This is a genomic window from Pseudomonas sp. B6001 (assembly GCF_013386015.1).
In the GTDB taxonomy this organism is placed as follows: Bacteria; Pseudomonadota; Gammaproteobacteria; order Pseudomonadales; family Pseudomonadaceae; genus Aquipseudomonas.
The window spans coordinates 1-50,621 of record NZ_JACAOX010000038.1 but is presented as its reverse complement, the minus strand read 5'-3'; the positions used below and the strand labels follow the sequence as shown (position 1 = coordinate 50,621).

Annotated in this window: 51 protein-coding genes; 16 read left to right on the top strand and 35 right to left on the bottom strand. The window is 61.2% G+C overall.

The window, feature by feature from the left end; all coding sequences use genetic code 11:
* Window positions 1-76: 76 nt before the first annotated feature.
* From HX821_RS28240 to HX821_RS28200, 9 genes are all read right to left on the bottom strand, one after another.
* Complete coding sequence (locus tag HX821_RS28240) at window positions 77-841, bottom strand: ABC transporter ATP-binding protein (RefSeq protein WP_003209529.1); 765 nt, start codon at window positions 839-841, stop codon at window positions 77-79.
* A gap of 13 nt (window positions 842-854) precedes the next feature.
* A complete protein-coding gene (locus HX821_RS28235) occupies window positions 855-1,973 on the bottom strand; it encodes a succinylglutamate desuccinylase/aspartoacylase family protein (RefSeq protein WP_003209530.1) in 1,119 nt (372 codons plus the stop codon).
* A 9-nt stretch (window positions 1,974-1,982) separates the two neighbouring features.
* A complete protein-coding gene (locus HX821_RS28230) occupies window positions 1,983-2,693 on the bottom strand; it encodes an ABC transporter permease (RefSeq protein ID WP_003209532.1) in 711 nt (236 codons plus the stop codon).
* Window positions 2,690-3,418 carry an ABC transporter permease gene (locus HX821_RS28225; protein ID WP_134325837.1) on the bottom strand — a complete coding sequence of 243 codons (729 nt, stop codon included), beginning with the start codon at window positions 3,416-3,418 and terminating at the stop codon, window positions 2,690-2,692. Before HX821_RS28225 ends, HX821_RS28230 begins: the two co-directional genes overlap by 4 nt.
* Before the next feature lie 57 nt (window positions 3,419-3,475).
* Window positions 3,476-4,255: a transporter substrate-binding domain-containing protein gene (locus HX821_RS28220; protein ID WP_177023308.1), complete on the bottom strand. Its 780-nt coding sequence runs from the start codon at window positions 4,253-4,255 to the stop codon at window positions 3,476-3,478.
* A gap of 329 nt (window positions 4,256-4,584) precedes the next feature.
* Complete coding sequence (locus tag HX821_RS28215; RefSeq protein WP_177037041.1) at window positions 4,585-6,219, bottom strand: ATP-dependent DNA ligase; 1,635 nt, start codon at window positions 6,217-6,219, stop codon at window positions 4,585-4,587.
* A complete protein-coding gene (locus tag HX821_RS28210) occupies window positions 6,216-7,220 on the bottom strand; it encodes a ligase-associated DNA damage response exonuclease (protein WP_003213671.1) in 1,005 nt (334 codons plus the stop codon). The genes HX821_RS28215 and HX821_RS28210 overlap by 4 nt, the downstream gene beginning before the upstream one ends.
* A gap of 232 nt (window positions 7,221-7,452) precedes the next feature.
* Window positions 7,453-9,894, bottom strand: a complete 2,442-nt coding sequence (locus HX821_RS28205; RefSeq protein ID WP_177037038.1) for a penicillin acylase family protein — start codon at window positions 9,892-9,894, stop codon at window positions 7,453-7,455.
* Between the two features lie 233 nt (window positions 9,895-10,127).
* Window positions 10,128-10,772 carry a glutathione binding-like protein gene (locus HX821_RS28200; RefSeq protein ID WP_003213676.1) on the bottom strand — a complete coding sequence of 215 codons (645 nt, stop codon included), beginning with the start codon at window positions 10,770-10,772 and terminating at the stop codon, window positions 10,128-10,130.
* A gap of 96 nt (window positions 10,773-10,868) precedes the next feature.
* Here HX821_RS28200 and HX821_RS28195 point away from each other — a divergent pair, with 96 nt between their 5' ends.
* On the top strand, window positions 10,869-11,420 hold the full coding sequence (locus tag HX821_RS28195; RefSeq protein ID WP_177037037.1) for a cysteine hydrolase family protein: 552 nt from the start codon (window positions 10,869-10,871) through the stop codon (window positions 11,418-11,420).
* Window positions 11,421-11,424: 4 nt separating this feature from the next.
* Here the strand turns inward: HX821_RS28195 and HX821_RS28190 are convergent, their stop codons facing one another.
* The 5 genes from HX821_RS28190 to HX821_RS28170 form a co-directional block, all read right to left on the bottom strand.
* Window positions 11,425-12,213, bottom strand: a complete 789-nt coding sequence (locus tag HX821_RS28190; protein ID WP_003213680.1) for an ABC transporter ATP-binding protein — start codon at window positions 12,211-12,213, stop codon at window positions 11,425-11,427.
* Window positions 12,210-13,268, bottom strand: coding sequence for an iron ABC transporter permease (locus HX821_RS28185; protein WP_134325843.1), 1,059 nt, complete (start codon window positions 13,266-13,268; stop codon window positions 12,210-12,212). The genes HX821_RS28190 and HX821_RS28185 overlap by 4 nt, the downstream gene beginning before the upstream one ends.
* Before the next feature lie 161 nt (window positions 13,269-13,429).
* A complete protein-coding gene (locus HX821_RS28180) occupies window positions 13,430-14,545 on the bottom strand; it encodes an ABC transporter substrate-binding protein (protein ID WP_177037034.1) in 1,116 nt (371 codons plus the stop codon).
* 28 nt (window positions 14,546-14,573) lie between these two features.
* Entirely contained in the window at window positions 14,574-15,254 is a 681-nt protein-coding gene (locus HX821_RS28175; protein ID WP_177037032.1) for a Fe2+-dependent dioxygenase, read from the bottom strand.
* A gap of 3 nt (window positions 15,255-15,257) precedes the next feature.
* The gene (locus tag HX821_RS28170; protein WP_177037030.1) at window positions 15,258-17,639 is read right to left on the bottom strand and encodes a TonB-dependent siderophore receptor; all 2,382 of its coding nucleotides are present in this window, start codon (window positions 17,637-17,639) and stop codon (window positions 15,258-15,260) included.
* A 196-nt stretch (window positions 17,640-17,835) separates the two neighbouring features.
* On the opposite strand from HX821_RS28170, the gene HX821_RS28165 reads away from it, so the two are divergent.
* The gene (locus HX821_RS28165) at window positions 17,836-18,546 is read left to right on the top strand and encodes a response regulator (protein ID WP_003213692.1); all 711 of its coding nucleotides are present in this window, start codon (window positions 17,836-17,838) and stop codon (window positions 18,544-18,546) included.
* A complete protein-coding gene (locus HX821_RS28160; protein ID WP_003213693.1) occupies window positions 18,543-19,934 on the top strand; it encodes an ATP-binding protein in 1,392 nt (463 codons plus the stop codon). Before HX821_RS28165 ends, HX821_RS28160 begins: the two co-directional genes overlap by 4 nt.
* Window positions 19,935-20,074: 140 nt before the next feature.
* On the opposite strand, the gene HX821_RS28155 is transcribed toward HX821_RS28160, so the two are convergent.
* The 4 genes from HX821_RS28155 to HX821_RS28140 form a co-directional block, all read right to left on the bottom strand.
* Window positions 20,075-20,275, bottom strand: a complete 201-nt coding sequence (locus HX821_RS28155) for an SEC-C metal-binding domain-containing protein (RefSeq protein WP_003213695.1) — start codon at window positions 20,273-20,275, stop codon at window positions 20,075-20,077.
* Window positions 20,272-20,772 carry an LEA type 2 family protein gene (locus HX821_RS28150; protein WP_003213697.1) on the bottom strand — a complete coding sequence of 167 codons (501 nt, stop codon included), beginning with the start codon at window positions 20,770-20,772 and terminating at the stop codon, window positions 20,272-20,274. The genes HX821_RS28155 and HX821_RS28150 overlap by 4 nt, the downstream gene beginning before the upstream one ends.
* Before the next feature lie 61 nt (window positions 20,773-20,833).
* Complete coding sequence (locus tag HX821_RS28145; RefSeq protein ID WP_003213699.1) at window positions 20,834-21,304, bottom strand: YchJ family protein; 471 nt, start codon at window positions 21,302-21,304, stop codon at window positions 20,834-20,836.
* A 4-nt stretch (window positions 21,305-21,308) separates the two neighbouring features.
* A complete protein-coding gene (locus HX821_RS28140) occupies window positions 21,309-21,806 on the bottom strand; it encodes a DUF6231 family protein (protein ID WP_008432105.1) in 498 nt (165 codons plus the stop codon).
* Window positions 21,807-21,986: 180 nt separating this feature from the next.
* On the opposite strand from HX821_RS28140, the gene HX821_RS28135 reads away from it, so the two are divergent.
* The 3 genes from HX821_RS28135 (at window position 21,987) to HX821_RS28125 (ending at window position 23,855) form a co-directional block, all read left to right on the top strand.
* On the top strand, window positions 21,987-22,682 hold the full coding sequence (locus HX821_RS28135) for an OmpA family protein (RefSeq protein ID WP_008432103.1): 696 nt from the start codon (window positions 21,987-21,989) through the stop codon (window positions 22,680-22,682).
* Between the two features lie 128 nt (window positions 22,683-22,810).
* The gene (locus HX821_RS28130; protein WP_087694264.1) at window positions 22,811-23,104 is read left to right on the top strand and encodes a DUF1145 domain-containing protein; all 294 of its coding nucleotides are present in this window, start codon (window positions 22,811-22,813) and stop codon (window positions 23,102-23,104) included.
* Complete coding sequence (locus HX821_RS28125; protein WP_003213707.1) at window positions 23,097-23,855, top strand: hypothetical protein; 759 nt, start codon at window positions 23,097-23,099, stop codon at window positions 23,853-23,855. The genes HX821_RS28130 and HX821_RS28125 overlap by 8 nt, the downstream gene beginning before the upstream one ends.
* 102 nt (window positions 23,856-23,957) lie before the next feature.
* Here HX821_RS28125 and HX821_RS28120 read toward each other — a convergent pair whose 3' ends face one another.
* A complete protein-coding gene (locus HX821_RS28120; protein WP_003213709.1) occupies window positions 23,958-24,422 on the bottom strand; it encodes a CopD family protein in 465 nt (154 codons plus the stop codon).
* Window positions 24,423-24,521: 99 nt separating this feature from the next.
* Here HX821_RS28120 and dinG point away from each other — a divergent pair, with 99 nt between their 5' ends.
* The 6 genes from dinG to HX821_RS28090 all read left to right on the top strand — a co-directional run bounded on the left by dinG (window position 24,522) and on the right by HX821_RS28090 (window position 33,054).
* Window positions 24,522-26,666 carry an ATP-dependent DNA helicase DinG gene (dinG, locus tag HX821_RS28115; protein ID WP_008432096.1) on the top strand — a complete coding sequence of 715 codons (2,145 nt, stop codon included), beginning with the start codon at window positions 24,522-24,524 and terminating at the stop codon, window positions 26,664-26,666.
* 95 nt (window positions 26,667-26,761) lie between these two features.
* Window positions 26,762-29,089: a beta-galactosidase gene (locus tag HX821_RS28110; protein ID WP_008432094.1), complete on the top strand. Its 2,328-nt coding sequence runs from the start codon at window positions 26,762-26,764 to the stop codon at window positions 29,087-29,089.
* Between the two features lie 92 nt (window positions 29,090-29,181).
* Window positions 29,182-30,327, top strand: coding sequence for a serine hydrolase domain-containing protein (locus tag HX821_RS28105; protein ID WP_177037028.1), 1,146 nt, complete (start codon window positions 29,182-29,184; stop codon window positions 30,325-30,327).
* A gap of 142 nt (window positions 30,328-30,469) precedes the next feature.
* Complete coding sequence (locus HX821_RS28100; protein WP_134325848.1) at window positions 30,470-31,633, top strand: OmpA family protein; 1,164 nt, start codon at window positions 30,470-30,472, stop codon at window positions 31,631-31,633.
* Between the two features lie 27 nt (window positions 31,634-31,660).
* On the top strand, window positions 31,661-32,308 hold the full coding sequence (gene pdxH / locus HX821_RS28095; protein ID WP_003211693.1) for a pyridoxamine 5'-phosphate oxidase: 648 nt from the start codon (window positions 31,661-31,663) through the stop codon (window positions 32,306-32,308).
* A 281-nt stretch (window positions 32,309-32,589) separates the two neighbouring features.
* Window positions 32,590-33,054 (top strand): glycine zipper 2TM domain-containing protein, encoded by a 465-nt coding sequence (locus HX821_RS28090; protein WP_003189251.1) that lies wholly within the window; start codon window positions 32,590-32,592, stop codon window positions 33,052-33,054.
* Between the two features lie 75 nt (window positions 33,055-33,129).
* On the opposite strand, the gene HX821_RS28085 is transcribed toward HX821_RS28090, so the two are convergent.
* The 3 genes from HX821_RS28085 to nhaA form a co-directional block, all read right to left on the bottom strand.
* Window positions 33,130-33,465 (bottom strand): hypothetical protein, encoded by a 336-nt coding sequence (locus HX821_RS28085; protein WP_008432085.1) that lies wholly within the window; start codon window positions 33,463-33,465, stop codon window positions 33,130-33,132.
* Window positions 33,462-34,691, bottom strand: coding sequence for an S-type pyocin domain-containing protein (locus tag HX821_RS28080; protein WP_177037026.1), 1,230 nt, complete (start codon window positions 34,689-34,691; stop codon window positions 33,462-33,464). Before HX821_RS28080 ends, HX821_RS28085 begins: the two co-directional genes overlap by 4 nt.
* 156 nt (window positions 34,692-34,847) lie before the next feature.
* On the bottom strand, window positions 34,848-36,035 hold the full coding sequence (gene nhaA / locus HX821_RS28075; protein ID WP_177037024.1) for a Na+/H+ antiporter NhaA: 1,188 nt from the start codon (window positions 36,033-36,035) through the stop codon (window positions 34,848-34,850).
* A gap of 213 nt (window positions 36,036-36,248) precedes the next feature.
* Here nhaA and HX821_RS28070 point away from each other — a divergent pair, with 213 nt between their 5' ends.
* The gene (locus HX821_RS28070) at window positions 36,249-37,346 is read left to right on the top strand and encodes a PLP-dependent cysteine synthase family protein (protein ID WP_173406096.1); all 1,098 of its coding nucleotides are present in this window, start codon (window positions 36,249-36,251) and stop codon (window positions 37,344-37,346) included.
* 135 nt (window positions 37,347-37,481) lie between these two features.
* On the opposite strand, the gene HX821_RS28065 is transcribed toward HX821_RS28070, so the two are convergent.
* Window positions 37,482-39,095, bottom strand: a complete 1,614-nt coding sequence (locus tag HX821_RS28065; protein ID WP_102368251.1) for an NAD(P)/FAD-dependent oxidoreductase — start codon at window positions 39,093-39,095, stop codon at window positions 37,482-37,484.
* A 107-nt stretch (window positions 39,096-39,202) separates the two neighbouring features.
* Window positions 39,203-39,874 (bottom strand): COG3650 family protein, encoded by a 672-nt coding sequence (locus tag HX821_RS28060; RefSeq protein WP_003211681.1) that lies wholly within the window; start codon window positions 39,872-39,874, stop codon window positions 39,203-39,205.
* Window positions 39,875-40,010: 136 nt separating this feature from the next.
* On the opposite strand from HX821_RS28060, the gene HX821_RS28055 reads away from it, so the two are divergent.
* Window positions 40,011-40,406, top strand: coding sequence for a hypothetical protein (locus HX821_RS28055; protein WP_008432073.1), 396 nt, complete (start codon window positions 40,011-40,013; stop codon window positions 40,404-40,406).
* Window positions 40,407-40,422: 16 nt separating this feature from the next.
* On the opposite strand, the gene HX821_RS28050 is transcribed toward HX821_RS28055, so the two are convergent.
* Window positions 40,423-41,022, bottom strand: coding sequence for a short chain dehydrogenase (locus HX821_RS28050; protein ID WP_003211677.1), 600 nt, complete (start codon window positions 41,020-41,022; stop codon window positions 40,423-40,425).
* A 104-nt stretch (window positions 41,023-41,126) separates the two neighbouring features.
* Here HX821_RS28050 and HX821_RS28045 point away from each other — a divergent pair, with 104 nt between their 5' ends.
* Complete coding sequence (locus HX821_RS28045; protein WP_003211675.1) at window positions 41,127-42,035, top strand: LysR family transcriptional regulator; 909 nt, start codon at window positions 41,127-41,129, stop codon at window positions 42,033-42,035.
* On the opposite strand, the gene HX821_RS28040 is transcribed toward HX821_RS28045, so the two are convergent.
* From HX821_RS28040 to HX821_RS27995, 10 genes are all read right to left on the bottom strand, one after another.
* A complete protein-coding gene (locus HX821_RS28040; RefSeq protein WP_003211673.1) occupies window positions 42,032-42,517 on the bottom strand; it encodes a DoxX family protein in 486 nt (161 codons plus the stop codon). The genes HX821_RS28045 and HX821_RS28040 overlap by 4 nt on opposite strands.
* Window positions 42,514-43,290, bottom strand: coding sequence for a DUF2063 domain-containing protein (locus tag HX821_RS28035; RefSeq protein ID WP_177037022.1), 777 nt, complete (start codon window positions 43,288-43,290; stop codon window positions 42,514-42,516). The genes HX821_RS28040 and HX821_RS28035 overlap by 4 nt, the downstream gene beginning before the upstream one ends.
* Window positions 43,287-44,162: a DUF692 domain-containing protein gene (locus tag HX821_RS28030; protein ID WP_177037020.1), complete on the bottom strand. Its 876-nt coding sequence runs from the start codon at window positions 44,160-44,162 to the stop codon at window positions 43,287-43,289. The genes HX821_RS28035 and HX821_RS28030 overlap by 4 nt, the downstream gene beginning before the upstream one ends.
* A 26-nt stretch (window positions 44,163-44,188) precedes the next feature.
* Entirely contained in the window at window positions 44,189-44,494 is a 306-nt protein-coding gene (locus tag HX821_RS28025) for a DUF2282 domain-containing protein (protein WP_003211666.1), read from the bottom strand.
* A 260-nt stretch (window positions 44,495-44,754) separates the two neighbouring features.
* A complete protein-coding gene (locus HX821_RS28020; RefSeq protein WP_003211664.1) occupies window positions 44,755-45,456 on the bottom strand; it encodes an ABC transporter ATP-binding protein in 702 nt (233 codons plus the stop codon).
* A gap of 1 nt (window position 45,457) precedes the next feature.
* Complete coding sequence (gene livG, locus HX821_RS28015) at window positions 45,458-46,225, bottom strand: high-affinity branched-chain amino acid ABC transporter ATP-binding protein LivG (RefSeq protein ID WP_003211663.1); 768 nt, start codon at window positions 46,223-46,225, stop codon at window positions 45,458-45,460.
* A complete protein-coding gene (locus HX821_RS28010; protein WP_003211661.1) occupies window positions 46,222-47,475 on the bottom strand; it encodes a high-affinity branched-chain amino acid ABC transporter permease LivM in 1,254 nt (417 codons plus the stop codon). The genes livG and HX821_RS28010 overlap by 4 nt, the downstream gene beginning before the upstream one ends.
* On the bottom strand, window positions 47,472-48,395 hold the full coding sequence (gene livH / locus HX821_RS28005; RefSeq protein ID WP_017137212.1) for a high-affinity branched-chain amino acid ABC transporter permease LivH: 924 nt from the start codon (window positions 48,393-48,395) through the stop codon (window positions 47,472-47,474). Before livH ends, HX821_RS28010 begins: the two co-directional genes overlap by 4 nt.
* A complete protein-coding gene (locus tag HX821_RS28000) occupies window positions 48,395-48,577 on the bottom strand; it encodes a hypothetical protein (RefSeq protein WP_003211657.1) in 183 nt (60 codons plus the stop codon). Before HX821_RS28000 ends, livH begins: the two co-directional genes overlap by 1 nt.
* Before the next feature lie 45 nt (window positions 48,578-48,622).
* Window positions 48,623-49,750, bottom strand: a complete 1,128-nt coding sequence (locus tag HX821_RS27995; protein ID WP_087693197.1) for a branched-chain amino acid ABC transporter substrate-binding protein — start codon at window positions 49,748-49,750, stop codon at window positions 48,623-48,625.
* A gap of 340 nt (window positions 49,751-50,090) precedes the next feature.
* Here HX821_RS27995 and HX821_RS27990 point away from each other — a divergent pair, with 340 nt between their 5' ends.
* A complete protein-coding gene (locus tag HX821_RS27990) occupies window positions 50,091-50,393 on the top strand; it encodes a DUF2288 domain-containing protein (protein WP_003211652.1) in 303 nt (100 codons plus the stop codon).
* The last annotated feature ends 228 nt before the right edge of the window (window positions 50,394-50,621 follow it).

The window sequence follows — 50,621 nt, the reverse complement described above, 5'->3', positions numbered from 1 at the left end:
AAAAGTGAGCCGCTGTAAGAGCGGAACCATAAGTGGCCGTTACCTAAATAACGGATATACACCCAACCCCTGCGGGCTACTTCAAATTCCCACTCAAAAACTGCTGCAACCGCTCGCTCTTCGGATTACCCAGCACATCCTCCGGCGCACCCTGTTCCTCCACCAACCCCTTGTGCAAAAACAGCACCTGGCTCGACACCTTGCGCGCAAAGCTCATCTCATGGGTCACCATGATCATCGTCCGGCCTTCCTCAGCCAGACCCTGGATCACCTTCAACACCTCACCCACCAACTCCGGGTCCAGCGCCGAAGTCGGCTCGTCAAACAGCATCACCTCTGGCTCCATCGCCAGCGCCCGGGCAATCGCCACCCGCTGTTGCTGGCCACCCGACAAAAACGCCGGATATTGACCGGCCACCCGCGCCGGCAACCCAACCTTGTCCAGATACCGGCGAGCGCGATCCTCGGCGTCCTTCTTGCTGCAACCCAGCACCCGGCGCGGCGCCATGGTGATGTTCTCCAGCACACTCATGTGGCTCCACAGATTGAAATGCTGAAACACCATCGCCAACCGCGTACGCAGGCGCTGCAACTCAGCATCATCCGCCACGCGCATCCCATGGCGGTCACTGACCATGCGAATCTGCTGCCCATCCAGCGTCATCGCGCCATCATTCGGCTGTTCAAGAAAATTGATACAACGCAAAAAGGTACTCTTGCCCGAGCCACTGGCGCCGATCAAGCTGATCACATCACCGGTCTTGGCCTTGAGCGAGACACCTTTGAGCACCTCATTGTCGCCATAGCTTTTATGCAGGCCTTCAACGGTCAATTTGTACATGGGGCGTGCATCCTCAAGGCGAAAGTAGGTAGCCGCTGCGATAGGCTTCAGTGCCTGCGACATGGGCAATGACCATCCCGGCAGTGGCCATGCGCCGCAGCGAACGAGCGTAAAGCAGCCCGGCATTGCGGCAATGCACTGGCGTTACGCGGTCGGAAATGGGGTCGATGATTTCGGCGATCAGTTGCCCGGCGTCCACGTATTCCCCAGGCAGCGCGCTGAATACCAGCAAGCCGCCCACGGGTGTGGCCACCGGCTCGACGCCCGCCAGCGGTGTGGCGGGGTAGGGCAATTCCGGTAGCGGTGCCGGCTCGCCGCTGATTGCGCCGAAGTGAATCAGGTAATCGATGATCGCCTGGCAGTCGAGGCTGGCCAGGCCGTGGTTGACGTCGCCCTGGCCGCGCAACTCGACGGTCACCGAAAAGCTGCCCATCGGAATCGGGAAGCGCTCGCCAAACCGTTGTTGCAATTGCCACCACACCAGCGTGAAACACTCATCGAACGACTGCCCACCGGAATCGGTAGCCAACAGGCTGGCTTCCGAACCGATATAGCGCGCCAGCGGCTCCACCTGCGGCCACGCCTCGGGGGTGGTGTACAGGTGTGCAACGGCTTCGAAGTCGCAGTGCAGGTCCAGCACCATGTCGGCATCACACGCCAGGCGTTGCAGCACCAGGCGTTGGGATTCCAGTTGTGTGACGGGCGTTTGCGCCGCCAGGGCCATGGTCAGCGCATCGCGGATCAGTTCGACGTTGTGCGCAGGATCATCTCCCAGCAGGCCTTCGACTTGATTGCCAACCTCGTCGGACAGGTCGACAAACAGGCGGTTGAAGTTCTGCCCGCTTTCCAGCTCGTAGCGGCCCAGGGGGATGTCCATCAACACCTGTTCCAGGCCGGTCGGGTTGGCGATCGGCACCAGCACGATCTCGCTGCGCAGGCGGCCGGCCGCAGCCAGCTCCGCCAGGCGCGCCTTCAAGTGCCAGGCCACCAGCATGCCCGGCAATTCGTCGGCGTGCAGTGACGACTGGATGTAGACCTTGCCTTCGGCCTGCTCCGGCCCGAAGTGGAAACTGTGGATTTGTCGCTCCGTGCCCGGCACCGGCGCCACAAGTGGATGAATCTGATGACGCATGAAGGCTCCTTAGTGGCTGGGGCCGAGAAAGGCCAACCAGCGACGCTCCGCCAGACGAAACAGACCGACCAGGGCAAAGGTCACGGTCAGGTAGATCAGCGCAGCGATACCGAATGATTGAAAGGTCATGTAGGTGGCCGAGTTGGCGTCCCGGGCGACTTTCAGGATATCCGGGATGGTCGCGGTGAAGGCCACCGTCGTCGAGTGCAGCATCAGGATCACTTCATTACTGTAGTACGGCAGCGAGCGGCGCAGGGCCGACGGCATGATCACGTAGGCATACAGCTTCCAGCCGCTGAGGCCGTAGGCTTTCGCCGCTTCGACTTCGCCGTGGGCCATGCTGCGGATCGCCCCGGCAAAAATCTCCGTGGTGTAGGCGCAGGTGTTGAGGGCGAAGGCGAGAATCGTGCAGTTCATCGCATCACGAAAGAACGCGTCCAGCACCGGCTGCGCGCGAACCGCCGCGATGCTGTAGATCCCGGTGTAGCAAATCAGCAACTGGATATACAGCGGCGTGCCGCGAAACAGGTAGGTGTAGAACTGCACCGGCCAGCGTACCCAGCGATTGCGCGACACCCGCGCAATGGACAGCGGGATCGATACCAGGAAGCCGATGAAGATCGACGCGCTGAGCAGCCACATCGTCATGGCCAGCCCGGTGATGTGCTGGCCGTCGCTATAAAGGAAGGGGCGCCAGTATTGCTGGATAAGTTCGATCATCGCACTGCCTCCCGGGAGCCTGCGGAGTAGCGCCGTTCGAGGCGGCGCAGGACGAAGTTGGACGCGCTGGTGATCAACAGGTAGATAAACGCGGCGATCACCAGGAAATAGAACAGCTGATAAGTACTCTTGCCGGCATCCTGCGCGGCCTTGACCAGGTCGGCCAGGCCGATGATCGACACCAGGGCGGTGGCCTTGAGCATCACGCACCAGTTGTTGTTAATGCCCGGCAGGGCGAAGCGCATCATCTGCGGGAAGGTCACGAAGCGAAACCGCTGGCCACGCGTGAGCCCGTAGGCCGTGGCGGCCTCCAACTGGCCACGGGGCACGGCGAGGATCGCGCCGCGAAAGGTCTCGGTGAAATACGCACCGTAGATAAAGCCCAGGGTGATCACCCCTGCGCTGAATGGGTCGATCTCGATGTAGTCCCATTCCATAAAGTCGGTAAAGCTGGTCAGCCAGATTTGCAGGCTGTAGAAAATCAGCAGCATCAGCACCAGGTCGGGCACGCCGCGAATCAGGGTGGTGTAGATCTGCGCGGGAATCCGCAGGAACGGCAGGCTGGACAGTTTGGCAGTAGCCCCGAGCAGGCCCAGCAACACGCTGACGGCCAGGGAGAACACCGACAACTTGACGGTCATCCAGGTGCCTTGCAGCAACAGCGGGCCGAAACCCTTCAAGCTGAAGGCACTGAGCCCCAGGGTTTGCAAAAGATCTTCGAACATAAATCAGGACCTATGGCGATAAAAAAGCGCCCCTCCAGAGGAAGGGCGCCCCAGGCATTATTTGCCGCTGTACAGGTTCAGATCGCCAAAGTGTTTCTTCTGGATGGTGGCGTAGGTGCCATCATCGTGTAACGCTTTGATACCTTTATCCAACAAGGCCTTGAGGTCTTTGTTACCTTTTTTGATACCGACCGCAGTTTTGGACGGCAGCAGTGGATCGTCGATGGCCTTGCTGACTTCGTAGTCAGCACCGGCTGGCGACTTCAAAAAGCCCAGTTCGGCTTGCAGCATGTCCTGCACGGAAGCGTCCAGGCGGCCGGAAGTCAGGTCGGCGTACACCTGGTCCTGGTTGGCGTAGGCCTTGGTGGTGACACCGGCCTTGTCCAGTACGGCCTTGGCGTAGGCTTCCTGGATGGTGCCTTGCTCGTAGCCCACGGTTTTACCCTTCAGGGACTCAGGCGTGGAGTAGTTCGCGCCCTTTTTGAACACCAGGGAAGTTGGGCCGGAGAACAGCTCGTTGGAGAAGTCGATCGCCTTTTCACGGGCTTCGGTCACGGTCATCGAGGAAATCACGCCGTCAAACTTGTTGGCGTTGAGGCCTGGAATCATGCCGTCGAAATCACTTTCGACCCACTTGCACTTGACCTTCAGCTCGGCACAGATGGCATTGCCCAGGTCGATATCGAAGCCCACCAGGCTGCCGTCAGCGGCTTTAGACTCAAATGGCGCGTAGGACGGATCGACACCAAAACGCAATTCCTTGTATTCCTTGGCCAGCGCGGAACCGGCGGCCATGCACAGAGCCAGTGCAGAAAGGGTCAGCAATGCTTTTTTCATTATGTAATCCCTGGAAACCAAGATAAGCGCTTGTGGCGCGGTTAGGACTGTTACTGAACGGTGTCAGACCGGACTCAAGTAGCAATTTCTGCACCATAGTTCCGAATGGTCGTTTTAAAAGGTGAGATTAAGGAGTTGTGCCAGTAGGAAATGCCCGAAAATGGGCATTGATAAATCTATGCCTTATTTTGGGGCGTGTGAGGTTTTCAAATGTGGGAGCGGGCTTGCTCGCGAAGGCGGTGTGCCAGTCAATACATCTGGTGACTGATCCACCGCCTTCGCGAGCAAGCCCGCTCCCACATTGATCGGTGGCGTTCGTGAGAGGCGTGTCAGGCCAGTAAATCCTGCAGGGTCGCCAGGTTGTCGGCTTCCTCGACGGCCTTGTCCTGGCGCCAGCGCAACATCCTCGGGAAACGCACCGCAATTCCGCTCTTGTGCCGCTTGGACAGGGCAATCCCTTCAAAACCCAGTTCAAACACCATGCTCGGCGTGACGCTGCTGACCGGGCCGAATTTCTCCACGGTGGTCTTGCGCACGATGGCGTCGACCTTGCGCATTTCCTCATCGGTCAGCCCCGAATACGCCTTGGCGAACGGCACCAACGTACGCTCAGTACCGGGCGGGCCGTCCCACACCGCAAAGGTGTAGTCGCTGTACAGGCTGGCGCGCCGGCCATGGCCGCGCTGGGCGTAGATCAACACCGCATCGACGCTGAACGGGTCGACTTTCCACTTCCACCACACGCCCATGTCCTTGGTCCGGCCCACGCCGTAGAGCCCGTCCCGGGCCTTGAGCATCATGCCTTCCACGCCCAGGCTGCGAGACGCCTCACGCTGCTCTGCCAAGTCTTGCCAGCTATCGCCGATCAGCAATGGCGACGTGCGCAATGTTGGCTGGTCGCAGTCGCTGACCACCAGCTCCAGTTGCGCCCGGCGTTCGGCCTGGGTGTGGTTGCGCCAGTCTTCGCCGTGGTGTTCCAGCAGGTCATAAGCCAGCACGGCGACCGGCGCGTCTTCGAGGATTTTCTTGCCCAGGGTCTTGCGGCCAATGCGCTGTTGCAGCAGGGCGAAGGGTTGCACCGAGTCCTTCCACACCACGATTTCGCCGTCGATCACCGTGCCATCGGGCAGGCTGTTTTCCAGGTCATGAAGCTCCGGAAAGCGCTCGGTGACCAGTTCTTCGCCCCGAGACCAGACCCACAAGCGGCCTTCGCGCTTGACCAGTTGTGCGCGGATACCGTCCCACTTCCATTCCACTTGCCAGTCAGCAGGGGAGCCGAGCAAGGCATCGAACTGTTCCACCGGCTGGGCCAGGCCATGGGCCAGGAAAAACGGATAAGGCTGCCCGCCACGCTGGGCGTGTTCGTCGGACGATTCGGCGGCAATCAGCTTCAAATAGCCTTCGGCCGTCGGACGGTTCGACAGGTCGGTGTAGCCCACCAGCCGCTGGGCCACGCGTTTGCTGTCCAGCCCGGCCATGGCGGCCAGGGCGCGGGTGACCAGCAACTTCGACACACCGACCCGGAAGCTGCCGGTGATCAGCTTGATGCAGAGCATCAGGCTCGGCTGATCCAGCTGTGCCCACAACGCGGGCAGGCGTTCTGCCAGTTCTTCTGGCGGCAGGCCACGCAAGGGCAGGAGTTTTTCTTCCAGCCACACGGCCAGACCATCGTCCGAGGTGTGGGGCGATTCCGGTAACAGCAGGGAAATGGTTTCCGCCAGGTCGCCTACCGACTGATAACTCTCTTCGAACAGCCACGGCTCAATGCTCGCGGCTTCGGTGGCCATGTCCCGCAGCAACCGGGTGGGCACCAGTTGTCGGGGCCGGCCGCCGGATAAAAAGTACACCGCCCACGCAGCATCTTCCGCGGGCGCCTGTAGGAAATAAGCCTGCAAGGCGGCGAGCTTGGCGTTGCTGGAGGTGGTGGCGTCGAGGTTGGCGTACAGCTCGGCGAAGGCTTTCATGACGTGGCCTCCTCTTCGTCATCGCCGTATTCGGTGGTGAATCCCTGGGCATCCAGGCCCTTTTCCCGCAGGTGCCTGACCAATACGCCCACAGAACCGTGGGTGACCATTACCCGCTCGGCACCGGTTTGCTCAATGGCCCATAACAGTCCGGGCCAATCGGCGTGGTCCGAGAGCACAAAGCCGCGATCCACGCCGCGCCGACGCCGGGTTCCGCGCAGGCGCATCCAGCCGCTGGCGAAGGCGTCACTGTAGTCGCCGAAGCGGCGCATCCAGGTGCTGCCACCGGCGGAGGGCGGGGCGATGATCAGGGCCTGGCGCAACAAAGGGTCGGTCTTTTTGAAGTCGCCTGCGTAGAGGGTTTCAGGGATATAGATGCCAGCTTCGCGGTACACCCGGTTCAAGGGTTCGACCGCGCCATGGCTGAGGATCGGGCCGATGCTGGCGTCGATGCCGTGGAGAATCCGCTGGGCTTTGCCGAAGGAGTAACAGAACAACACGCTGGCCTTGCCGGCGGCGATATTGGCCTGCCACCAGTCGTTGATCCCGGCAAAAATCTGCGCCTGGGGCTGCCAGCGGTAGATCGGCAGGCCGAAGGTCGATTCGGTGATAAACGTATGGCAGCGCACCGGTTCGAACGGCGCGCAGGTGCCGTCGGGCTCGACTTTATAGTCGCCGGAGGCGACCCAGACTTCACCCTGGTATTCCAGGCGCACCTGGGCGGAGCCGAGGACATGGCCGGCGGGGTGGAAACTCAAGGTGACGCCGTGGTGGCGCAGGCTTTCGCCGTAGGCCAGGGTTTGCAGGTTGATGTCCTGGCCGAGGCGCGAGCGCAGGATGCCTTCGCCGGGGGCGGCGGCCAGGTAGTGTTGGTTGCCGGTGCGGGCGTGGTCGCCGTGGGCGTGGGTGATGACCGAACGTTCCACCGGGCGCCAGGGGTCGATGTAGAAATCCCCGGCGGGGCAGTAGAGGCCTTCGGGCCGGGCGATAACAAGGTCCATGGGCGTGCCGTGGAGGTGGGCTTGTTAATTATGAGGCGAGGGCGGGTGGAGAAGTTCTATCGGAATGCATGCAATCAAATGTGGGAGCGGGCTTGCTGTGGTGAGGGGGCTTGTCCCCCGTCGGGTTCACCACAGATTGATGGGGCTGCTTCGCAGCCCAACGCGGGGCAAGCCCGCTCACCACAGCAAGCCCGCTCCCACATTTTGATCCGGTTGAGGCTGGGAAACCGGGTTACTTGCCCGGCACCAGCGTCAACCGCGTCTTCCCGTACACCCCGTCAAAGTTCTGCGGCTGCATCGGGAAGCTCAGGTATTGCGCCTTCAGCCACGGGTCGATGCCATTGGCATAGTTCGGGCTGGCCGGGTTGCCGGATTGGCCGATGCCGCTTTGGCCCATCATCGGTTCCGCCAGGCCGAAGTCGACAATCATCCGCAGCGCCGGCACCTGGGTCGTGTCGAAACTCTGGCCCCAGCTATACGGTGCGCTGTTCAGCGTGTTGTGATCGCCGCCCGCGGCCAGTGGGCCGCGAATGGCCTGGCCGCTGGTGTTCTTCCAGGTGTAGCTGTGCAGTTTGCCCCACTGCCAGGCCTTGTGATCGGCGCCCAGCGCGCTGTCGCCTGCGGTGATCGCGGCGGCCAGGCTGCGGGCGAGGATCGCCGGTTTGTCGGTTTTCTGCCCGGTGCGGGCGTCATTCCAGAACGGGCTGTCTTCGCGCCCCAGCAGGTGGTCGGCCACCGCCGAGTACGACAGGTTGGCGTTACCGATAAAGGCTTTCCAGGTGGCGCTGTTTTCCGGACCGAGTTCGTCGAGGAAAATCTGCTTGGCGCTTTCCTGCAGGAACAACTCATAAATCGCCGCGTCGGCGGAGGTGGATGCCAGCCGACCGTCAAAGGCCATCAGGCGGCCCAGTGCTTCCCGCGCCTTGGCCTGGTCTGCCACCGGCAATCCATCGATCGCCTGTTTCAGCGGCTGGACCATGCCCGGCGCCTGGAACATGCTCTTGAGCTTGGCGGCAAACGTGGTGGTCTGGTCGTACTGCATGGCAATCATGCTGCGGCTGTCATGCTTGCCGCTGCCGGCCAGTTGCGCGATACGTTCGGCGCGTTCCGGCGCGGCCCACGAGTTGGACAGTTGCATGCCGTAGCCACGGGGAATGGTGCGCTGGTTGGCCGTGCCGATCCAACCCTGGGCCGGGTCCTGATCGTAGGGGTGCAGCATCGCGTCGGCGTAGCCATCCCAGTCGAAACGCCCGTCCCAGCCCGGCGATGGCACCAGGCCTTCGCCTTCACGGCGGTTGGGGAACCGCCCGGTCACTTGCCAGCCAATGCTGCTGGCGTCGGCGAAGACCATGTTCAAGGCAATTGCGCGAATTTCCCGGGTGGCGTCAGACGCTTTACCGGCGGTTTGCGCACGGGACAGGTCGAAGAACGCGTCCAGGCTCTTGTCGTCCTTGAAATCGGCGGTTTGCAACGCCAGGCCGTAGCCGCTGGTCAGCGACTGGGCACTGTTGAGCAGCGGCCCGTGGCGGGTTTCGTACACCGCTTCGCGAATCGGCCGCTGGCCCTTGGCGAAGTAGGTTTCATTGCGCACTATGGCGGGCAGCCATTTGCCGTTGTTTTCGTAGTACAGCGCGTTGCCCTGGCGCTTGACCTTCTCCAGGAAGACGTCCTGGGTGTCACCCGAGACCTGGCTCATGCTCCAGGCCACCTTGCCGTTGAAGCCGGAAAGCAGGGTTGGCAAACCGGCGATGGACACACCGGCGGCCTGGTATTTCGGCGAGCGGATCTGCACGTAGTTCCACAGCGACGGAGCCTGCATCGAGGTCGACAGGTCATTGGCCAGCAGGCTCTTGTTGCTGCGGCTGCGCTGCGGGCCGATCGCCCAGTTGCTGGAGCTGGACGTGCCCAGGGTGTTGAGGGTGCCGAGGTGCTCGCTGAGGCTGGTCAGCGCAGCGAGGCCCGGGATCTGGCCCAGGTTGATGCCCTTGAGCTTGTCGGACTCGGCCACTGGCAGCGGTTCATCCGGGTAGCTCGGGGTCAGCCAGGCGAGTTTGTCGGCACCGACTTTTTGCGCGAGCACCAATGACGACAGCTCTTCCTGCAAGTTGGTCGACTCGCTGAAATTCAGCAGGCAGAACAGCAGCGCCGAATCTTCCGGCTTCCAGTATTCAGGCTTGTAGCCAGTCTGGGCCAGGTCTGGCGGCAGCTTGTCGCGGTAGCGGAACAGGTAGGCGTTGACCCCGCGCGCATACACTTCAAAGAAGCGCTTGAGGCGCGGCGACGAGGCGTTATACAGCTCGCCGGCGCTTTTGCGCAGGTTGACCGCCCGCATGAAACGGTCGACATCCAGCACATCCGGCCCGGACATTTCCGCCAGGCGGCCCTGGGCCAGCAGGCGCAGGGTGACCATCTGGGTGATGCGGTCGCTGGCGTGCACGTAGCCCAGGGTGAACAGCGCATCGTGGAAGGTGCTGCTTTCAATCAGCGGGATGCCCTGGCTGTTGCGGCGCACCGAAACGTTCTGCGCCAGGCCCTTGATCGGCTGTACGCCGGAAACCGGAGGCAGGGTGTCTTGGGTGCTCTGTAACTGGCAACCGGCCAGGCCCAAGGCACTGGCAATTGCCGCGGCAACGCCGAACCGGGGAAGAAAATGTGAGAGGGCTGGCGAGGCCATGGCAAAGCTCCTGCGGGGGGTAGCGTCAGTAAAGGCGCTACGTTAGTGAGCGCGGCGAAACGACGCAAGCGGGAGGCGATGCTTATTTCAGGATTTGCGTAAGGTTTCCAGTCGGGCACAAATCAGTGTGGGAGCGGGTTTGCTCGCGAATGCGGTGTATCAGCTAAAAGAGTTGTGGCTGATCCACCGCATTCGCGAGCAAGCCCGCTCCCACATTTTGATCCCGTTGACCTTCAGGATTTTGGCGGATTGACCTTCTGCACCAGCTCATAGGCACGCACCGTCGCCGGGCGTTGCTTGATGTGGTTGAACCAGCGTTCTACATGTGGGAAGTCTTCCAGCTTCTGGCTCTGCCACTTGTGGGAAACGATCCACGGGTAGATCGCCATGTCGGCAATGCTGTATTCCTCGCCGGCCACGAACGTGCGGTCGGCCAGGCGCCGGTCCAGCACGCCATACAGGCGGGCGGTCTCATCCACATAGCGTTTGATCGCGTAGGGGATTTTTTCCGGGGCGAACTGGCTGAAGTGATGATTCTGGCCGGCCATCGGCCCCAGGCCACCCATTTGCCAGAACAGCCATTGCAGCGCTTCCTGACGACCACGCAGGTCCTGGGGAATGAACTTGCCGGTTTTTTCCGCGAGGTACAGCAGGATTGCGCCGGATTCGAACAGGGAAATCGGCGCGCCGCCGTCGGTCGGGTTCTGATCGACGATGGCCGGGATGCGGTTATTGGGGGCGATCTTCAGGAAGTCGGGCTTGAACTGATCGCCCTGGCCGATGTTGATCGGGTGTACCTCGTAAGGCAGGCCGGCTTCTTCCAGGAACAACGACACTTTGTGACCGTTGGGGGTGGTCCAGTAATACAGGTCGATCATGAAGCTCTCCAAGGGTGGTGATGCTTGAGCGAATGCCTGTAGGTATAGGTGATGTTAGGGTGACGAAAATTCAATGAAACATTTGGGTCTATCGATATGGAAATTCGTGCGGGCGCAGCGTTGATTCTGATTGACCAGCAAAAAGGCATTCACCATCCCAGGCTGGGACGGCGCAATAATCCGCACGCCGAGGCGCGCATGCAGGCGTTGCTGGCGCATTGGCGGCGCGAAGGCTGGCCGGTGATTCATGTGCAGCATCTGTCCCATTCGCCGGAATCGGTGTTCTGGCCGCAGCAGTCGGGGGTGGAGTTTCAGGATGCATTTATTCCGCAGGCGGGTGAGCAGTTGATCCAGAAACGGGTGCCGGACGCATTTTGTGGGACGGGGCTGGAAGCGAGGTTGCATGAGGCCGGGCTTCGGCAAGTGGTGCTGGTGGGCGTGGCCACCCATAACTCGGTGGAGGCCACGGCCCGCAGTGCCGGCAACCTGGGGTTTGAGACGTGGGTTATCGAAGATGCCTGCTACACCTTCGACAAGGCGGACTTTTTCGGGCAGATGCATTCGGCGCAGGCGGTACATGCCATGTCGTTGGGTAACCTGCACGGCGAGTACGCCACCGTCATCTCTTCAGAAACCCTCCTCCCGTAGGGGGTCAGGTTACGGCGCCGTCCACCAACACCTGCAACGTTTGTTGTGAGCATCGCTCGATGCGTACCCGCACACCATAGACTTCGGCAAACAGCGCCGTATCCAGCACGTCATCCGCCGCGCCACTGGCGTACAGCCGGCCCTGGCGCAGCACCGCGATATGGTCGGCATAGCGCGCCGCGAGGTTGATGTCGTGCAGCACCACCACGGCGATCAGGTTGTGTTCCCGCACCAGGTCCCGCACGCAATCCATGACCTTCAACTGGTAGTTCAAGTCCAGCGCACTGGTGGGTTCATCCAGCAACATTACCTGTGGCCGACGCGCAATCAGTTGCGCCAGGCTGACCAGTTGCCGCTGGCCGCCGGATAACGTGCTCAATAGCTGATCCGCCAGATGAGCGATGCCAATCCTTTGCAACGCATCAAAGGCCTCGCGCATGCACGCGTCGCTTGAAAGCGCAATGCCCTCGACGTTCGCCACCCGCAGCGCGGCGATCACGCTTTCCATCACACTCAGGCTCAAGCCCGGCGGAAGGTTTTGCGGCATATAGGTCACACGCCGGGCGCGTTCACCGACGGACATTTTCGTCAGGTCCAGGTCACCCAATCTGACAACTCCCTGCATCTTTTCCAGCCCCGCCACAGCCCGCAGCAACGTCGACTTGCCCGCACCGTTCGGTCCGATCAACGCGGTCAAACTGCCGTGGGCCAAGGTTGGCAAACTCAGGTCATGCACAATCTGGCGCCGGCCATAACTGACCTGGGCGTTCTGAATCGACAGCCCGCTGCTCATAACTGCCTCCCGCGCTTGAACACCAGCAACACGAAAATCGGCACGCCCACCAGCGCGGTGACGATACCCACGGGTACGATCACCCCGGGCATGATCAGCTTGCTGGCGATGGATGACAGCGACAACAGTAACGCGCCGACAAGCGCGCTGGCCGGCAGCAGGAAGCGCTGGTCTTCACCCACCAGAATCCGCGCGATGTGCGGACCCACAAGGCCGATAAATCCGATGGTTCCCACAAACGCCACGGCGGTGGCCGACAGCAGGCTGATGCGCAACAACGAGAAAAACCGCAGGCGCTTCACATCGACACCGAAGCTTTGCGCGCGGTCTTCGCCCATGCGCAACAGGGTCAGGCGTGGCGCGGCCGCGAAGGAAAAGGGCATGACCACGGCGACCACCAACGCGAGGATGCCGAGCTTGTCCCAGTTGGCCCGGGTCACGCTGCCCAGGGTCCAGAACACCAGTTGTTGCAGCACATCTTCGGTGGCGACCAGTTGCAACAGGGCGACCACCGCGTTGCAACTGAACACCAGGGCAATCCCGAACAGCACCAGGCTTTCCACCCCGGCACCGCGCAGCCGCGACATGGCTTGCAGCAAAAAGACCGAGGCGGCGGCAAACACAAAGGCTGAAATGGAAATCGCCGTATTGGCCGACACCCACAGCGTCGTCACCGGAAACACAATCACCAGGGACGCGCCCAACGCCGCCGCCGAGGAAACCCCCAGGGTGAATGGACTGGCGAGCGGGTTGTTAAGGATCGCCTGCATCTCGGCGCCCGCCAGCGACAGCGCGCAACCGACCAACACCGCCATCAAGGCGTAGGGCAGGCGCACGTTCCAGATGATCACCTGGTCGGTGGCGCTCAGGTGGGCCGGGTGCAGCAAGCCATCGAGCAGGGCGCCAAGGCCCATGCCCGACGGGCCGCTGGCCAGGTCCACGAGGATCGCGCACATCAGCGCGCCACCCAGCAGGGCCAGCAGCCAGCAACGACGCGCGAGCAGGCGGCGATAGCCTTGGCTGGCGGTGGCGAGGTCGAGGGTTTGAGTGGTCATTGGATTCGCAGCCTTGAAAACGACGAAAATCCCTGCCGGTACACGGTCAGTGTGGGAGCTGGCTTGCCTGCGATGGCGATGGTGAATCCAACACCGCTATCGCAGGCAAGCCAGCTCCCACAGGAACCGTGTCCAGGCAGGGAATGGGTTGTGAGCCTTAGTTACTTGGCCTTGCCATCAATCCAGTAAGCACCCTGCAGCGGCATGCCGAGGAACTGTTGGTTCATCGCTTCCATGGTCGCCTTGGGATCCAGCTTGGCGAACAATTCCGGATGCACCCACTTGGCCAGCGCTTCAATCGCCAGCAGGTTGTACGGCGAGTTGTAGAAGTCATGCCACAGACCGTGGGAATTGCCCTCACGAATCGCCCGAAGGTTCACAAACTCAGGGCGGGCCAGCACGGTATCAAACGCGGCACGCGCGTCTTCGTTGCTCACGCCAGCCCCCAGAATCAACCCGGGCTTGTGATTGCCGGTGGCCACATACACATCCGGGTCAGACTTCAGCGCGTACTCGACACTGATATCTCCCAGCGCCCCCGGCACCACGTCGGCGGCGATGTTGCGCCCGCCCACCAGCTTGATCACTTCACCCATGCCGCTCTTGCCAGTGGTGTGCCCCGGTGCCTGCCAGGCGCCGGCCAGCAATTCCAGGAACACGCTCGGGCGCGGCCCGGCCGGCAAGGTGGCGACGGCGTCGGTGATCACCTTGATGTGCTGGTCATAAAAGTCGAGGAACGCCTTGGCCTGGGTTTCCCGGCCCAGGGCCTGGCCCAGGGCGGTCATGCTGGCGTGGGTGCCTTGCACCGGGTTGATGCGGAAGTCGACGAACAACACTGCAATGCCCGCCTTGGCCAACACGTCCGCCACCGGGCTGTGTTCAGTCGGGCCATGGCCGGAAATGCTGAACACCGCCAGGTCCGGTTTCAGCGAAAGAATTTCCTCGGCGCTGACGCTTTGCTCCGACGCCTGGCCAATCAGCGGAATGTCTTTTACCGTCGGAAATTTCGCCACGTAGGCGTTATAGGTGTGGGCGTCCAACAGTTTCAAATCATTCTGCCAGCCGACAATCCGTTGGAATGGCGCGTCCTTGTCCAGCAAGGCAAAGGCCGAAATCAGCCGGCCTTCGCCGAGCACCACGCGTTGCACGTGGTCTGGCACCTCGACCTTGCGGCCCAGCACGTCGGTGACTTCATGGGCGGCGGCGGTTTCGGCGTGGCCGAGGATTAGCACGGCAAACAGCGCGCCCAGCTTGAGGAAGTTGCGGGGTTTCAGCATGGCGAGAACTCCAGGTGAAGGCGGCGCATCAGACATCGCTCCAGCGCCGCAAAAGGTTGTGATAGGCGCCGCTCAGTTGCAGCAATGCGTGGTCGTCGGCGTGTTGCGCGGTGAGGCGTTGAATCGCCACGTCCATGTCCAGCAGCAGTTGGCGCTGACTGTCTTCGCGCACCAGGCTTTCGATCCAGAAGAAACTGGCGATGCGCTCGCCGCGGGTGACCGGGTTGATCTTGTGCAAACTGCTGCCGGGATAAATCAGCAGGTGCCCGGCGGGCAGCTTCACCGCGTGCTCGCCGAAGGTGTCGCGGATCACCAGTTCGCCGCCGTCGTAGCTGGCCGGATCAGCCAGGAACAAGGTGGCGGAGATGTCGGTGCGCACCCGTTCGCGCACACCCTTGAGGCCGCGAATCGCATTGTCGATATGCCAGTCGAAGGCCTCGCCGCTGCTGTAGCGGTTGAACAGCGGCGGGTAGATTTTCTTCGGCAGGGCGGCGGACATGAACAGCGCGTTGTCCGACAGCCGCGACAGAATCTGCTCACCCAGGCGAATCGCTACCGGCGCGTCTTCCGACAGCTGCCGGTTGTTTTTCGCCCTGGCCGAGCGTTGCCCGGCGGTGACCTTGCCGTCGACCCACGGTTGATCGAGCAGGGTGGCGACGGCCACCTCGACTTCTTCGGCACTCAACAGGCCGGGGATTTCGATCAGCACGGCTTAAAACTCATAGTCGACACTGGCGGTGAGCGTGCGCCCGGCGCCCGGAATGCCGTAGAGCTGGAAGCCGTCCAGGGACGCGCCGATCTGGCTGTAGTAGAACTTGTTAAACACGTTGTTCAGGTTGAGATTGACCGTGGTTTGCCTGGTCACTTTGTATTGCGCAGCCACGTTGTTGAGCCAGTAGCCGGGGGCTTTTTCGTGGTCGCGGGTGTAGATCGCGTACACGCCGGACGGGCCGGTGGCGTAGCTGCTGTTGTTGTTCAGGCCGCCGACGTATTTGTTGTCGCTGTAGCGGCGGCGTCCTACGTATTGCGCGCCGTAGCTCAGGCTCAGGTCGTCGGTGACGGCGTAGGTGGTCCACAGGTTGGCGGTCAGGTCGGGAACGTTCTTGGCTTCCTCGCCTTTGTTGGCCCCTTTGGTCTGGGTGCTTTTCAGCGCGGAGAACCCGCTGTACACCGTCCAGCGCGGGCTGATATTGCCTTGCAGGCCCAGTTCCACACCGTCTACGCGCTTGGCGGGGAGGGCGCGTACCGGAGCGCTTTCGCCGTCCTGGTATTCCCAGGAGTTGTCCAGTTCGGTGCGGAAGATCGCGGCGGTGACGTTCAGCAGGTCGTGGGCAATGTCCCACTTGGTGCCGATCTCGTAGGTCTTCGACTTGGCCGGGGTGTAGTTGCTGGTGCTCGCGGCGCCGTAGATCTGGTTGTTGGTCGACGCACCCAGGGCTGACGGTTGTGCCGCTTCGCTGTAGGACACGTAGATGCTGCCGTTAGGCAACGGCTTGTACACCGCGCCGACCCGGCCGCTCACGGCACCGTCGGTGCTGTCGATGGACGCTTGGCCACGCTGGGTGGTTTTGGCCTGCCAGTTGTCGTAGCGCAGGGAGCCGAGCACTTGCCACTGTTCATTCAGGGTGATGGTGTCACCCAGGTAGATGCCGGCGTTGTCGATCACCGAGCGTGGCTGGCCTTCACCCTTGGTCACTTCGGTGCTGGCAAAGCTGTGGCTCGGGTCGTTCATGTCGAAGAACAGATCGCCGGCCGGCACTTCGGCGTTGCGTTTCAGGCCGCCGTAGGTCTCGTGATAGAACTCGAGCCCGCTGACCACCGCGTGTTCCAGCCCGCCGGTATTGAGCTTGAAGGCGAAGTCGGTCTGGTTGTCGAGGATGGTGTAGCGCGTCGACTGGCCGAAGTCGCTCCCTCGCAAAATACCGTAGGCGGTGTTACCGCTGTTGGCGTATCCCGGGTAGGCATTTACCGTGCTGCCGGGCACTTGGCTGATCGGTCCTACGCCGGTGTAGCCCAAGGTCGCACAGCGCGTGCCGGTGCAGGTTTTTTGGCCATTGCCGTTGGCGGCGAAGAAGCGCGCGGGCGAGAGCACCGCGAAGTTGTCGGTACGCTCCCACTTGGTCTGGTTCTTCAGGGTCGCTTCGTTCCAGTCGAAATCATGCTCGAAGCGGGTGGTCAGCGAAGTGGTTTTGGTCTGCTGGGTGTACAGGTGCGAGTCGCCATACCAGTTGGAGCGCTTGACTCCCGGCATGCGGTCGCCGTCGGTGCCGCGCTGGATCGGCACACCGCCGTCCGGCGTGTTGTCGTCCTTCTGGTAGAAGGTGTCGATAAACAGGCGGGTGTCGGTGCCCAGGCCGAAGCCGAGGGAGGTCGCGATGCCCCAGCGGTCGTAGTCCACGTCGTCACGCTCGGCCACCTGGTTGTAGTGCTTCATCAGGTTGATGCGCAGGGCGGTGGTGTCATTCAGTTGTTGGTTGAAATCGCCGGTGAGGCGGCGGTAGCTGTCGGTGCCGATGCCGGCCGAGAGTTTGTTGGCATCCCCCAGGTGCGCCTCTTTACTCACCAGGTTGACGCTGCCGCCTACCGCGGAAACGCCGGATTCGATCGAGCCGGTGCCCTTGAACACTTCTGCCTGTTGCAGGTTGAAGGTGTCGGTGCGGGTCGATTGGCCGGCATCGCGCACACCGTCGACGGTCAGGCTCTGCTCCGAAGAAAACCCGCGAATCGAAAACAGGTCGCCCCAGCCCAGGTTGCCTTCGCCGGACATGAAGGTGATGCCCGGCACGTTGCGCAACACTTCCTGCAAGGTCTGCGCGTTTTGCTCCTTGAGCACTTGCTGCGGGACGATGGTTACGCTTTGCGGGGCATCAAGCAGCGGCTGGCTGATTTTTGCCGAGGTCACCCGGTCGACTTTAAAGGCGGAAGTGGCTTCACCGTCGATCTTGATTTCCGGCAGGCTCAGCACTGAATCATTCGACGCCGCCACCGGCGCATCGGCCCAGGCGGTGGGAGAAACGCTGCCGGCGGCAAGCAGGCCGAACATCGGCGCAAGGGTAGATTGCAGCGACAGGGCGCGCGGGGTAGGCAATGGCATTCGGAGTGACCTAGGCTAAATTACAATTAATCTCATTTAGATTCGGTAGTCTAAAGACCGATACCGGCCGCCATGACGTGGCTTTGTAATGTGGATGCGTGATTACCGCTTCCCACAACATTCCATTACATTTGCGCGTACTCCTGGCTGAAGTTTCGGCTATCTCCTGCCTTTTGAGTTTCGGACGAATTGCCCCATGGCCAAGCAAGACCACCTGCTGATCGTTGATGACGACCCGCAAATCCGCCAATTGCTGTGCGACTACCTGAGTGACGCCGGCTTCCAGGTGTCCACCGCCGGCGACGGCAAGGAAATGCGCCGCCGCCTGGCGCTGAATGTCATCGACCTGATCGTCCTCGACCTGATGTTGCCCGGCGAAGACGGCCTGAGTTTGTGCCGCGAATTGCGCGTCAGCTCCAACACGCCGGTGATCATGCTCACCGCCAAGGGTACGCTGATCGACCGGATCGTCGGCCTGGAAATCGGCGCCGACGATTACCTGCCCAAGCCGTTCGACCCGCGGGAGTTGCTGGTGCGGATCAAGGTGGTGCTGCGCCGGGTGCAGAGTTTTCCGGACCGGGCGCGGCTCGATGAAGCACCGAGCATCAGCTTTGCCGGCTGGCAGCTGGACACCCGGGCCCGCCAATTGCTTTCGCCGGAAGGCGTGGTGGTCAGCCTCGGCAACTCCGATTACCGGGTGTTGCGCCTGTTGTTGCAGCATCCCAACCGGCCGCTGAGCCGCGACTTTTTGCTCAACCATGTGTTCGACAAAGACAGCACGCCGTTCGACCGCTCGATTGATGTGTGCGTCAGCCGACTGCGCTCGCAGTTGCCGGCCGGGTTGATCAAGACCGTGCGCAACGAGGGTTACATGCTCACCGCCGACGACGTGGCGCTGCAATCGTGAAACTGCTGCCGCGTTCGCTGTTCGGCCGGCTGGTGCTGATCCTGGTCAGCGGCATGCTTGCGGCCCAGGCCCTGACCAGCAGCATCTGGTACGACATGCGCCACGGCCAGGTGCTGGAAATCCCCAGCCGGCTGATCGCCACGCGGCTGGCGGACGTGGTGCGGTTGGTACACAGCGATCCGGCGCAGGCGGATGTGCTGATCAAGCTGCTTGATACGCCGCGCTTTCGCCTGACCCTGAGTGACCAGGCCAGTGATGTGACAAGCAGCATCAGCGACAGCGACCAGGCCACCGAGCGCTTGCTGAATAAAGTGCTCTCGGAGAAAACCGGCTACACCCAGAACCTGCATCTGTTGAGCCTCAAGTTGCTGGATGCCGAGGGCCAGCATGCCGGGCTGTCGACTCTGCTCAGCTCCAGGCCTGTGGTGGGGCAATTCCTGATTGACCTGCGTTTGCCGGACGGGCGCTGGCTGCAAGTGCAGGCCACCGAGGAACAAGGCTGGACCAGTACTTCCCCGATGGACTTGCTGTTCGATTACGTGATGCGCATTTATCTGCTGCGGGTATTGGTGCTGGTGATCATTGCCCTGGTGGCGGTGCGCCTGGCCATTCGCCCGCTCAACGCCCTGGCCAAGGCTGCCGAAGCCTTGGGCCGGGACATCCAGCGGCCACCGCTGGCCCTCGATGGGCCCACCGAAGTGCGCCGCGCCGCCCAGGCGTTCAATGCCATGCAGCAGCGGCTGATCGCCAATATCGCCGAGCGCACGCGCTTCCTGGCGGCGATTTCCCACGACCTGCGCTCGCCCATTACGCGCCTGCGGTTACGTACAGAAATGCTCGACGACAACCGCACCAAGGAACGTTTTCGCAGCGACCTGGAAGAAATGGAGCACATGGTTTCCAGCACCCTGGACTTCGTCAGCAGCGGCGAAATCAACGAGAAGCGCCAGAACATCGACATCAACGCCTTGCTGCAAAGCTTGCAGGCGGACCTGCAGGACGTGGGCGAGACGGTGACGATAGAAGGGCGGGCCAAACAGCCATTGCCGGGGTATGCCCGCAGTCTCAAGCGTTGCGTGCAGAACCTGCTGGAGAACGCGGTGCGTTATGGCTCCGAGGTGGTGGTGCGGGTAGAGGACAAGGCGGACAGCTTGAAGATTGTCATCAGCGACCGTGGGCCGGGGATTCCCCAGGAACAACTGGAACAGGTGATGGAGCCGTTTTACCGGGTGGAAGGCTCACGCAATGTGGAAACCGGTGGTTACGGGCTGGGGCTGAGTATCGCGCATACGATCGCCAGTGCCCATGACGGGCGGTTGGGCTTGAGCAATCGGGAGGGTGGGGGATTGGAGGTGGTGTTGGAGTTTCAGCGCAAATCCTGGCCTTGAAATGCAGGCTAAATGTGGGAGCGGGCTTGCTCGCGAAAGCGGTGTATCAGTAACAGAGAGGTTGACTGACACTGCGCTTTCGCGAGCAAGCCCGCTCCCACATTTGGATGTGCAGTGTTTCGAGAATCGGGTTTCTTAACTCAAGCCCCGTGGCACTTCTTGAATTTCTTCTCGCTGCCGCACGGACAAGGATCGTTACGACCCACGTCCTTCAACGTATTGCGCACCGGCTCCTGGTGAGCGTGGCCGCAGTTCGGGCCGTGGACATGGCCGTGGTCGTGATCATGATGATCGTGATCGTGGTTGCAGTCGGGACCATGGACATGGGGTTGCTGAGTCATCGATGTCGCTCCGGAATAAAGTCGCCGGGGATTATCTCGCCATTGCGCAACACCTGCACGTCGTTCCCGATAAATAAACCGGTTTTCAACTCGCCTTCAAGACGATAGGGCACGGGATCGCGCGGATTTTTCAGCATGTCGACCACATCGCGGATCTGCGGCCACAGGTTGGTGCGCACCGATACCCGGAAAAAAGCGTGGCTGTGGGGTGGCACGGTCAGCCATTCGTTGGACTCGCCTTCGGTCAGCACCATCGTGCCGAGGCTGACCTTGTAAACCAGGCCGCGTACGGTCAGGTCGTTGTCGTCACGGTTATCCACGCGGAAATACAGCTTGAACTTCTGCTCCAGCAACTTGACCCGCACGGGGTCGACCTTGACCAGACGCACCTCGGGGGCGGGCGTATCGTCGGCGAACCACGACGCGCAGCCGGAGAGCCCCAGCATCAATGCCAGCAGAAGGCTGTAAGTCCTGAATACCCGCGCCTGAGAAACCATGCCGTTACTCCGTGTGAAGAGTCAGCATAGCAAGCGAGAGCCTGTCGGGTATCAATGAATGTCAGAGGTAGCCGGAACAGCACTTCTTGAATTTCTGCCCGCTGCCACACACGCAGGCGTCATTACGCCCGGCCTTCACGTCCACCGTCGGGTCGATAAAGTACCAGTGCTCATTGTTCTGTACGAAAGATGAGCGCTCGCGGTGGCTGTGTTCGCCGGTGCTGTCATGCCAGCGAGCGGTAAAGGTCACGAAGGCGTGTTCCGGCTGGCCGCCGAACACCTCGGAGCTTTCCACTGAAAGGCCCAGCCAGGTGCTTTGGGCGCTCCAGGCGCCGATGGCGGCCGTGTCCAGCCCGGCTTGCTGCGCAGGCAGGGTGGTTGCCACCAGGTAGTCCACCAGGCCCAGCACATAGGCGCTGTAGCGCGAACGCATCAACGCTTCGGCGCAGGGGGCCGGGTGGCCGGCGTGATAATGACCGCAGCAGGCATCCAGCAGGTTGCCGCTGCCGCAGGGGCAAATGGATGTACTCATCGGGTTACCACCAATACTTTCCAAAATTTTGCGGGTTGGCCCAGAAGCGGGCGTTCAGCCAATCCGGCACCTGTTTATAGTCAAGCAGATCATAGGTAAACAGCGTCAAAACCTGATCGTCGCGCTGGAAACGCTCGCTGGCTTGCAGGGCCAGGGAGAAGAAATCGGTGTCTTTCCAGTGGCAGGCCTCCAGGTCCACCAGCACCGCAATGCGACTGGCATTGAGGTTGCGAATGCCCCCCAGCAAGGTCAGGCCCGCAGGTTTTGACAGGTGTTCCAGGCAACCGACCGCCAGTGCCAGGTCAAAACGCTGGGCCGCGAGGTCGGTGGGCAAGGGACCGGGCTCGGCGAAGGACACCACGGTATCCGGGTGTGCTTCCTTAAAGGCATCCAGCGCCGGGAACTGGCTGGCGCCCAATAACAACAGGCGTTTGGGCGCGTGAAGATCAAGCAGCGCAGCGAGCGCTTGCTGGGGTGTACGGGAAGAAATACCGGCAGTCATCGAAGATCCTCACATCAGGACCGTAGAGACTAGCCTGCCTGAGCGTGCGGGCCTAGAGCGGGCGGCGAGAATAAACCGCTCGGCCCAATGAATACTGGGGTGTGACACGCTGGCGCAGATGAAAAGAGCCGTCTTTACTCCACTCGTCGGCCCCCGCCGATCCCCTCAGGAGAAAGTCAGATGAGCATCATGCGGACAGCTCTACCCTTGGTTCTGCTAACCGGAGTATTGACAGGTTGCGCAGGCTTGCAAAAAACCGACTGGCCCACCTGTGCCGCCGTCGGCGGTGTGACCGGTGCTGCCATTGGTGCGACCCAAAGCTCGTCCTATGCAGGCTACGGCGCGCTGCTGATTGGCGGCATGGCTGGCGCCTATTGCTGGGTGCATGGCGACGGTGACGAGGACGGCGATGGCGTACCGGACAGCCGCGACAAGTGCCCTGGCACGCCAAAAGGCGTGCAGGTCGACGCCAATGGCTGCCCTCCGGTGCCGGTAGCGGTGGTTCAAGAGGAAGTGGTGGTGGTCAAGGAAGAAACCATCGTGATTCGTGACGTGCACTTCGAGTTCGACTCCGCGAAGCTCACGGCTGCCGACAAAACCAAGCTCGACGTGATTGCCACCCGCCTGAAAAAAGAGGCCCCGAGTGCGCAGCTGCGCGTCAGCGGGCATACCGACAGTGTCGGTAAAGATGCCTACAACCAGAAACTCTCTGAACGACGCGCTCATTCGGTGACCGACTACCTGGTCAGTTCCGGCATCCCGCGCAGCAGTTTTGTCTCCGTGACCGGCGCCGGCGAAAGCCACCCCGTAGCCGATAACAAAACCGCTGATGGCCGCGCGCTGAACCGCCGCGTGGAAATTCAGATCAACCGCTGACCCCGCCTCAAGGCCCCTGCGGAATCCCCAGGGGCCCCTTCATCAATTTTTTAATCCTTCACTGGCACAACGCCTGTAGAAGTCGTTACTGTGCGCCCAAAGAATAATGTGCAAGGGGAGCGTGCGGGATGAAGGTGTTTTGGGGGCTGGGTAAATTCTTGACGTTGCTGTTCTGGGTCGTGGTGGTGGTCAACCTGATCACACCGCTGATCAACCCGTTCCACCTGTTGGTCAACCTGGCCGGCAGCCTGTTGTTGCTGACCCATGTTCTGGAACTGCTGTTGTTCAACGGCAGTGTGAAAACCCGTGCCCATCCCTGGCGTGACCGCTTGCAGATCCTGCTGGTGGGTATGTTCCATGTGCAGAGCTTTTCGACGCCGACACCGGCTAATGATGTAAACAAGGAGGCCAATCATGCGTAAGGTTTTTCTGTTGGCCCTGCTGGTCAGCCCCATTGCCCTGGCCCAGAGCGTCAGCGTCGAGACCAACTCGTTGATGCGCCTGCCCAACAGCAGTGGTGTGTTGCAACTGGAGCGACTGGACGTGGCGGATTACGGCACCTTGCTGATTCCCGCCAATATCACCCAGGTGACGGTGGATGAACTGCACCTGGGCCGCGACGCGCGAATCGCCATCGTGCCCGGTAGCACCACGTTGCAACTGCAGGTGCGTCAGGCGCAGCTGGAGCAGGGCAGCCAGATCACCTCACGCGGCGCTCCCGGTACCCATGAGCGCCCGGCCAAGGCGGGGCGTGACCTGGTGTTGCGGATTAACTCGCTGACGGCCGATGAGCTGTCGGTGGATGCCCGCGGTGGCGCGGGTGCCCAGGGTTATGCCGGGCTGGATGGTGCCAACGGCGAAGACCCGGGCTGCACCTGGGGTTCGGCCGGGCGCGGTGCCAATGGCGACAACGGCGGCGACGGGCTGCCGGGCGCGGCGGGCGCGCAGGTCCGTGTGGAATTGCCGCAGGACTTCCCGGGCGAGAAGATCAAGGTCTGGGTGGACGGCGGAGCCGGTGGTTTGGCGGGCACGGCGGGCAAGCCGGGTAAAGGCGGGCAGTCCAAGGGGTGCCTGGTGTACCGCGCGGATGGCGGCGAAAAGGGCCGGGCCGGGTTGGAAGGGCAGCCGGGGCCAGCGGGGCCTGCGGGTGCTGTGACCATTCAGAGGCTCTGAGGCGACTGGCCTGACGCTTTCGCGAGCAAGCCCGCTCCCACATTTGAAACGCATTCCAAATGTGGGAGCGGGCTTGCTCGCGAAAGCGGTCTACTAGGCGCTTTAGAACATCGGCCGTGCCGAAGCAATCGCCACCAGCACCAACCCCACTATCAAGTTGATCCCCACCAATTTACGAATCTGCCCCAAGGCCGCAGCCCCGGCCGGCCAATCCTCCGCCGCCACCGCCACGCGCAGCTCCGGCAACTTCAGCGCCTGAATCCGGATAAACAGCGCCGTCATCACCACATACAACCCCATCATGACCTGTACATAACGCGGCGCGGTCTCAAACCCGCTGAAGCGCAGTTGCAGCAGGCCGACACCGCTGATCGGCAACACCAGCACCGCCACCCAGACCCACACGAAAAAACGTTGAAACACATTTACCCAGAGTTTCAGCCGGGCCGGCCCGTCCAGCGCGGCCATGGCGGCGGGGCGCAGGATCATCCAGGCGAAAAACATACCGCCGACCCAGATCAGGGCGGCCAGTACATGCAGGGTGTAAGCGAAGCTAAAGACGGTCATTGGGGTACTCCGTTCTGCGCGGGATTAATTAGCGGGGTATGATAGCGGCCGATCCGAACCACTGAAAATTTATCCAGCGTTTTTTGCGCCCGACTATCCATGATCAGCACTGAACTCAAAACCACGATCCAGGGCGCCTACTCGCGTTTTCTCGAAGCCAAGAGCTTGAAACCGCGGTACGGCCAGCGCCTGATGATCGCCGAAGTCGCCAAGGTCCTCGGGGATATCGACACCGACGACGAAGGTCGGCGCAGTGGCGACCCCGCCGTGGTGGCCGTCGAGGCCGGCACCGGTACCGGTAAAACCGTGGCCTACAGCCTGGCGGCGATCCCCACCGCCAAGGCCGCCGGCAAGCGCCTGGTGATTGCCACCGCTACCGTCGCCCTGCAAGAGCAGATTGTCTACAAAGACCTGCCCGACCTGATGCGCAACAGCGGCCTGAATTTCACCTTCGCCCTGGCCAAGGGCCGTGGGCGCTATATGTGCCTGTCCAAGCTCGACGTGCTGCTGCAGGAAGGCCACGCGCAAACCGCCACTGCCTCGCTGTTCGAAGAAGAAGGCTTCAAGATCGAAGTCGATGAGGTCAGTCAGAAGCTGTTTACCAGCATGATCGAGAAACTGGCGGGCAATAAATGGGACGGCGACCGCGACAGCTGGCCCAATGCCCTGGAAGACGCCGACTGGGCGCGCCTGACCACCGATCACAGCCAGTGCACCAACCGTCATTGCCCCAACTTCGGCCAGTGCGCCTTCTACAAGGCCCGGGAGGGCATGGGCAAGGTCGACGTTATTGTCACCAACCATGACATGGTCCTCGCCGACCTGGCCCTGGGCGGCGGCGCCGTGCTGCCCGACCCGCGCGACACACTCTACGTGTTCGACGAAGGCCATCACCTGCCCGACAAGGCCATCGGCCACTTTGCTCACTACACGCGGCTGCGCTCCACCGCCGACTGGCTGGAAACCACCGCCAAGAACCTCACCAAGTTGCTCGCCCAGCACCCGCTGCCGGGCGACCTGGGCAAGTTGATTGAGCAGGTGCCGGAGCTGGCGCGGGAGATCAAGACCCAGCAGCAATTCATGTTCAGCGCCTGCGAACAGGTGGCAGACTTCAAGCCCGGCGAAGACGTGGAAGGCCGCGAACGGCCGCGCCATCGTTTCGTTGGCGGGCTGATCCCCGAGCACATGCGCGAAATGGGCGTCGAGCTGAAAAAGGGCTTTTCGCGCCTGACCGACTTGTTCACCCGTCTCACCGATTTGCTCAAGGAAGGCATGGATGGCGAGGTCAATATCGGCATCGCCAGCAATCAGGCTGAAGAATGGTACCCGCTGTTTGGCAGCCTGCTGTCCCGTTCCCAGGGCAACTGGGAGTTGTGGACCGCCTTTACCGTCGAAGACCCGGAAGACAACCCGCCCATGGCCCGTTGGCTGACCCTGTCGGAAAGCGGTGCGCTGTTCGATATCGAGGTCAACGCCAGCCCGATCCTGGCGGCGGAAATGCTCCGACGCAACCTGTGGAACGTGGCCTACGGTGCCTTGGTCACCTCGGCCACGCTGACGGCCCTGGGCACCTTCGACCGCTTCCGCATGCGCGCCGGGCTGCCGAAAAAGGCCGTCACCGCCGTGGTGCCCAGCCCGTTCCATCACGCCGACGCCGGTGTGCTGCGGGTACCGGACCTCAAGGCCGACCCACGGGATGCGCCGGCCCACACGGCGGCGATCATTCGTGACCTGCCATCATTGGTGGAGGGCTCACGGGGCACGCTGGTGTTGTTCTCGTCCCGCAAACAGATGCAGGACGTGTTCGACGGCCTCGACCGTGACTGGCGCAAGCAGGTGTTTATCCAGGGCAACCTGTCGAAACAGGAAACCCTGAACAAGCACAAGGCGCGGGTGGATGGCGGCGATTCCAGCGTGCTGTTCGGCCTCGCGAGTTTCGCCGAGGGTGTGGATTTGCCCGGTGCCTACTGCGAACACGTGGTGATCGCCAAGATCCCGTTCTCGGTGCCGGATGATCCGGTGGAAGCCGCGTTGGCCGAATGGATCGAAGCCCGGGGCGGCAATCCGTTCATGGAGATCTCGGTGCCGGACGCTTCCTTGAAACTGGTCCAGGCCTGCGGCCGCCTGCTGCGTACCGAAGAAGATCGCGGCACCATCACCTTGCTTGACCGGCGTCTGGTTACCCAGCGCTATGGGAAAGCTATCCTGAATGCTTTACCGCCGTTTCGGCGGGAAATTTCTTAAGGCCCAGTGGGCGAATTCGCCCACTTTGTGGTCTATCTCACCATCGCTTCACGTCATCAGGCCAGTCACCGGCCGTTTGGGAGAACCTTGTTCACATGATTCGCACGCTGCCCGCTGTTTTTGCCCTGTTGTTTGCCGCGCCATTGCTGGCTGCGCCTGCCGGGCAACAAACCTTGTTCAACTTTGTACGGCCCGCCGATGTGGTCAAGGTGGCGACCCAGGACGCCAGCCTGCCGCAATACAACGCCGAACAAACCGCTGAAGGCGAAGTGCTGCGCCGTATCACCTTCAACCCGGCGGCCGAACCGAGCCTGGTGCTCAGCCCGCAGACCGGCGCCTGGGACTGGTCGCAATCCGGTGCCATGAGCCTGCGGATTCAAAGTGCGATGGACTGGGCGCTGACCCTGTACGTCAAGGTGCAGAGCAATGACGGCCGAACGCTGTTCAGCCGTATCGACCTGCCAGCCGGTCCCGCGCAAACGCTGTTGATTCCGCTGCAAGCCAACTCGCCGCTGAGCCAGGGGATGAAGGCCGGCCCGCCGATGCCGATCACCGTCGATGGCCAGCGCGTGCTGCTGGCCAGCAGCGAAGGGGAGATCGACCGCAGCCAGATCGTGTCGGTGACCCTGTCGATGATCAAGCCGAACGTCGCCCAAAGCATCTTGCTCGAACGCTTTGGCGTGCAGGACATCGCGCCGGTACTCAAGGCTACCTACAGCGATCTGGTGGACGCCTATGGGCAGTCCACCCGCGCCCGGTGGCCGGAGAAAGTCAGCAGCGACGAGCAGTTGAGGGCCGCAGCGGTCAAGGAACAGCAACAGCTCAAGGGCTGGCTGGCCGAGCGCGACAAGGCCTCCCTGGACAAATTCGGCGGCTGGAACAAGGGCCCGGCCTTTGACGCCAGCGGCTTCTTCCGCACCGAGAAGCGCGACGGGCGCTGGTACCTGGTGACACCGGAAGGCCATCCGTTCTACTCCCTGGGCGTCAACACCGTCGCCCCGGACAACAGCCAGACCTACGTAGCGGGCCGCGAATGGATGTTTGCCGCGCTGCCCAAGGCCGGCGAGCCTTTCGACAAATACTACGGCAGCGGTGACAGCCGCAGCGGCAATGGTGCCGATCAGGGGCGCAGCTTTAATGTCGGCCGCTGGTACGACTTCTATGGCGCCAACCTGCAGCGTACCTATGGCCAGCCGTGCGTGCCGCCGGCACCTTGTGCTCCGGAAGGTTTCGACCAGAAACGCTGGGTCAGCCACACCCTCGACCGCCTGCGGGCCTGGGGTTTCAATACTGTCGGCAACTGGAGTGCGCCGCAGCTGGCGACCGCCGACCGCGTGCCTTACACCTTGCCACTGTCGATCGTCGGTGATTACGCGAGCATCAGCACCGGCACCGATTGGTGGGGCGGCATGCCCGACCCGTTCGACCCGCGCTTCGCCATGGCCACCGAGCGTGCGGTGGCAATTGCCGCCCGTGACCATCGCGACGACCCGTGGCTGATCGGCTTCTTTGCCGACAACGAACTGGCCTGGGCCGGTCCCGGTGATGATGCGAAATCCCGCTACGCCCTGGCCTACGGCACCCTGCGCATGACCACCGACGTGCCGGCCAAGCGCGCGTTTCTCAAGCAATTGCGCGACAAGTACCGCAATCAGGAGGGGCTTTCCAGGGCCTGGGGCATCGAGCTGCCCGCCTGGGAACTGATGGAAGACCCGGGCTTTGTGCCGCCAATGCCAAGCCCGGAGCACCCGGAAATCGAAGCGGACTTCAAGTACTTCCAGAAGACCTTTGCCGACGCCTACTTCAAGACCATCTCCGATGCATTGAAATGGCATGCGCCCAACCAGCTGTTGCTGGGTGGCCGATACGCGGTCAGCACGCCGGAAGCGGTGGCGTCCTGCGCGCAATATTGCGATGTGCTGAGCTTCAACATGTACACCCTCAAGCCTCAGGACGGCTACGACTTCGCGGCCCTGCGGACGTTGGACAAGCCGGTGCTGATCACCGAATTCAACTTCGGCTCGGCGGACCGCGGCCCGTTCTGGGGCGGCGTGACGCAGTTGGCCCGGGAAGAGGATCGTGGGGTTGCCTACGCCAACTTCCTGAAGCAGGCCATGGCCGAGCCATCGATCGTCGGCGTGCATTGGTTCCAGTACCTGGACCAGCCGGTTACCGGCCGTTTGCTTGACGGCGAAAACGGCCACTTCGGCCTGGTCGGCATCACCGATGTGCCGTTCCAGGGGTTTGTCGACAGTGTGCGCAAAAGTAACCTGGCTGCCGTCGATCAGCTGGGCAAGGAGGCCGAAAAGGCCAAGGCTGCCGCAGCGGTCCACGCCGGTGAGGGCGGCAAGCCCGGGCGTGAAGGCAATGCAGCAGCGCCGGGTGCAGAGCATTCCGGCGGGCATTCCGGCAAAGGTCATTGATGGGGGCTGATCGACGAGAGCGGGTTCCCAAATCGCTCAATGGCTGGAACAATGTCGGCCACTTTCTGTAGTACTTTTCCAAGGGGGCTTAGGTGCAGATTCAGGGTCATTACGAGCTTCAATTCGAAGCGGTGCGTGAAGCCTTCGCCGCGCTGTTCGACGACCCTCAGGAACGTGGTGCCGCGCTGTGCATCCAGATTGGCGGCGAAACCGTCGTCGACTTGTGGGCCGGTACCGCCGACAAGGACGGTGCCGAGGCCTGGCACAGCGACACCATTGCCAATCTGTTCTCCTGCACCAAGACCTTTACGGCCGTCACGGCGCTGCAACTGGTGGCCGAAGGCAAGTTGCAGCTGGATGCGCCGGTCGCCAAGTACTGGCCGGAGTTTGCTGCCGCGGGCAAGGAAGCCATCACCCTGCGCCATCTGCTCTGCCACCAGGCCGGGTTGCCGGCCCTGCGTGAAACGCTGCCCGCCGAAGCCCTGTACGACTGGCAGATGATGGTCGACGCCCTCGCCGCCGAAGCGCCATGGTGGAAGCTCGGGGAAGGGCACGGTTATGCGGCGATTACCTATGGTTGGCTGGTGGGCGAGTTGCTGCGCCGCGCCGACGGTCGTGCGCCGGGCGAGTCCATCGTGGCCCGGGTTGCACGGCCACTGGGCCTGGATTTTCATGTGGGGTTGGCAGATGAAGAGTTTTATCGAGTTGCCCATATAGCCCGAGGCAAGGGCAATGTTGGCGATGAGGCGGCACAACGTTTACTTCAAGTAACGATGCGCGAGCCGACGGCGATGACTACCCGTGCATTTACCAATCCACCGTCTATTCTGACCAGCACTAATAAACCCGAATGGCGGCGTATGCAGCAGCCAGCGGCAAATGGTCACGGTAATGCGCGAAGTCTGGCGGGTTTTTATAGTGGGCTGCTCGACGGTAGTTTGCTGGAAGCCGATATGCTCGAAGAGTTGACCCGCGAACACAGTATCGGCCCGGATAAAACCTTATTGACACAAACCCGGTTCGGGCTGGGTTGCATGTTGGATCAACCGCACGTGCCGAACGCCACGTTCGGCCTTGGCCCACGGGCCTTTGGGCATCCCGGGGCCGGTGGTTCGGTGGGGTTTGCCGATCCGGAACATGATGTAGCCTTTGGTTTTGTGACCAATACATTGGGCCCTTATGTACTTATGGACCCGCGGGCGCAAAAGTTGGTAAGAATATTGGCCGGTTGTCTGTAAATAGCTTGCTGTCTTGCGTTTTTTTGTTACAAAGGCACATACAAAAAGACGCTAGGCGAAATGTTGTAACTTTAATGTTCCAAAAGCGTCTGTTTAACGGGTCATTCAGGCCCCTGGTTTTTTCTCATTTTGTGGATATCTCATGTTATCGAACAAGTCCTTGGCACTGGCGCTATGCCTCACTATTACTGGCTGTGCACAAACCCCACAAAATGATGCCGAGGGCGGGCATTGGTGGTCATTTGGCTCCGATAAGGCTGCTACCAAGGACGCAGTGAGCCAGGCCGACACCAAACCGGATGCCAAGCCGGCGGTCGCGGCCAAGGCGCCAGCGCCGGTAGCACCGGCTGCTGCACCTGCACCTGCACCGGTTGCGAAGGCGGATACCGGCTCCAGCTGGTGGCCGTTCTCGTCGAAAGCCGACGACGCCAAGGCAGACCTGAAGGCCGACCTCAAGGCGGCAACGCCTGCCTCCGGCGCCCCGGCTGATGCACCGGCCGCTGCACCTGCCGTTGCCAAGACGGATACCGATACCAAATGGTGGTGGCCGTTCGAAAGCAAGCCAAAGCCATTGGCCAAGGTCGACGTCGCCAACATCCCGATGCCTGATCCAAAAATCACCCAGGCCTGGCTGGACGACTACGAGCCACGCCTGCGTCTCGCGATCAAGGACAGCAACCTGCAACTGGAACGCCGCGACAACGTATTGGTGGTGATTGCTCCGGTTGACGGCTCCTACAACCCGAAACGCCCGGCGATGTTGCTGCCGGTGACCCTGGGTCCGTTCACCCGTGTTGCCAAGGCCGTTGAAGGCGATCCGAAAACTGCCGTACTGGTCCTGGGCCATGTAGATACCTCGGGTGCCGAGCCGGTGAGCCAGGCCCTGACCAAGGAACGTGCACAGTCCATCGCTTCGATCTTCAGCCTCAGCGGCCTGAAGCAGGACCGCCTGATGCTGCGTGGCATGGGCGACCTGATGCCGCGTGCCGCCAACGACAGCAACCAGGGCCGCGCCCTGAACCGTCGCATGGAAATCATGTTCACCCAGCGCACCACCATGCTGGCCCTGTTGAGCAAGTACAACTCGGCCAATCCGCCGAAGGCTGAAATGGTCGCTGTGCAGGACGTTCCTGCTCCAGCCGCTGCTCCGGTCAAAAAAGCTGCCGCTCCGGCGAAAAAAACCGTCGCCAAGAAAGCTGCCGCCAAGCCGGCTGCCAAAAAGGCCCCGGCCAAGCCTGCTGCTAAAAAGCCAGCACCTGCCAAGGCCGCCGCTCCAGCTGCTACCAACGACCAGGCGAAGAACTGATTATTTGAGCAAGAAGGATAAAGCCGCATGACCCAGGCACTGGCCGATATGCGCCGTGACTACACACGGGACGGTTTGAGCGAGGCCCAGGCCCCGGATGAACCGTTTGCCTTGTTCCACCAGTGGTTCGCCGACGCGGTGAAAACCGAACAGCCACCGGTGGAGGCCAATGCCATGACCCTGGCTACGGTGGACCAGGACGGTCGCCCGCACTGCCGGATCCTGCTGCTCAAGGGCCTGGATACACAGGGCTTTACCTTCTTCACCAATTATCAGAGCGCCAAGGGCGAACAACTCGCGGCGCGACCGTTTGCCGCCATGACCTTCTTCTGGCCGACCCTGGAGCGCCAGGTGCGCATCGAAGGTCGGGTGGTCAAGGTCTCGCCCGAGGAGTCGGATGCTTACTTCCAGGTCCGTCCCCTGGGTAGCCGCCTGGGTGCCTGGGCTTCACCGCAAAGCCGGGTAATCAGGGACCGCGAAGAGTTGCAGGCGCTGCTCAAGGCCACCGAACAACGCTTCAGCGATACCCAGCCTGATTGCCCCGAACACTGGGGTGGTTACCGCCTGCTGCCGGAGCGCATCGAGTTCTGGCAAGGCCGCGCGAGTCGTTTGCACGACCGCTTGAACTTCCGCTTGCAGGGGGCCGACTGGACCCGTGAGCGCCTGGCGCCCTGAGCCCACCTTTCGTCACCTCGCCTGAATGTAGCGCTGCACGCCGAAGTCTCTAGTCAGAGGCCTTGGATGGGTAGCGCTGCGCTGCGTTATGCGGCCGTTAGCTACAATGATGACAGCGTCCATCGAGATCCTGAGGGAGGTGGGATTGCTACCGTTCGTCGAGTTTTTCGGTACAGGTTCTCTGTACTAAGGCTGAATGAAAACAATTTTCTGCCCGGCATGCCGTGACAGGCGGCAAGCCACAGCGGTTTAATGGATACCTGTCCTTTGGAGTTGATGCTATGCGTAAGTCCGTTTTACTAGTTGCCTGCTTTACCACCCTGTCGCTGCTGCTGGGTGGCTGCGCCTCGAGTCTGACCGGCGACTCGTACTCCCGTGACGAAGCTCGTCGTGTACAGACTGTTCGCATGGGCACCATCGAATCCCTGCGTCCGGTGAAAATCGAAGGCACCAAGACCCCAATCGGCGGCGCTGCGGGCGCAGTCATCGGCGGCGTTGGCGGCAGCGCCATCGGCGGCGGCCGTGGCAGCATCGTGACCGCCGTTATCGGCGCAGTCGCCGGCGGCCTGCTGGGCTCGGCCACCGAGGAAGGCCTGACCCGCACCCAGGGTGTTGAAATCACCGTCCGCGAAGATGATGGCAGCATGCGCGCCTACGTCCAGGCGGTTCAAGAGAACGAAATCTTCCGCATCGGCGACCGCGTCCGCATCATGACGGTGGACGGAACCAGCCGCGTTACTCGCTAAGGGTAAGGTTGCAGGAAAAGAAAAACCCCAACCGGGTGGCCGGTTGGGGTTTTTTGTTGGGGTATATGTGGGATATCAGGTGAACATCTGAATGTCGTCAAGCGTGTCTTGTACGACTCCGCTCAGAGAAGGAGATTTCCTTTTTGCCTGTTGCAGTACGGGCGTAACTTTCGCCATGTCCAACTCGCCGAAACGGCGTGCAATGTGGCCTATCGCGATGATGGCAGCCGACGCGATGTCCTCGTTGTCATTGTTTGCGTACTTGAGACAGGTTTCTTGTGCCCAGATAGCATCTGTCTCGTTAAGGCCGATGGATATTAGAGCTTCTGTGACCTTGGTCAGGTCATTAGTGGCTATAAAGCTTATAGCTTCATCCTGACTTAAAGAAGGGTCGTGATAGCGCAAACTCATTTTTCGGCTCCCAGAATCTTTCCTTTTCGATCTGTTTTGTTCGCTTTTATTAAAGCATTTTTCATCTCTTGTCTTAGCTCACTCCACAGTCTCACATGACCGTGGTAAACGCCTTCTGAGGTGCGATCGATCACTACAAACTCTTTTGTGTGTGGGTCAATCCCTATGCGTCTACGTGAGTTTGGCGGATTCAGCTCTACCGAGTTATTAAGCGCATCCAGGCCGTTAGTCGGCTTTCTGCTTTTGACAGCGTTATCTTTTTTTCCGTGATAGGGGGCGTCCTCATACCTCAGGCTTACGACGATATACAGAGGTCGAATACCCGAACCCGCCGGAAACACCAGAATAAAATCCCTGTATTCCGGCGGATAGATCGGATCAACGATGATGTTGTCGGCCTTCTCGGTTGGCGGATACACCCAGATTTGCGGCGCCTGCGGTGCAGCCTCCAACGCAGGAATGCCGAGGGTGTCAGCGGGGTCGACAGCAGGCGTCCAGATCAGCTCGACGCCGTCGCCCAAGTCCGCGACCTGCTGCGTGCCGCGCTGGCCAAACTGCACGACATCAACCATTTCCCAGTCGCGATTTTTCCCGGTGTAGAAGGCGTATCCCTTGAGCGTGCCGTCAGCAAGTTGCTCGATATGCAGGCGGGCTCGGGTGCGTGCTCGTGGCATTGAGCGCAGTTGACGGTCGCTGTAAAGCGCACTATCGCCCAGGCTGGAGGGCCAGACGAGGGCTGCAACCCCAAGCATCAGTCCGGCCCCAGCTGTTCCAACACTCGCTGCGATGCTGGAGGCGCCACTAACCGCTGAGCCACCCAGTGCCAATGTCCCTAGCCCAGCCGGGAGTGCGCTGCCGCTGATCTTTTTGAGTGACAGCAGCCCCTCGATGTCCGTTTCACGACCACCCAGCAGAACGTGCTCGCCATAGTCTCCTATGGGGTCAAGCGGTACATAGCCGGATGGATTGTTGTAGTCGATGTGGGCGTCCGGCAGGTTGCAGGACTTGGCGAAGACGCAGCCCGCGATGGGCAATGTTGCTGGCGGTCGCTCCACTTTGCGTCTGGCCTCGTAGACCTCCTGACGGGCAAGCATGGCTTCGTATGCTCGCTGCCTGGCCTCACGATCAGCCAGCTCGCGCTCGCTCATGTTCTCGAGCCGACGGTAACCCCCCGTGCCGGTCCCGTAGCATCGCCAGACTTGGGGGATATCCTTGCTGTTTGCCATCGTGCCCTCCTGGCGTGTTGCATAACGACGTCCGGCGGCGGAGCCGGGAGCACGACGTTATTGCAAGCAGCGGAGGGTGGATGTAGGACGGTTCTGTGAGATGGCGCCGAATGGGCCTAGAGGAGGTTGGAGCCGGCGAGCCGGCTCCAAAAGCGGTTACGCCTGAACGAGCGCCTGCTTGCGACTGGCCATCGCCGTCACTGCATACCCGATCAGCGCCGCCAGTATCGACCCGGTCAGGATGCCCATCCGGTCCATACCCGCGTATTCACTGCTGCCCGGCACAAACGCCAGGGAGCCGACAAACAGGCTCATGGTGAAGCCGATGCCGCACAGGACCGCCACGCCGAGCACCTGGCCCCAGTTGGCGCCGGCGGGCAGTGCGGCAAGGCCGGTTTTTACCATGACCCAGGTGAAACCCAGTACGCCAACGGTCTTGCCCAGCAGCAGGCCGGCGGCGATGCCCATTGGCACGTGGTGGGTGAAGCTTTCCAGGTTGACGCCAGCCAGCGAGACGCCGGCATTCGCAAAGGCAAACAGCGGCAGGATCGCGTAAGCCACCCAAGGATGCAGGGCGTGTTCCAGGGTCAGCAGCGGCGATGGCTCGGCGTTTTTGGTGCGCAGCGGGATGCAGAAGGCCAATGTCACGCCCGCCAGGGTGGCGTGCACGCCACTCTTGAGCACGCAGACCCACAGGATCAGCCCGACAATCATGTAGGGCCCCAGCTTGACGACACCCAGCCGGTTCATCGCAATCAAGGCGATCAGGCACGCTGCTGCACCGGCCAACGAGGCGCCGGACAGGTCGGCGGAGTAGAAGAGTGCAATGACGATGATCGCGCCAAGGTCGTCGATGATGGCCAGGGTCATCAGAAACAACTTCAGCGAAACCGGCACGCGCTTGCCCAGCAGGGCCAATACGCCCAGGGCGAAGGCAATGTCGGTGGCCATGGGGATTGCCCAGCCACCCAGGGCGGCCGGGTTGTCCTTGTTCAGCGCCCAATAGATCAGCGCGGGCACGACCATGCCGCCGATGGCTGCCGCTCCCGGCAGTACCACTTGCGAAGGCTTGGACAGTTGGCCGTCGAGCAACTCGCGTTTGACCTCAAGGCCGATCAGCAGGAAGAACAGGGCCATCAGGCCGTCGTTGATCCACAGCAGCGCCGGCTTGGCGATTTTCAGGGCGCCGATTTGTGCGACCACCGGCACGTCGAGAAAACTCGCGTAGAGGTGCGACAGCGGTGAGTTGTTGATGATCAGCGCCAAAGCGGCAGCAGCGATCAGGAGCAGACCGCTGGCGGCTTCCAGCTGGAAGAAACGGGTGAAAGTGCTACGCAGAGGCAAGGGATGCTCTCCAATCAAAGTTCAATAGGTGGGTACCCTAACCCGTACCGTTAGTTGTTAAAACAAAAGTTATATTCTTATTTGTTATAAGGAATCGGTCTGATCACTTGCGCGCCAGACCCCGAAAATTGTGTGTCCAATTGAGTCATGACTGTATCTGTGTGGAGTGTAGGAAACATCCTAAGATCAGGTCTGAAATCCTTAGAGAAACCGATCATGAGCGACAACCGCCAATGGGCCCGCGAAGCCATTCGCATTATTGAAGCGGACTTCCAGCGCAGCGCCGACACCCACCTGATCCCCTTGCCAATGCAGGGTTTGCCGGGTATCGAGTTGTATTTCAAGGATGAGTCCAGCCATCCCACCGGCAGCCTGAAACATCGGTTGGCGCGTTCGTTGTTCCTCTATGCGTTGTGCAACGGCTGGCTCAAGCCCGGTGCACCGGTGATCGAAGCCTCCAGCGGTTCCACGGCGATTTCCGAGGCGTACTTCGCCAGGCTGTTGGGCTTGCCGTTTATTGCGGTGATGCCGGCCACCACTTCCCAGGAAAAGATTGCGCAGATCGCGTTCTACGGGGGCAAGAGCCATCTGGTGCAGGATCCGACGCAGATCTACGCCGAATCCGAGCGCCTGGCGCAGGAAAGCGGTGGCCATTTCATGGACCAGTTCACCTATGCCGAACGTGCCACTGACTGGCGCGCGAACAACAACATCGCTGAATCGATCTTCCAGCAACTGCGCTTTGAGCGTTATCCGGAGCCGAGTTGGCTGATTTCCAGCCCCGGCACGGGTGGCACCACGGCGACGTTGGGGCGTTATGTGCGTTATCGCCAGCACTGCACCCGAGTGTTGTGCGCGGACGCGGAGCGTTCGGTGTTTTTCGACTACTACCTGAGCGGCGACGCCAGCCTGCGCCTGGACTGTGGCTCGCGCATCGAAGGCATTGGCCGGCCACGGGTTGAGGCGTCGTTCCTGCCGAAAGTGATTGATGCGATGGTCAAGGTGCCGGATGCGCTGTCCCTGGCGGCCATGCATTACCTGGCGCAGCGCTTGGGGCGGCGAGTAGGCGGCTCAAGTGGCACCAACCTGATCGGTGCATTGATCGCGGCGCAGCAGATGAAGGCGGCAGGGGAGTCGGGCTCGATCGTGGCGATCTTGTGCGACGGCGGTGAGCGCTATGCCACGACCTATTACGATCAGGCCTGGCTTGCAGGGCAGGGGTATGAGTTGGAGGGTTTGATTGCGGCCGTTGCGGCGAGTGTCGAGCGGGGGCAACCGTTGCCGGAAAGCATCCTGCGCGCCAATATCTAAAACACCGCATTATCAATGTGGGAGCGGGCTTGCTCGCGAATGCGGAGTGTCAGCCAATACATGATTCGGCTGATCCACCGCATTCGCGAGCAAGCCCGCTCCCACATTTGATCTGCTGCGTTTTCAGCGCAGTGGTTAAGCCTCCAGGCCCAACATATCCCGCGCCAGCGCCTCGGCAATCCGAATCCCGTCGACACCCGCCGACAAAATCCCACCGGCATAACCGGCACCTTCGCCCGCCGGGAACAGGCCTTTCACGTTCAGGCTCTGCATCGACTCGTTACGGGTAATCCGCAGCGGCGAAGAAGTGCGGGTCTCGATCCCGGTCAGGACCGCGTCGTGCAGCGAGTAGCCCTTGATCTGCTTCTCGAACGCCGGCAACGCTTCGCGGATGGCTTCGATGGCAAACTCCGGCAACGCCAGCGCCAGGTCACCCAGGGCTACGCCGGGCTTGTAGGATGGCTCCACGGTACCGATGGCGGTGGACGGCTTGCCGGCGATGAAATCACCCACCAGCTGCGCCGGTGCTTCGTAGTTGCTGCCGCCGAGGATGAACGCGTGGGATTCCAGGCGTTCCTGCAACTCGATCCCGGCCAGCGGGCCGCCCGGGTAATCCACTTCCGGGGTGATGCCCACCACGATCCCGGAGTTGGCGTTGCGTTCGTTACGGGAGTACTGGCTCATGCCGTTGGTTACTACGCGGTTCGGCTCTGATGTCGCCGCGACCACGGTACCGCCCGGGCACATGCAGAAGCTGTACACCGAACGGCCGTTCTTGGCGTGGTGCACCAGTTTGTAATCGGCGGCCCCGAGTTTCGGGTGGCCGGCGTACTTGCCCAGGCGTGCTGCGTCGATCAGCGACTGCGGGTGTTCGATACGGAAACCCACCGAGAACGGCTTGGCTTCCATGTACACGCCACGGCCATGCAGCATGCGGAAGGTATCGCGGGCGCTGTGGCCGAGGGCCAGGATTACGTGTTTGGACAGGATCTGCTCGCCGCCATCCACCACCACGCCATTCAACTGGCCGTCTTCGATCAGCACGTCGGTGACCCGCTGCTCGAAGCGCACTTCACCGCCCAGGGCGATGATCTGCTGGCGCATGTTTTCCACGACGCCGGTCAGGCGAAACGTACCGATGTGCGGCTTGCTGACGTAGAGGATTTCATCTGGCGCACCGGCCTTGACGAACTCGTGCAGCACCTTGCGACCGTGGAATTTCGGGTCCTTGATCTGGCTGTAGAGCTTGCCGTCGGAGAAGGTCCCGGCGCCGCCTTCACCGAACTGCACGTTGGATTCCGGGTTCAGCACATTCTTGCGCCAAAGGCCCCAGGTGTCCTTGGTGCGCTGGCGCACTTCGCGGCCGCGCTCGAGGATGATCGGCTTGAAACCCATCTGTGCCAGCAACAGCCCGGCGAAGATCCCGCACGGGCCAAAACCGACGACGATCGGCCGCTCGGTCAGGCCTTCCGGCGCATGGCCCACGACCTTGTAGCTGATGTCCGGCGCCGGGTTGACGTTGCGGTCGTCGGCGAACTTGAGCAGCAGGGCCGCCTCGCCTTTGACTTCCAGGTCGATGGTGTAGATGAAGCACAGCTCCGACGATTTCTTGCGGGCGTCGTAGCTGCGTTTGAACAGGGTGAAATCGAGCAGGTCATCACTGGCGATGCCCAGGCGTTGCACAATGGCAGGCCGCAGGTCTTCTTCGGGATGGTCGATGGGCAGCTTGAGTTCGGTGATTCGTAACATGACAGGAATCCGGTAGGCGGCGGGCAAAGAGGCCGGCTGTTTTGCAAACCGGCGATTATAAGCCCCAACAGCGGTTTCCCGTCATGCTAAAACAGCGCAGGGCGCAATCAGTCGTCTCGCGAACCGCCGAACGACGCGCAACCGCGTTGCACCTGGCCGTTGACCCGAAGCTCGGCGGACATGTGCTGCAGGCTGCCGCTGGCGCTGTCGACACAGCGTTGCGGGGCCACCCACAGTTCGATGTGCTGGTTATTCGCTTCGGTCATCAGGTTGAACCGTCCGTCGCCCGATTGCTCTTCCACATACGGCACGGCCAATGGTGGCTGGCCTTCACGCTCCAGCACCATGCCCTTGGCGGTGACGTTCATCGCCCAGGCCGGTTTGTGGCCGTTGGCCCGCAGGATCATGCGCTTGAAGTCCGGGTCATCACAGGCCGAGGTCGAGCGCTCGACGCGGTACACCTGTTGCAGGTCCACCGTGCCCTGGGTGCCGCTGGCGACGCCGGAGAACTTGCCACGCAGGTCGGCAAACAGTGCGCCTTGCTGGCCGGCCAGGGAGGCGGCCTCCTGCAGGATGCTGGTGCCACCGGTGTCGTTGACCACGTAGTTGCGTTTGTCGTTGCAGGGCTGGAACAGCAGTTTGTCACCCTGGGCCGTCAACTCGCCCTGCATGCGGGTCATCCCGGCGAGAGAGGGCTTGGCCGGCTCGTTATCGAACATCTGGCAGGCGGCGAACAGGGGCAGCAGGGCAAACAAGGCTAGGGTACGGGCGGCACGCATCATCGGGTCTCCTGATAAGTGCCGCCACGTTACGCAGGCTGGCGGTGCATCACAAGCCCGGGACACAGGTTGAATAAGGTGTGCCGGGGGCGATCATCCCTGCTGGGACTTTTCCTATAGAGGGATGTGAACGGTCATGGGAACGTCTTTCTCTTTTATTCGGAAAGCCGCGATGACTATTCGATGGAATCTGTGGGGGCTGTTACTGGTGACGGGTTCTGCACTGGGCAGTGAACCGGCGCGGCTGGAGTACTCCTCTGCCACTGACTTTACCGAGATCTCGATCACCGTGAAGAGGACGCCTGACAGTAGCCCGGACTTTATTTCGGTCAATGTCACGCTGAGCCCGGAGGCCAGGGCCCGCACGGCTGCAATTACTTTACTGGCTTACAACAAGCAGGTTTCGACATACGTAGACGGCTACAACGTGAGTGATGGCGCCACTGTCATGGGTGTGCTGAACACACGAGAAATACAGTTTTCCGTCCCCCAGGACATGCTCCGTAAATGGATGCCCTGGGTTCAACGGTGACGGCTTTTCAGGCTGGTCAACCAACGATAAACGTCTGCCCGGTCTGCAAGCCTTCCACGCTTTTCGCGTAGGCCAACGCCACTTCTGCACCCGGAGCCGGTTTGTACCCACGGAAGTACGGCGCGTAGCTGCCCATGGCTTCCAGCAGGACGGTAGGGCTGACCGAGTTGATGCGCAGGCCGCGGGGCAGTTCGATCGCAGCGGCTTTCACGAATGCATCCAGCGCGCCGTTGACCAGGGCAGCCGAAGCACCGGTGCGAATCGGATCGCGGTTGAGAATGCCGCTGGTGAAGGTGAACGACGCGCCGTCATTGGCGAACTCGCGGCCAATCAGCAGCAGGTTGACCTGGCCCATCAGCTTGTCTTGCAGGCCCAGGTCAAAATCGGTTTCGCTCATGTCGCCCAGGGGCACGAAGTTGACGCTGCCGGCGGCGCAGATCAGTGCGTCGAATTTGCCGGTCTGTTCGAACAGTTTGCGGATCGAGGCGCTGTCGCTGATATCGACCTGGAAGTCGCCACTTTTGCGACCGATGCTGATCACTTCATGCCGTTGGGACAGTTCTGCCTTCACCGCCGAACCCACGGTACCGCTTGCGCCAATCAACAGGATTTTCATCGTGCCTTCCTCCAGATGTGTAGGTGAGGTTTCAGTCTAGAGTGATTTTTTGCGCGGATAAGTGCACTAATAGGCAACCTTTGGTTTTCAATTGGAAACAATCCATGAGCGAAATGGATGACCTCGCCGCGTTTGCCGTGTTGATCGAAGCCGGCAGCTTTACCTTGGCGGCCCAGCAACTGGGCTGCAGCAAAGGGCAACTGTCCAAGCGCATCAGCCAGTTGGAAGCGCAGTTTTCGGTGGTGTTGTTGCATCGCACCACCCGCCGCCTGAGCCTGACGGCGGCGGGTGCGGCGCTGTTGCCGCAAGCCCAGGCGTTGGTGGTCCAAGTGGAGCGGGCACGTCAGGCATTGGCCAGGCTCAAGGATGATCTCGTCGGTCCGGTGCGTATGACGGTTCCGGTGTCCCTGGGCGAAACCTTCTTCGACGGTCTGTTGCTGGAGTTTTCCCGGGAGTACCCACAGGTGCAGATCGAGTTGGAACTCAACAACCAGTACCGGGACCTGGCGCGGGATGGCTTCGACCTGGCGGTACGTTCGGAGGTCGCCAACGACGAGCGTCTGGTCGCCAAGCCGTTGCTCGCCTGGCACGAGATGACCTGCGCCAGCCCGGCTTACCTGGAACAGCACGGCGAGCCGCTGACGCCGGCGGAACTGGTGGGCCACAACTGCTTGCTGAACAGCCACTACAGTGGTCGTGAAGAGTGGCTGTATCACCAGCAGCATGAGCTGCTGCGGGTTCGGGTATCCGGGACCTTTGCCTCCAACCATTACAACTTGTTGAAGAAGGCTGCACTGGTGGGGGCGGGCATCGCGCGCTTGCCGTCCTACGTGCTGCACGCGGAATTGGCTGACGGTCGCCTGCGCTGGCTCCTGCGGGATTATCAGACCCGCAGCATGCCGATGTACCTGGTCCATCCGTATCAGGGCGGCCTGCCGCGCCGCACCCAGGTACTCGCAGATTATCTGGTGGGCTGGTTCAAGCGCAGCGGCGAAGCCCTCGATCGCCTTTAGCGGTAGCGTCGCGCAATCAGGTGATCAATCGAGAAGCTGCCCGGCCCCTTGGCCATCAACAGCAGCAGCAATGCGATCCAGGTGCCGTGGGTCGGGTAGGCGTCCGGGTAGACGAAAAGCTGGATGGTCAGGGTCATGCCCAGCAGCGCCAGCGCCGAGAATCGCGTGGCAAACCCCACGAGGATCAGCACCGGGAAGAAATGCTCGGCGAACGCAGCCATGTGCGCCGCCACTTCCGCAGACAGCAGCGGCACGTGGTATTCGCTGCGAAACAGCGGCAGGGTGGACGGCGCCAAGTGCGGCCAGCCCAGCTGGAAGGTCCCGCCGATCAGGTCCACGGCGAGGCCTTCCACTTTGGTCTGGCCGGATTTCCAGAACACCGCCGCGATAGAGAAGCGTGCGACAAAGGCGATCAGGCTGTAGGGGATTTTCTCGAAGCACTGGATGATCCGTTGGATCAGCCCGGGAGCGGTGGTGTTCATGGCGATACCTTGGGTTCTGTGTGCAAGTGGGTGATGGCGCCGTGACCGATCAGCAGGGCCAGGCATTGGTGCAGGTCAAATTCGGCGGCCGCATCGAGGGCGTAGGCCAAGGCCATTTCCAATGGCCAACCGTTGTTCAGGCTGTTGATAAACGTCGCTGAGCCGCTGTCGATGTGAAATACCTGCACGTGCAGGCCATTGCGTAGCACCAGCGCGCTTTGGGCATGGAAGGGGTCGAGGGTGGCGAGGGATTCGCCGGTCTGATGCGCCGCCCATAAAGCCACCACGGCGTAGGCCGAGTTCAGGGTGGCCAGGGATGGATGCAGTTGCAGGCGCAGTTCGCCCAGGTCCGACTGTTGTTGCAGGGTGGCGATGACCTCCTGTTGATCCAGTGGCTGTGCGTCTGCCGCGTGGTAGGCCCTCACCCGCAATCGCTCCAGGCGCGCCACATCAGCCAGGTAAGGCACGCTGGCGGCGGGCGCGAAGCCCTGGATAAAGTCCGCCAGGTCGCTGCCGTACTCATTGATCAGAGGGCTTGTCGGCGGGAAACCCTGGACATACACACCGGCCATCGCCCGAAAAAACTCATCGCCCACCAGTTGCAGGGTGACCGGGTAGCCGGCGGCCAGCGCGTTGATCAGCGAGCTATGGACATTGTTGCGATACACCGCAAAACGACTGGCCGGATCGGCGCCGTTGCAGCTGAACAAGCCTTGCGGGCAGTTTTCCTCGGGGGACAGCAGGGCGCGGCTAAAGACGTCCTGGCGGCTCATGCACGCACCTCCAGCAGAAACCGGTCGGCCTCGCGTGCTTCAGCGTGCAGCACGCTGAACGCCGGCACCTGGTTGTCGCGCTCGATAAGCGTGGCGACCGGCCCGGTGCGGCTGAGCACGTGCTGGTAGAGCTGCCATACCGCGTTGTCGATGGGGGCGCCGTGATCGTCAATCAGCAAACGGTCGCCGAGGATGTCGGTGTCTTCGGCAAACCCTGCCAGGTGAATCTCGCCCACGGCGTGCAACGGCAAGGCCTCGATGTACTTCAGCGGGTCTTGCTGATGGTTGATGCACGACACATACACATTGTTCACGTCCAGCAGCAGCCCGCAGCCGGTGCGGCGAATCGCTTCGCTGATGAAGTCGGTCTCTTCCAGGGTGGAGCACTGGAATTGCAGATAGGTCGACGGGTTCTCCAGCAGCATGGTCCGCTGCAGGCGGGTTTGTACCTGGTCGATGTGTTCGCACACCCGCTTCAGGGTTTCATCGTCATACGCCAGCGGCAGCAAATCATTGAGAAACACCGGGCCGTGGCTGGACCAGGCCAGGTGTTCGGAAAAGGAGTGGGGTTGATAGCGTTCGATCAGCGTGGCCAAGCGCGCCAGGTGCTCGTCGTTCAGCGGACCTTCGCCGCCAATGGACAGGCCTACACCGTGCAGCGACAGCGGGTACTGTTCGCGGATCAAGCCCAGGTAGTGATGGAAAGGCCCGCCGGCCACCATGTAGTTTTCGGCGTGGACTTCAAAAAAACCGATATCGGGGGACGTCTCGAGCACTTCACTGAAGTGCTCGTTCTTGAGCCCCAGCCCGGCCCGACGGGGGAGGCCGGGCGCCTGAGCCTGGGAGATGGAGTGGGTGAATGAGAGCGTCATCGTCAGTACTCAGGCTGTGCAGGGTTTCAGGACTTGGCGGTGAAGGCAGCTTCCTGGCCGAAGCCGGTTGGCGAGGTGGTGCTTGGGGTTTTCAGGCAGGTACCGGCCGGGACCAGTTTCCAGGCGTTGGCCTGATCCTTGACCTTCGAGGTGCCCGCGCAGGAAGTGCCCGCGCCTGCGGCGCAATCGTTCTTGCCGGCTTCGGCTACACCGAAGCATTTCTGCATGTCATCGGCGGCGTGGGCGGTGGTGGTCAGGGCGGACAGGCTCAGGGCCGAACCCAGGGCCAGGACGAGGGTGGCGGCGGACAGCGAGCGGGTTTTGGTAGTCATGGTGTATCTCCAGCAGTGGGTTGAGTTGGCAAGCATGTTCGCCTGCTTACACCACTAGAGAAAGGGGGAAGGGATTCGTTACAAAGCCGGGGAAAATAATTTCAGGTTTCGCCAAAGTCTTTGGTTCACACCAAACAAATGTGGGAGCGGGCTTGCTCGCGAAGGCGGTGGATCAGCCAACTTGTTGGGTGACTGACCCACTGCCTTCGCGAGCAAGCCCGCTCCCACAAAAGCCCGCTCATACATTGACCAGATGGGCATCAACCGCCCAAATAAGCCTCACGTACTTTCGGATCGGTCAGCAGTTGTTCGCCGCTGCCCTGCATCACCACGCGGCCGTTTTCCAGCACGTAGGCGCGGTCGGCAATCTTCAGCGCCTGGTTGGCGTTCTGCTCCACCAGGAACACTGTCACACCGTCCTTGCGCAGCTGTTCGATGATGTCGAAGATCTGCTGGATGATGATCGGCGCCAACCCCAGGGACGGTTCGTCCAGCAACAACAGCTTGGGCTTGCTCATCAGCGCGCGGCCGATGGCGAGCATTTGCTGTTCGCCGCCGGACATGGTGCCGCCGCGCTGGCTGAAGCGTTCCTTGAGCCGCGGGAACAGGTGCAGCACCTTGTCCATCTGCTCCTGGTAATCGCCCTTGTCGGTGAAGAACCCGCCCATGGCGAGGTTCTCTTCCACGGTCAGGCGGGCAAATACCCGGCGGCCCTCCGGAACCACGGCAATGCTCTTGCGCATGATCTCGGAGGAGGCCTGGCCCACCAGCTCCTCACCCATGTAGCGGATGCTGCCGCTGTGAGCCTGGGGCGAACCGCACAGGGTCATCAGCAGCGTGGATTTACCGGCACCGTTGGCGCCGATCAGGGTAACGATTTCGCCCTGGCGCACTTCCACGTTGACGCTGTGCAGCGCCTGGATCTTGCCGTAGAAAGTGGAAACGTTTTCGAATTGCAGCATTTTACGCTTCCCCCAAATAGGCTTTGATCACTTCCGGGTTGTCGCGGATCTGCTCCGGCGTACCGTCGGCCAGTGGCGTGCCCTGGTTGATCACGACGATATGGTCGGAAATGCTCATGACCAGTTTCATGTCGTGTTCGATCAGCAGCACGGTGGCGTTGTTTTCTTCACGCAGCACACTGATCAGCGCCTTGAGGTCTTCTGTTTCCTTCGGGTTCAAGCCGGCGGCCGGTTCGTCGAGCATGAGGATCCGCGGGCGGGTCATCATGCAGCGGGCGATTTCCAGGCGCCGTTGCTGACCGTAGGCCAGGGTGCCGGCAGGACGGTTGGCAAACTCGGTGAGGTTGACCTTGTCCAGCCAGTACGCGGCATATTCCATGGCCTCGCGCTCGCTCTTGCGGAACGACGGCGTCTTGAACAGGCCGGCAAAGAAGTTGGTGTTCAGGTGGCGATGCTGGGCGATCAACAGGTTCTCGACCGCCGTCATGTCCTTGAACAACCGCACGTTCTGGAAGGTCCGCACCACGCCCTTGCGGGCGATCTCGTGGCCGGCCAGGCCCTGGATCGGCTGGCCGTCCAGCAGGATGGTGCCGCCAGCCGGCTTGTAGAAGCCGGTCAGGCAGTTGAACACCGTAGTCTTGCCGGCGCCGTTGGGGCCGATCAGGGCCACGACTTGTTTCTCTTGCACGGTCAGGGCCACGCCGTTGACCGCCAGCAAACCGCCGAAGCGCATGCTCAAGTTTTCGACTTTCAGGATCTCGCGGCTCATTTGCGCAGCTCCATGTGGGGACGTTGCATGGGCAGCAGGCCTTGAGGTCGCCAGATCATCATCAGCACCATCATGGCGCCGAACATCAACATGCGGTATTCGCTGAATTCACGCATCATTTCCGGCAGCAGGATCATCACGATCGCCGCGAGGATCACGCCCAGCTGCGAGCCCATGCCGCCCAGTACCACGATGGCGAGGATGATTGCCGACTCGATGAAGGTGAACGACTCCGGCGTCACCAAACCTTGGCGAGCGGCGAAGAAGCTGCCGGCAAAACCGGCGAAGGTTGCCCCGAGGGTGAATGCCGAAAGCTTGATGACGGTCGGGTTCATGCCTAGTGCACGGCAGGCGATTTCATCTTCGCGCAGCGCTTCCCACGCACGGCCGATCGGCATGCGCAGCAGGCGGTTGATCACGAACAGCGCCGCCAGTGCCAGCAGCAGGGCCACCAGGTACAGGAACACCACTTTGCTCACCGGGTTGTAGTCGATCCCGAAGTACTCGTGGAACGTCTGCATGCCTTCGGCCGCGGTGCGGTCGAACGTCAGCCCGAAGAACGTCGGCTTGGGAATGCTGCTGATGCCGTTGGGGCCGCCGGTGATATCGGTGAGGTTACGCAGGAACAGACGGATGATTTCACCGAAGCCCAGGGTCACGATCGCCAGGTAGTCACCGCGCAAGCGCAGTACCGGGAAGCCCAGCAGGAAGCCAAATGTGGCCGCCGCCATGCCGGCCAGTGGCAGGCAGATCCAGAAGCCCCAGCCCAGGTAATGCGAGAGCAGCGCGTAGGTGTAGGCACCCACCGCATAGAAGCCCACATAGCCCAGGTCGAGCAGGCCGGCGAGACCCACCACGATGTTCAGGCCCAGGCCCAGCAACACGTAGATCAGGATCAGCGTCGCGATATCCACCGCACCACGGGAGCCGAAGAACGGCCAGATCAACGCGGCCACGATCAGGCCGATGATGATGTAGCGCTGGGTGCGCGGCAGGGTCAGGAACTGGCTGACCTTGGGCGATACCAACGGGCCACGGTTGGACTTGAGGAGTGCCCCGACCTGTTGGGTGAACAGCACGCGCAGGAACATCAGCACCGAGCACAGGGCAATGATGGTCAACGTCACGGGACCGGTGCCATGCACTTCGAGGTTGATCCCGACAATGCTCAACTTGAGCCCGAGTACCGGGAAGGCCACGGCCCAGACCAGCAAGGCGCTGAAAAACGCCGATTTAAGATATCTGCTCATACTTTCTCAACCTCCGGACGGCCCAGAATGCCGGTCGGCCGGAACAACAGCACCAGAACCAATAGACCGAATGCCACCACGTCCTTGTACTGGTCACCGAATACGTCGGCGCCAAAGGCTTCAGCCACCCCCAGCACCAGCCCGCCGAGCATCGCGCCCGGAATGCTGCCGATGCCGCCCAATACCGCCGCGGTGAAGGCCTTGAGGCCCACCAGGAAACCGGCGTTGGGGTTGATCACGCCGTACTGCATGCTCAGCAACACGGCAGCGATAGCCGCCAGTGCGGCACCGATGACGAAGGTCAGGGCGATGATGTTGTTGGTGTTGATGCCCAACAGGTTGGCCATCTTGATGTCTTCGGCGCAGGCCCGGCAGGCGCGCCCCAGACGGGAGCGAGAGATGAACAGGGTCAGGCCGAGCATTGCCACCAGGGTGACGACGAAGACCAGGACCTGCATGTAGGAAATCAGCACTTCTTGTGCGCCACCTGGGCCGAAGGAGAAGCTCCCCGGGATCAGGTTGGGAATGGATTTGTCCTTGGAGTCCTGGGACAGCAATACGGTGTTCTGCAGGAAAATCGACATGCCGATCGCGGAGATCAGCGGGATCAAGCGGTTGCTGCCACGCAAGGGGCGGTACGCAACGCGTTCGATACTGTAGCCATAGGCACTGGTTACGACGATGGACGCCAGGAATGCAGCGGTCATCAACAGCGGCAGGGAATGGATACCCAGCATGGCCAGCCCGGCAAGGGCGATGAAGGCCACGTAGGAACCAATCATGTACACCTCGCCATGGGCGAAGTTAATCATTCCAATGATGCCGTAAACCATTGTGTAGCCAATGGCTATCAAGGCATAGGTGCTGCCAACGGTCATGCCGTTAACCAGCGTTTGGAAAAAATGATAGATCTCAGGCATTACAGCGCTCCTAAAAACCCGATACGCATTTCACTGGTGGAGTCAATTTCCGGCTCGGTGCCCTGTTCTGTGATCAGGTTGCACAAAGCGTTTGCCAGCGAACCGCTGGTGACGGTTTTAAGATTTTCAGGTGAGCCAGCGCCCGGATCGCGGGTGACAGGCCCATAAACCTCGTAAAACAAAGCCCACTGCTTGCACAGTGGGCTTGTTGACCAGTAACGCCTGGCTTACTGAGGGGAAACTTCGGTTTTTGGTTTGCCGAAGTGCCATTCGTAGACCACGAACTTGAAGTCCTTCAGGTCGCCCTTGGCGTCGAAGCTCAGGTCGCCGGTCGGGGTCTTGAAGGTACCGGCGTGGATGGCCGCTGCCACCTTGGCGGTGTCTTCGCTCTTCGCGGCAGCGATACCGCCGGCGATCACTTCAACTGCCGAGTAGGCCGGGAACACGAACGGACCGGTTGGGTCCTGCTTGTTCTTGGTGAACTCTTCAACGATTGCCTTGTTGGCAGGATCGGTGTCGAAGGATTTCGGCAGGGTAACCAGCAGGCCTTCGGAAGCGTTCTGGGCGATTTGCGAGATGGAGTCGTTGCCGACGCCTTCAGGGCCCATGAACTTGGCGTTCACGCCTTTTTCCTTGGCTTGGCGCAGGATCAGGCCCAGCTCAGGGTGGTAGCCGCCGTAGTAGACGAAGTCGACGTTGGCTTGCTTGAGCTTCTGGATCAGCGAACCGAAGTCTTTGTCGCCAGCGTTGATGCCTTCGAAGAGAGCAACTTTCACGCCTTTCTTCTCGAGGGTTTGTTTAACGGCAGTGGCGATGCCTTCACCGTATTGCTGTTTGTCGTGGATAACGGCTACGACTTTCGGCTTCACGTGGTCGGCGATGTAGTTACCGGCGGCTGGGCCCTGGGCGCTGTCCAGGCCGATGGTACGGAAGACCAGCTTGTAGCCACGGGACGTGATTTCCGGGCTGGTGGCAGCCGGGGTGATCATGATCACGCCTTCGTCTTCGTAGATGTCGGATGCTGGCTGAGTGGAGCTGGAGCAAAGGTGACCGACCACGAACTTGACGCCGTCGTTGACCACTTTGTTGGCTACGGCCACGGCTTGTTTTGGATCGCAAGCGTCGTCGTATTCCTTGGCTTCGAGCATTTTGCCATCTACGCCGCCCTTGGCGTTGATGTCGGCGATGGCCTGCTTGGCACCCATGAACTGCATGTCGCCGTACTGGGTCACAGGGCCGGTTTTAGGGCCGGCAATACCGATCTTGATGGTGTCAGCTGCGAACGAATGGCTGGCAACCCCGGCCAGGACCATAGCGGCAAACAGTTTGGAAATCTGCTTAGTAGCCTTATTCATAGTGCTCCACTCTTACTGTTGTATTTTTTATAGTTCTAGCGGCCTTGTGAGCTGCAGAACCGGATCAGATATCTCGGATATCCCCCGGCAGCGGCCTGGCAACTGTACCGGTACAGTGTAGAGCGCCGGTTGATCGCTTGAAAAGCTGGCTGCTGGGGGCAAAACCCGGGTATGTCGCTTAAATGAAAGAAAAAGACAGAATTGCGGCGGGGTGATGCCAGAGTTTCGGGCAATCCTTGGCTTTCCTGACACTTTCGTTCGGTGCCTCATTTGCAACTGGGTTTTTCTGCCTGGGGCTCGACGGTATGATTGCGCCGATTTTTTCTTCAGGTGAACTCCCATGACGCAAGAACCTAGCACCCTCTATGCCAAGCTGCTTGGTGAAACTGCCGAAATTTCCTGGAAGGAGCTTGAGCCGTTCTTTGCCAAGGGTGCCCTATTGTGGGTCGACGCCGGGCTGGATTTGATCGAGGCCGCCGAGGGCATGGCTGAGGACAACCGTGAGAAAGTCGCTGCCTGGCTGGCTGCGGGGAGTCTTGGCGAGGTGTCTGCGACGCGGGCATTGGACCTGGTTGAGCGGGACCCGAGTTTGTGGGCGGTGGTGGTTTCGCCGTGGATTCTGATCCAGGAAAGGGCAGTGTAGGAAATGCATGCGCGAAAAAGGTGCGTGATTTTTCCGAGTTTAAGTGTGTAGGCGGGTAACTGCATTTGCGGTGATGGCACCTTGCCGTAGAGAAAGGTCACAGGCGGGGGTTACGTGCGCGTCATGGGAACAGTTTTGGTAGCGGCGGAGTGCGGGGGGAATTGTTTCTGGGTATGTGTACATATCCGTTATTTAGGTAACGGCCACCTATGGTTCCGCTCTTACAGC

What these genes read in the sequence shown, in the direction of transcription:
- HX821_RS28030 (WP_177037020.1), bottom strand. Translation starts at nt 44,162, where the DNA reads ATGACGCTCTCATTCACCCACTCCATCTCCCAGGCTCAGGCGCCCGGC.
- HX821_RS28195 (WP_177037037.1), top strand. Translation starts at nt 10,869, where the DNA reads ATGGAAATTCGTGCGGGCGCAGCGTTGATTCTGATTGACCAGCAAAAA.
- HX821_RS28065 (WP_102368251.1), bottom strand. Translation starts at nt 39,095, where the DNA reads ATGTTACGAATCACCGAACTCAAGCTGCCCATCGACCATCCCGAAGAA.
- HX821_RS28155 (WP_003213695.1), bottom strand. Translation starts at nt 20,275, where the DNA reads ATGACTCAGCAACCCCATGTCCATGGTCCCGACTGCAACCACGATCAC.
- dinG (WP_008432096.1), top strand. Translation starts at nt 24,522, where the DNA reads ATGATCAGCACTGAACTCAAAACCACGATCCAGGGCGCCTACTCGCGT.
- HX821_RS28130 (WP_087694264.1), top strand. Translation starts at nt 22,811, where the DNA reads ATGAAGGTGTTTTGGGGGCTGGGTAAATTCTTGACGTTGCTGTTCTGG.
- HX821_RS28230 (WP_003209532.1), bottom strand. Translation starts at nt 2,693, where the DNA reads ATGATCGAACTTATCCAGCAATACTGGCGCCCCTTCCTTTATAGCGAC.
- HX821_RS28060 (WP_003211681.1), bottom strand. Translation starts at nt 39,874, where the DNA reads ATGCGTGCCGCCCGTACCCTAGCCTTGTTTGCCCTGCTGCCCCTGTTC.
- HX821_RS28035 (WP_177037022.1), bottom strand. Translation starts at nt 43,290, where the DNA reads ATGAGCCGCCAGGACGTCTTTAGCCGCGCCCTGCTGTCCCCCGAGGAA.
- HX821_RS28210 (WP_003213671.1), bottom strand. Translation starts at nt 7,220, where the DNA reads ATGGACCTTGTTATCGCCCGGCCCGAAGGCCTCTACTGCCCCGCCGGG.
- HX821_RS28215 (WP_177037041.1), bottom strand. Translation starts at nt 6,219, where the DNA reads ATGAAAGCCTTCGCCGAGCTGTACGCCAACCTCGACGCCACCACCTCC.
- HX821_RS28220 (WP_177023308.1), bottom strand. Translation starts at nt 4,255, where the DNA reads ATGAAAAAAGCATTGCTGACCCTTTCTGCACTGGCTCTGTGCATGGCC.
- HX821_RS28055 (WP_008432073.1), top strand. Translation starts at nt 40,011, where the DNA reads ATGGGAACGTCTTTCTCTTTTATTCGGAAAGCCGCGATGACTATTCGA.
- HX821_RS28110 (WP_008432094.1), top strand. Translation starts at nt 26,762, where the DNA reads ATGATTCGCACGCTGCCCGCTGTTTTTGCCCTGTTGTTTGCCGCGCCA.
- HX821_RS28045 (WP_003211675.1), top strand. Translation starts at nt 41,127, where the DNA reads ATGAGCGAAATGGATGACCTCGCCGCGTTTGCCGTGTTGATCGAAGCC.
- HX821_RS28050 (WP_003211677.1), bottom strand. Translation starts at nt 41,022, where the DNA reads ATGAAAATCCTGTTGATTGGCGCAAGCGGTACCGTGGGTTCGGCGGTG.
- HX821_RS28200 (WP_003213676.1), bottom strand. Translation starts at nt 10,772, where the DNA reads ATGATCGACCTGTATTACTGGACCACCCCCAACGGTCACAAAGTGTCG.
- HX821_RS28225 (WP_134325837.1), bottom strand. Translation starts at nt 3,418, where the DNA reads ATGTTCGAAGATCTTTTGCAAACCCTGGGGCTCAGTGCCTTCAGCTTG.
- HX821_RS28135 (WP_008432103.1), top strand. Translation starts at nt 21,987, where the DNA reads ATGAGCATCATGCGGACAGCTCTACCCTTGGTTCTGCTAACCGGAGTA.
- HX821_RS28140 (WP_008432105.1), bottom strand. Translation starts at nt 21,806, where the DNA reads ATGACTGCCGGTATTTCTTCCCGTACACCCCAGCAAGCGCTCGCTGCG.
- HX821_RS28020 (WP_003211664.1), bottom strand. Translation starts at nt 45,456, where the DNA reads ATGCTGCAATTCGAAAACGTTTCCACTTTCTACGGCAAGATCCAGGCG.
- pdxH (WP_003211693.1), top strand. Translation starts at nt 31,661, where the DNA reads ATGACCCAGGCACTGGCCGATATGCGCCGTGACTACACACGGGACGGT.
- HX821_RS28125 (WP_003213707.1), top strand. Translation starts at nt 23,097, where the DNA reads ATGCGTAAGGTTTTTCTGTTGGCCCTGCTGGTCAGCCCCATTGCCCTG.
- HX821_RS28180 (WP_177037034.1), bottom strand. Translation starts at nt 14,545, where the DNA reads ATGCTGAAACCCCGCAACTTCCTCAAGCTGGGCGCGCTGTTTGCCGTG.
- livG (WP_003211663.1), bottom strand. Translation starts at nt 46,225, where the DNA reads ATGAGCCGCGAGATCCTGAAAGTCGAAAACTTGAGCATGCGCTTCGGC.
- livH (WP_017137212.1), bottom strand. Translation starts at nt 48,395, where the DNA reads ATGCCTGAGATCTATCATTTTTTCCAAACGCTGGTTAACGGCATGACC.
- HX821_RS28085 (WP_008432085.1), bottom strand. Translation starts at nt 33,465, where the DNA reads ATGAGTTTGCGCTATCACGACCCTTCTTTAAGTCAGGATGAAGCTATA.
- HX821_RS28120 (WP_003213709.1), bottom strand. Translation starts at nt 24,422, where the DNA reads ATGACCGTCTTTAGCTTCGCTTACACCCTGCATGTACTGGCCGCCCTG.
- HX821_RS28185 (WP_134325843.1), bottom strand. Translation starts at nt 13,268, where the DNA reads ATGACCACTCAAACCCTCGACCTCGCCACCGCCAGCCAAGGCTATCGC.
- HX821_RS28235 (WP_003209530.1), bottom strand. Translation starts at nt 1,973, where the DNA reads ATGCGTCATCAGATTCATCCACTTGTGGCGCCGGTGCCGGGCACGGAG.
- HX821_RS28170 (WP_177037030.1), bottom strand. Translation starts at nt 17,639, where the DNA reads ATGCCATTGCCTACCCCGCGCGCCCTGTCGCTGCAATCTACCCTTGCG.
- HX821_RS27995 (WP_087693197.1), bottom strand. Translation starts at nt 49,750, where the DNA reads ATGAATAAGGCTACTAAGCAGATTTCCAAACTGTTTGCCGCTATGGTC.
- HX821_RS28165 (WP_003213692.1), top strand. Translation starts at nt 17,836, where the DNA reads ATGGCCAAGCAAGACCACCTGCTGATCGTTGATGACGACCCGCAAATC.
- HX821_RS28205 (WP_177037038.1), bottom strand. Translation starts at nt 9,894, where the DNA reads ATGGCCTCGCCAGCCCTCTCACATTTTCTTCCCCGGTTCGGCGTTGCC.
- HX821_RS28150 (WP_003213697.1), bottom strand. Translation starts at nt 20,772, where the DNA reads ATGGTTTCTCAGGCGCGGGTATTCAGGACTTACAGCCTTCTGCTGGCA.
- HX821_RS28025 (WP_003211666.1), bottom strand. Translation starts at nt 44,494, where the DNA reads ATGACTACCAAAACCCGCTCGCTGTCCGCCGCCACCCTCGTCCTGGCC.
- HX821_RS28145 (WP_003213699.1), bottom strand. Translation starts at nt 21,304, where the DNA reads ATGAGTACATCCATTTGCCCCTGCGGCAGCGGCAACCTGCTGGATGCC.
- HX821_RS28240 (WP_003209529.1), bottom strand. Translation starts at nt 841, where the DNA reads ATGTACAAATTGACCGTTGAAGGCCTGCATAAAAGCTATGGCGACAAT.
- HX821_RS28080 (WP_177037026.1), bottom strand. Translation starts at nt 34,691, where the DNA reads ATGGCAAACAGCAAGGATATCCCCCAAGTCTGGCGATGCTACGGGACC.
- HX821_RS28010 (WP_003211661.1), bottom strand. Translation starts at nt 47,475, where the DNA reads ATGAGCAGATATCTTAAATCGGCGTTTTTCAGCGCCTTGCTGGTCTGG.
- HX821_RS28100 (WP_134325848.1), top strand. Translation starts at nt 30,470, where the DNA reads ATGTTATCGAACAAGTCCTTGGCACTGGCGCTATGCCTCACTATTACT.
- HX821_RS28190 (WP_003213680.1), bottom strand. Translation starts at nt 12,213, where the DNA reads ATGAGCAGCGGGCTGTCGATTCAGAACGCCCAGGTCAGTTATGGCCGG.
- HX821_RS28090 (WP_003189251.1), top strand. Translation starts at nt 32,590, where the DNA reads ATGCGTAAGTCCGTTTTACTAGTTGCCTGCTTTACCACCCTGTCGCTG.
- HX821_RS27990 (WP_003211652.1), top strand. Translation starts at nt 50,091, where the DNA reads ATGACGCAAGAACCTAGCACCCTCTATGCCAAGCTGCTTGGTGAAACT.
- HX821_RS28040 (WP_003211673.1), bottom strand. Translation starts at nt 42,517, where the DNA reads ATGAACACCACCGCTCCCGGGCTGATCCAACGGATCATCCAGTGCTTC.